The 57,671-nt window shown below is 68.0% G+C and carries 49 protein-coding genes and 1 pseudogene; 33 read left to right on the top strand and 17 right to left on the bottom strand.

Annotated features, from left to right (window positions below; translation table 11 throughout):
- Positions 1–52 precede the first annotated feature (52 nt).
- From GY24_RS05955 to GY24_RS18040, 12 genes and pseudogenes are all read left to right on the top strand, one after another.
- On the top strand, positions 53–1,135 hold the full coding sequence (locus GY24_RS05955; RefSeq protein ID WP_104474809.1) for a type IV toxin-antitoxin system AbiEi family antitoxin domain-containing protein: 1,083 nt from the start codon (positions 53–55) through the stop codon (positions 1,133–1,135).
- A gap of 481 nt (positions 1,136–1,616) precedes the next feature.
- Positions 1,617–2,609 carry an ABC transporter substrate-binding protein gene (locus GY24_RS05950; RefSeq protein ID WP_083365119.1) on the top strand — a complete coding sequence of 331 codons (993 nt, stop codon included), beginning with the start codon at positions 1,617–1,619 and terminating at the stop codon, positions 2,607–2,609.
- A gap of 266 nt (positions 2,610–2,875) precedes the next feature.
- Positions 2,876–4,543: a sugar ABC transporter ATP-binding protein gene (locus GY24_RS05945; protein WP_104474808.1), complete on the top strand. Its 1,668-nt coding sequence runs from the start codon at positions 2,876–2,878 to the stop codon at positions 4,541–4,543.
- Positions 4,540–5,586: an ABC transporter permease gene (locus GY24_RS05940; RefSeq protein ID WP_231919276.1), complete on the top strand. Its 1,047-nt coding sequence runs from the start codon at positions 4,540–4,542 to the stop codon at positions 5,584–5,586. Before GY24_RS05945 ends, GY24_RS05940 begins: the two co-directional genes overlap by 4 nt.
- Complete coding sequence (gene yjfF, locus GY24_RS05935; RefSeq protein WP_104474807.1) at positions 5,583–6,698, top strand: galactofuranose ABC transporter, permease protein YjfF; 1,116 nt, start codon at positions 5,583–5,585, stop codon at positions 6,696–6,698. Before GY24_RS05940 ends, yjfF begins: the two co-directional genes overlap by 4 nt.
- Before the next feature lie 141 nt (positions 6,699–6,839).
- On the top strand, positions 6,840–7,859 hold the full coding sequence (locus tag GY24_RS05930) for a LacI family DNA-binding transcriptional regulator (RefSeq protein WP_104474806.1): 1,020 nt from the start codon (positions 6,840–6,842) through the stop codon (positions 7,857–7,859).
- A 588-nt stretch (positions 7,860–8,447) separates the two neighbouring features.
- Positions 8,448–8,681, top strand: coding sequence for a glutaredoxin-like protein NrdH (gene nrdH / locus GY24_RS05925; protein WP_083365114.1), 234 nt, complete (start codon positions 8,448–8,450; stop codon positions 8,679–8,681).
- Between the two features lie 141 nt (positions 8,682–8,822).
- The gene (gene nrdI / locus GY24_RS05920) at positions 8,823–9,242 is read left to right on the top strand and encodes a class Ib ribonucleoside-diphosphate reductase assembly flavoprotein NrdI (protein WP_083365113.1); all 420 of its coding nucleotides are present in this window, start codon (positions 8,823–8,825) and stop codon (positions 9,240–9,242) included.
- Positions 9,242–11,368 (top strand): class 1b ribonucleoside-diphosphate reductase subunit alpha, encoded by a 2,127-nt coding sequence (gene nrdE / locus GY24_RS05915; RefSeq protein ID WP_104474805.1) that lies wholly within the window; start codon positions 9,242–9,244, stop codon positions 11,366–11,368. Before nrdI ends, nrdE begins: the two co-directional genes overlap by 1 nt.
- Positions 11,369–11,419: 51 nt before the next feature.
- Complete coding sequence (gene nrdF, locus GY24_RS05910; RefSeq protein WP_083365111.1) at positions 11,420–12,439, top strand: class 1b ribonucleoside-diphosphate reductase subunit beta; 1,020 nt, start codon at positions 11,420–11,422, stop codon at positions 12,437–12,439.
- A gap of 134 nt (positions 12,440–12,573) precedes the next feature.
- Positions 12,574–13,227 carry a ScbR family autoregulator-binding transcription factor gene (locus GY24_RS05905; RefSeq protein ID WP_233279220.1) on the top strand — a complete coding sequence of 218 codons (654 nt, stop codon included), beginning with the start codon at positions 12,574–12,576 and terminating at the stop codon, positions 13,225–13,227.
- Positions 13,228–13,432: 205 nt separating this feature from the next.
- Positions 13,433–13,743: pseudogene (locus GY24_RS18040) on the top strand (ribonucleotide-diphosphate reductase subunit beta); the annotation flags it as partial.
- Positions 13,744–13,795: 52 nt separating this feature from the next.
- On the opposite strand, the gene GY24_RS05895 reads toward GY24_RS18040, so the two are convergent.
- A complete protein-coding gene (locus GY24_RS05895) occupies positions 13,796–14,101 on the bottom strand; it encodes an NIPSNAP family protein (protein ID WP_104474817.1) in 306 nt (101 codons plus the stop codon).
- A gap of 327 nt (positions 14,102–14,428) precedes the next feature.
- On the opposite strand from GY24_RS05895, the gene GY24_RS05890 reads away from it, so the two are divergent.
- Both GY24_RS05890 and GY24_RS05885 read left to right on the top strand, forming a co-directional pair.
- Entirely contained in the window at positions 14,429–16,321 is a 1,893-nt protein-coding gene (locus GY24_RS05890) for an FAD-dependent monooxygenase (protein WP_104474803.1), read from the top strand.
- Between the two features lie 41 nt (positions 16,322–16,362).
- Positions 16,363–16,794, top strand: coding sequence for a MarR family winged helix-turn-helix transcriptional regulator (locus GY24_RS05885; RefSeq protein WP_202972916.1), 432 nt, complete (start codon positions 16,363–16,365; stop codon positions 16,792–16,794).
- A gap of 54 nt (positions 16,795–16,848) precedes the next feature.
- Here the strand turns inward: GY24_RS05885 and GY24_RS05880 are convergent, their stop codons facing one another.
- The 4 genes from GY24_RS05880 to hpaD all read right to left on the bottom strand — a co-directional run bounded on the left by GY24_RS05880 (position 16,849) and on the right by hpaD (position 20,981).
- Positions 16,849–17,334 (bottom strand): MarR family winged helix-turn-helix transcriptional regulator, encoded by a 486-nt coding sequence (locus GY24_RS05880; RefSeq protein ID WP_104474801.1) that lies wholly within the window; start codon positions 17,332–17,334, stop codon positions 16,849–16,851.
- A 91-nt stretch (positions 17,335–17,425) separates the two neighbouring features.
- Positions 17,426–18,562 (bottom strand): FAD-dependent oxidoreductase, encoded by a 1,137-nt coding sequence (locus GY24_RS05875; RefSeq protein WP_104474800.1) that lies wholly within the window; start codon positions 18,560–18,562, stop codon positions 17,426–17,428.
- A 121-nt stretch (positions 18,563–18,683) separates the two neighbouring features.
- The gene (locus GY24_RS05870; protein WP_104474799.1) at positions 18,684–19,820 is read right to left on the bottom strand and encodes an FAD-dependent monooxygenase; all 1,137 of its coding nucleotides are present in this window, start codon (positions 19,818–19,820) and stop codon (positions 18,684–18,686) included.
- A 165-nt stretch (positions 19,821–19,985) separates the two neighbouring features.
- On the bottom strand, positions 19,986–20,981 hold the full coding sequence (gene hpaD, locus GY24_RS05865) for a 3,4-dihydroxyphenylacetate 2,3-dioxygenase (protein ID WP_104474798.1): 996 nt from the start codon (positions 20,979–20,981) through the stop codon (positions 19,986–19,988).
- A gap of 103 nt (positions 20,982–21,084) precedes the next feature.
- Here hpaD and GY24_RS05860 point away from each other — a divergent pair, with 103 nt between their 5' ends.
- The 4 genes from GY24_RS05860 to GY24_RS05845 all read left to right on the top strand — a co-directional run bounded on the left by GY24_RS05860 (position 21,085) and on the right by GY24_RS05845 (position 26,365).
- A complete protein-coding gene (locus GY24_RS05860) occupies positions 21,085–22,005 on the top strand; it encodes a LysR family transcriptional regulator (protein ID WP_104474797.1) in 921 nt (306 codons plus the stop codon).
- A gap of 33 nt (positions 22,006–22,038) precedes the next feature.
- Positions 22,039–22,719, top strand: a complete 681-nt coding sequence (locus tag GY24_RS05855; protein ID WP_233279219.1) for a GntR family transcriptional regulator — start codon at positions 22,039–22,041, stop codon at positions 22,717–22,719.
- Positions 22,720–22,856: 137 nt separating this feature from the next.
- Complete coding sequence (locus tag GY24_RS05850; protein WP_162496160.1) at positions 22,857–24,626, top strand: FAD-dependent monooxygenase; 1,770 nt, start codon at positions 22,857–22,859, stop codon at positions 24,624–24,626.
- The gene (locus GY24_RS05845; protein ID WP_104474796.1) at positions 24,623–26,365 is read left to right on the top strand and encodes an FAD-dependent monooxygenase; all 1,743 of its coding nucleotides are present in this window, start codon (positions 24,623–24,625) and stop codon (positions 26,363–26,365) included. The genes GY24_RS05850 and GY24_RS05845 overlap by 4 nt, the downstream gene beginning before the upstream one ends.
- 27 nt (positions 26,366–26,392) lie before the next feature.
- Here GY24_RS05845 and GY24_RS05840 read toward each other — a convergent pair whose 3' ends face one another.
- Genes GY24_RS05840 through GY24_RS05815 form a run of 6 tightly spaced genes read right to left on the bottom strand, consistent with a single transcriptional unit; the run spans position 26,393 to position 31,370 of the window.
- Positions 26,393–27,613: a Bcr/CflA family efflux MFS transporter gene (locus GY24_RS05840; RefSeq protein ID WP_161498693.1), complete on the bottom strand. Its 1,221-nt coding sequence runs from the start codon at positions 27,611–27,613 to the stop codon at positions 26,393–26,395.
- Positions 27,610–28,014, bottom strand: coding sequence for a RidA family protein (locus GY24_RS05835; RefSeq protein WP_104474794.1), 405 nt, complete (start codon positions 28,012–28,014; stop codon positions 27,610–27,612). The genes GY24_RS05840 and GY24_RS05835 overlap by 4 nt, the downstream gene beginning before the upstream one ends.
- A gap of 4 nt (positions 28,015–28,018) precedes the next feature.
- The gene (locus GY24_RS05830; RefSeq protein ID WP_104474793.1) at positions 28,019–28,882 is read right to left on the bottom strand and encodes a fumarylacetoacetate hydrolase family protein; all 864 of its coding nucleotides are present in this window, start codon (positions 28,880–28,882) and stop codon (positions 28,019–28,021) included.
- On the bottom strand, positions 28,879–29,328 hold the full coding sequence (locus tag GY24_RS05825) for a nuclear transport factor 2 family protein (RefSeq protein ID WP_104474792.1): 450 nt from the start codon (positions 29,326–29,328) through the stop codon (positions 28,879–28,881). The genes GY24_RS05830 and GY24_RS05825 overlap by 4 nt, the downstream gene beginning before the upstream one ends.
- Positions 29,325–30,599, bottom strand: a complete 1,275-nt coding sequence (locus GY24_RS05820) for an FAD-dependent monooxygenase (RefSeq protein WP_104474791.1) — start codon at positions 30,597–30,599, stop codon at positions 29,325–29,327. Before GY24_RS05820 ends, GY24_RS05825 begins: the two co-directional genes overlap by 4 nt.
- Before the next feature lie 24 nt (positions 30,600–30,623).
- Positions 30,624–31,370, bottom strand: a complete 747-nt coding sequence (locus GY24_RS05815; protein ID WP_161498692.1) for a dienelactone hydrolase family protein — start codon at positions 31,368–31,370, stop codon at positions 30,624–30,626.
- 112 nt (positions 31,371–31,482) lie between these two features.
- Here GY24_RS05815 and GY24_RS05810 point away from each other — a divergent pair, with 112 nt between their 5' ends.
- The 6 genes from GY24_RS05810 to GY24_RS05785 all read left to right on the top strand — a co-directional run bounded on the left by GY24_RS05810 (position 31,483) and on the right by GY24_RS05785 (position 39,021).
- Entirely contained in the window at positions 31,483–32,535 is a 1,053-nt protein-coding gene (locus GY24_RS05810) for an amidohydrolase family protein (protein ID WP_104474789.1), read from the top strand.
- Between the two features lie 8 nt (positions 32,536–32,543).
- Positions 32,544–33,671, top strand: coding sequence for an FAD-dependent oxidoreductase (locus GY24_RS05805; protein ID WP_104474788.1), 1,128 nt, complete (start codon positions 32,544–32,546; stop codon positions 33,669–33,671).
- A 144-nt stretch (positions 33,672–33,815) separates the two neighbouring features.
- A complete protein-coding gene (locus tag GY24_RS05800; RefSeq protein WP_104474787.1) occupies positions 33,816–35,120 on the top strand; it encodes a DUF3500 domain-containing protein in 1,305 nt (434 codons plus the stop codon).
- A 98-nt stretch (positions 35,121–35,218) separates the two neighbouring features.
- Positions 35,219–36,754: a sugar ABC transporter ATP-binding protein gene (locus GY24_RS05795; protein WP_104474786.1), complete on the top strand. Its 1,536-nt coding sequence runs from the start codon at positions 35,219–35,221 to the stop codon at positions 36,752–36,754.
- The gene (locus tag GY24_RS05790) at positions 36,751–37,764 is read left to right on the top strand and encodes an ABC transporter permease (RefSeq protein ID WP_104474785.1); all 1,014 of its coding nucleotides are present in this window, start codon (positions 36,751–36,753) and stop codon (positions 37,762–37,764) included. Before GY24_RS05795 ends, GY24_RS05790 begins: the two co-directional genes overlap by 4 nt.
- 96 nt (positions 37,765–37,860) lie before the next feature.
- Complete coding sequence (locus tag GY24_RS05785) at positions 37,861–39,021, top strand: sugar ABC transporter substrate-binding protein (protein WP_104474784.1); 1,161 nt, start codon at positions 37,861–37,863, stop codon at positions 39,019–39,021.
- Between the two features lie 122 nt (positions 39,022–39,143).
- On the opposite strand, the gene GY24_RS05780 is transcribed toward GY24_RS05785, so the two are convergent.
- Positions 39,144–39,770: a TetR/AcrR family transcriptional regulator gene (locus GY24_RS05780; RefSeq protein WP_161498691.1), complete on the bottom strand. Its 627-nt coding sequence runs from the start codon at positions 39,768–39,770 to the stop codon at positions 39,144–39,146.
- Positions 39,771–39,895: 125 nt separating this feature from the next.
- Here GY24_RS05780 and GY24_RS05775 point away from each other — a divergent pair, with 125 nt between their 5' ends.
- From GY24_RS05775 to GY24_RS05750, 6 genes are read left to right on the top strand one after another with little or no spacing between them, the layout of a single operon-like run.
- Positions 39,896–40,873 carry a phosphotriesterase family protein gene (locus tag GY24_RS05775; RefSeq protein ID WP_104474782.1) on the top strand — a complete coding sequence of 326 codons (978 nt, stop codon included), beginning with the start codon at positions 39,896–39,898 and terminating at the stop codon, positions 40,871–40,873.
- 1 nt (position 40,874) lies between these two features.
- The gene (locus GY24_RS05770) at positions 40,875–41,855 is read left to right on the top strand and encodes a phosphotriesterase family protein (protein ID WP_104474781.1); all 981 of its coding nucleotides are present in this window, start codon (positions 40,875–40,877) and stop codon (positions 41,853–41,855) included.
- 2 nt (positions 41,856–41,857) lie between these two features.
- Positions 41,858–43,024: an FAD-dependent oxidoreductase gene (locus GY24_RS05765; protein ID WP_104474780.1), complete on the top strand. Its 1,167-nt coding sequence runs from the start codon at positions 41,858–41,860 to the stop codon at positions 43,022–43,024.
- Between the two features lie 5 nt (positions 43,025–43,029).
- Positions 43,030–43,998 carry an alpha/beta hydrolase gene (locus tag GY24_RS05760; protein ID WP_104474779.1) on the top strand — a complete coding sequence of 323 codons (969 nt, stop codon included), beginning with the start codon at positions 43,030–43,032 and terminating at the stop codon, positions 43,996–43,998.
- On the top strand, positions 43,995–44,936 hold the full coding sequence (locus GY24_RS05755) for an MBL fold metallo-hydrolase (protein ID WP_104474778.1): 942 nt from the start codon (positions 43,995–43,997) through the stop codon (positions 44,934–44,936). The genes GY24_RS05760 and GY24_RS05755 overlap by 4 nt, the downstream gene beginning before the upstream one ends.
- Positions 44,933–46,651: a CocE/NonD family hydrolase gene (locus GY24_RS05750; RefSeq protein WP_104474777.1), complete on the top strand. Its 1,719-nt coding sequence runs from the start codon at positions 44,933–44,935 to the stop codon at positions 46,649–46,651. Before GY24_RS05755 ends, GY24_RS05750 begins: the two co-directional genes overlap by 4 nt.
- Before the next feature lie 203 nt (positions 46,652–46,854).
- Here the strand turns inward: GY24_RS05750 and GY24_RS05745 are convergent, their stop codons facing one another.
- Positions 46,855–47,889 (bottom strand): zinc-dependent alcohol dehydrogenase, encoded by a 1,035-nt coding sequence (locus GY24_RS05745; RefSeq protein ID WP_104474776.1) that lies wholly within the window; start codon positions 47,887–47,889, stop codon positions 46,855–46,857.
- A 24-nt stretch (positions 47,890–47,913) separates the two neighbouring features.
- Positions 47,914–49,632, bottom strand: coding sequence for an IlvD/Edd family dehydratase (locus GY24_RS05740; RefSeq protein ID WP_104474775.1), 1,719 nt, complete (start codon positions 49,630–49,632; stop codon positions 47,914–47,916).
- 128 nt (positions 49,633–49,760) lie between these two features.
- Here GY24_RS05740 and GY24_RS18035 point away from each other — a divergent pair, with 128 nt between their 5' ends.
- Positions 49,761–50,027, top strand: coding sequence for a hypothetical protein (locus GY24_RS18035; protein ID WP_104474774.1), 267 nt, complete (start codon positions 49,761–49,763; stop codon positions 50,025–50,027).
- Positions 50,028–50,037: 10 nt separating this feature from the next.
- On the opposite strand, the gene GY24_RS05725 is transcribed toward GY24_RS18035, so the two are convergent.
- Positions 50,038–52,887, bottom strand: coding sequence for a purple acid phosphatase family protein (locus tag GY24_RS05725; protein ID WP_233279218.1), 2,850 nt, complete (start codon positions 52,885–52,887; stop codon positions 50,038–50,040).
- Between the two features lie 201 nt (positions 52,888–53,088).
- Here GY24_RS05725 and poxB point away from each other — a divergent pair, with 201 nt between their 5' ends.
- A complete protein-coding gene (gene poxB, locus GY24_RS05720) occupies positions 53,089–54,813 on the top strand; it encodes a ubiquinone-dependent pyruvate dehydrogenase (RefSeq protein WP_104474773.1) in 1,725 nt (574 codons plus the stop codon).
- Between the two features lie 85 nt (positions 54,814–54,898).
- Here the strand turns inward: poxB and GY24_RS05715 are convergent, their stop codons facing one another.
- The gene (locus tag GY24_RS05715) at positions 54,899–56,206 is read right to left on the bottom strand and encodes a cytochrome P450 (RefSeq protein WP_104474772.1); all 1,308 of its coding nucleotides are present in this window, start codon (positions 56,204–56,206) and stop codon (positions 54,899–54,901) included.
- A gap of 336 nt (positions 56,207–56,542) precedes the next feature.
- Here GY24_RS05715 and GY24_RS05710 point away from each other — a divergent pair, with 336 nt between their 5' ends.
- On the top strand, positions 56,543–56,941 hold the full coding sequence (locus tag GY24_RS05710; RefSeq protein ID WP_104474771.1) for a hypothetical protein: 399 nt from the start codon (positions 56,543–56,545) through the stop codon (positions 56,939–56,941).
- A 47-nt stretch (positions 56,942–56,988) separates the two neighbouring features.
- On the opposite strand, the gene GY24_RS05705 is transcribed toward GY24_RS05710, so the two are convergent.
- The coding region (locus GY24_RS05705; RefSeq protein WP_193953506.1) for an FAD-dependent monooxygenase at positions 56,989–57,671 on the bottom strand (683 nt) is incomplete at its 5' end.

Here is a 57,671-nt window from a genome sequence, read left to right as displayed (position 1 = left end):
AGGCGGGCAGCGTCCGGATGCCGACGGCCTCGGAATCCGGAAGCGTGGCAGCATGACGGAAACCCTGGAGCTGCTCAGTGCGCTCGGCGACGGCCTGATCACGGGGCGCGCACTGCGAGAGGCCGGCCTGAACTCCGACCGGATCAACCAGTGCGTGCGTCAGGGGCTACTGCGCCGGGTGCGGCCGAGCGTGTACGTCACGGCGGATGCCTGGGCGACGCTGTGGCCTGAGCAGCGACACCGCCTGCTCGTGCGTGCGACGCTGATGTTGGCCGAGCGGGACTGGGTGGTCTCGCACCTCTCCGCGGCAGCGATGCACGGCCTGCCGACGATCGGTGAGTGGCCGTCGACCGTGCACGTGAGCGACGCGGACGCACGGGGTGGGGCGTCCTCGCGGCACGTCACCGTGCACCGAGGTGCGCCGAGGCCAGAGCTCGTTGTGATCGGCGGCATCCTCGTGACGTCGCTGGAGCGCACACTCGCGGATATCGCCGCGACCGAGCCGTTGGGCAGGTCGCTCGCAGTGCTCGACGCCGCGTTCCGCGCGGCCCGAGTTGACGCGGGCGAGGTGGCAGCCGCCCGCGGTGTGCCGTGGCGGAGCGCCGAGCTGCGAGCGGCTCAGGATGCTGCGGAGGCGGCCGTACGTGACCGGGTGAATGCCGAGTTGGAACGCGTGGCGCCACGGCGGGGGTATCGGCAGGCGGAGTTCGCCATCGCTTTCGCGAGCGGGCTCGCCGGCAGCGTGGGGGAGAGCCTCACCCGAGTGCGCTTCCACGAGCACGGCTTCGAGATTCCGGAGCTGCAGGTGACATTCGAGCGCTCCGATGGGGGCGAAGCCGACGTCGACTTCTACTGGCGCGGCATCCGCAAGGCCGGCGAGTTCGACGGCAAGTTCAAGTACACACGTGGTGCCATCGTCGGGCCGGGGCAGGACCCGGGCGAGATCGTGTACCAAGAGAAACTGCGCGAGGACGCACTGCGGCCGCAACTGCGTTCGATGACGAGGTGGGTCTGGGACGTGGTGCTCCCGCCGCTGGCGTTCCTGCGATTCACGCGGGAGGCGGGCGTGCCGCTCGCTCAGCCGGTTCGCCACCGCCGGAGCGCGAGGCGGCTGGGGGAGCGCGCTGCCGGGTAGTCGCAGGCCGGCGCTGCCGTGGCGGCAGCTCGGCGACGGTGCTGCGGCAGTGCGGGCGGTGGCGGTGCGGCGATGCGGGCGGTGGCGCTCCGGCGATGCGGGCGGTGGCGCTGCGGCGATGCGCGTCGCGGCCCCCGTTGTGTCTCGCGGCCCTGGGTATACCGCGGGCCGCGAGACACAACGAGGGCCACGAGCGGACGCGTGCGCGTGGGGCGGCGGGAGCCGGGCGCGACGAACGCGCAGGCTGCGCAGGCCGCGCAGGCCGCGCACGCGGGCAAACCGTGAGCGCTCACAATCCGTAGCGCACCGCGGTGGCTAGCGGCGCGACATCCGCATAACTAGGAGGTAACGAAACGAAAACTGCCTATTGTGAAGGCTCACATGTGAGCGCTAACATCGTGACATTGCCAGAACGGACTGGCGATCCGGCACCGAGAACGCAGCACATTCCCGCCGGCACTGAACAAGGAGGTTTAGTCAGATGAAGAAACTCATCGGAGCATTCGCAGCAGGAGCCATGCTGCTCGCACTCGCCGGATGCGCACCGGCGGCGACCGGCAGCGGCGACGCCGCAGCCGCGGGCCCCAAGGCCGAGAGCGACCTCGTGGTCGGCTTCGCCCAGGTCGGCGCCGAGAGCGGGTGGCGCACCGCCAACACCAAGGACATCCAAGACTCGTTCAAGGAGGCCGGAATCCAGCTCAAGTTCTCCGATGCGCAGCAGAAGCAGGAGAACCAGATCAAGGCGATCCGCTCATACATCCAGCAGAAGGTCGACGTCATCGCCTTCTCGCCCGTCGTCGAGACCGGCTGGGACGCCGTTCTCAACGAGGCGAAGGACGCCGGCATCCCGGTCGTCCTGACGGACCGCGCGGTCGACTCCTCGGACGACTCGCTCTACGTCACCTTCCTCGGCTCCGACTTCGTGCTCGAGGGCCAGAAGGCCGGCGAGTGGGTGCTCGAGGAGTACAAGGACCAGACCGAGCCGGTCAAGATCATCCAGCTCGAGGGCACGACGGGCGCCGCGCCCGCCATCGACCGCGCAGAGGGCTTCGCCGAGGCCATCAAGTCCGACCCCAAGTTCGAGGTCGTCGCCTCGCAGACCGGTGACTTCACGCGTGCCGGCGGCAAGCAGGTGACCGAGGCGCTGCTCAAGGCCAACCCCGGCGTCAACCTGATCTACGCGCACAACGACGACATGGGCCTCGGTGCGATCGAGGCGATCGAGGCCGCCGGTCTCGTCCCGGGCAAGGACATCAAGATCGTCACGGTCGACGCGGTCAAGGACGGCATGCAGGCACTCGCCGACGGCAAGATCAACTTCATCGTGGAATGCTCGCCGCTGCTCGGCAAGCAGCTCATCGAGGTTGTGAAGCAGATCAACAACGGCGAGACCCCGGAGAAGCGCATCGTCACCGAGGAGACGACCTTCACCCAGGAGCAGGCCATCGAGGCCCTGCCGACGCGCCAGTACTAACCAGCTCGGTGCGTGCCGCCAGGGATTCGTGGCGGCACACACCAGCAGGCATGTCGCTGCGGATGCCGCAGGCCCCGCGCCTGCCAAGCTGAAGCACCGGACACGCCAGCACCACTAAGAGCACCAGCACCGCCAGCACCACCAGCAGCACCCACGCGGAGCGGGTGCGCGGCGACGCAGCCGCGCACCCGAACCCCGCCGCAGCGGCATCCGCACCCACCACCCTCAATGAAGAGTGGCCACCCTCAATGAAGAGAGGACCGAGCATGACAGGCGCAGCGCCCGTGGTCGACATGACCGACATCTCGATCTCGTTCCCCGGAGTCAAAGCCCTCGACAAGGTGAGCTTCCGAATGTTCCCCGGCGAGGTCCACTCGCTGATGGGGGAGAACGGCGCGGGCAAGTCCACGCTGATCAAGGCGCTCACCGGCGTCTACGGCATCGACAGCGGCGTGATCACGCTGGCCGGCGAGCACGTCTCGTTCTCCGGCCCCGCCGCCGCGCAGGCCGCCGGCATCAGCACGGTCTACCAAGAGGTGAACCTGCTCGGCAACCTCACCGTCGCCGAGAACATCATGCTCGGGCGCGAGCCGCGCACCTGGCGCGGCATCGACTGGAAGGCGATGCGGGCACGCTCCACCGAGCTGCTCGCCGGCCTGCACCTCGACATCGACCCCAACTCCCTGCTCAACGAGCACTCCCTCGCCGTGCAGCAGCTCGTCGCCATCGCGCGCGCCGTCGACGTCCAGGCCAAGGTGCTGATCCTCGACGAGCCGACCTCGAGCCTCGACGCCGACGAGGTGGCCGAGCTGTTCCGCGTCATCCGCTCGCTCAAGGCCGACGGCGTCGCCATCCTCTTCGTCTCGCACTTCCTCGACCAGGTCTACGGCATCTCCGACCGCCTCACGGTGCTGCGCAACGGCGCACTCGTCGGCGAGTACCTCACCGAGGAGATCCTGCGCATCGACCTCGTGCAGAAGATGATCGGCAAGGAGCTCACCGCCCTCGACGACCTCGAGAAGCGCACGCACACAGCCAGCACCTCCGGCAGCGTCGACAACGACGAGGTCGTCTTCGTGCGCGCCTCGCAGCTGGGCCGCGCCGGCTCGGTCGAGCCGCTCAGCCTGCCGATCGGCGAGGGCGAGGTCGTGGGCCTGGCCGGCCTGCTCGGCTCCGGGCGCACCGAGATCGCCCGCCTGCTCGGCGGCATTGACCGGGCGGATGCCGGCGAGCTCACGATCTCGGGCAAGCCCGTCAAACTGCGCACTCCCCGCCAGGCGCTCAGCCATGGCATCGCCTACTCCTCGGAGAATCGCCGCGAGGAGGGTGTCGTCGCCGACCTCACCGTGCGCGACAACATCGTGTTGGCGCTGCAGGCGGATCGCGGCTGGTTCCGCCCGATCCCGCGGAAGCGCCAGGACGAGCTCGCCGAGAGCTACATCAAGGCGCTCAACATCCGGCCGGCCAACCCGGACGCCCTCGTGCGCAACCTCTCCGGCGGCAACCAGCAGAAGGTGCTGTTGGCCCGCTGGCTGGCGATTGCGCCCCGGCTGCTGATCCTCGACGAGCCCACCCGCGGAATCGACATCGGGGCCAAGGCCGAGATCCAGAAACTCGTCTACTCCCTGGCCGAGAACGGCATGAGCGTCGTGTTCATCTCGGCCGAGCTGGAGGAGGTGCTGCGGCTCAGCAACCGGGTCGCCGTGATGCGCGACCGCCAGCTCGTCGCCGACATCGAGAACGACGCCCTCACCGTCGAGTCGCTGCTCGCGCTCATCGCCGACGGCTCGGACTCCGCGTCCGCCAACTCCTCCGTTGAGGCGGTGCTCGTGGAAGCCGGGCCGGCCCAGAGCGCGCCTTCCCAGAGCGCACCGTCCCAGAACGCCCCCGCCCCGACTGCACCAAGCCAGAACACCTCCGGAGGTACCCCGTGAACGCCACCATCGGCAAGCTTGCCGCCAACCGGCTGTTCTGGCCGGTCGTCATGCTGCTCGCGCTGTTCGCGATCAACCTGGTCGCCTTCCCCGGCTTCTTCGCGATCACGATCAAAGACGGCCACCTGTTCGGCAGCCTGATCGACATCCTGCGCAACGGCGCCCCCATGCTGATCATCGCCATCGGCATGACGCTCGTCATCGCCACCCGCGGCATCGACCTCTCGGTCGGCGCGATCTGCGCCATCGCCGGCGCGGTGGCCTGCTCCATCCTGCTCGGCTCCTCCGACCCGTCCAACCCGGCCACCGTGGCCGTGGCGATCGCCGTCGCCGTGGGCATCTCGCTGCTGCTCGGCGTGTGGAACGGCTTCCTGGTGGCGGTGCTCGGCATCCAGCCGATCATCGCGACCCTGATCCTGATGACGGCGGGGCGCGGGGTGGCGATGCTCATCACCGAGGGGCAGATCCTCACGGTGAACAGCCCGCCGTTCAAGGCGATCGGCTCGGGCTTCTGGGTCGGGGTGCCGATCGCGGTCGTCATCGCCGCCGTCGTCTTCGCGGTGGCCGCCCTGATCACCCGGCGCACCGCGCTCGGGCTGATGATCGAGTCGGTCGGCATCAACCCGGAGGCCAGCCGCCAGGCGGGCGTGCGGGCGCGCGGACTGCTGTTCGCGGTCTACACCTTCTGCGCCTTCTGCGCGGCGATCGCCGGAATCATCCTCACCGCCAACCAGACGGCGGCGGATGCCAACAACACCGGCCTCTTCATCGAGCTCGACGCGATCCTCGCCGTCGTCATCGGCGGTACCTCTTTGATGGGAGGGCGCTACTCGCTCACCGGGACGCTCGTCGGGGCGCTCGTGATCCAGACCCTCGTCACCACCGTCTACACGGTCGGCATCCCGCCCATCGCCACCATGGTGTTCAAGGCGGCCGTGGTCACTGTGGTCTGCCTGCTGCAGTCGCCGGCCACCACGGCGGCATTCGCCTCCTGGCGACGAACGGCCGCGCTGCGCACGGCCGGAAAGGAGATGGCGGCATGACCGGCCTCGCTCCAGAGAAGACCGCAGAGCCCTCGGTTCAGCCTCCGAACCGGCGCGCGCCGCGGCGCGCGACCGGGCCTGGCTTCCGGCCCTCGCCGGCCGGGCCGGGCGTGGACGCGCCGAGCACGCTGACGCGGGTGCTCTCCGGCATCCGGCACACCTTCAGCAGCCCGAAGTACGGCCCCGTGCTGGTGACGCTGCTGCTGTTCATCGCGGTCTTCGTGGCCGGCGGGCTGCGCTACAACGGCTTCTTCTCTGGCCAGGTGCTGCTCAACCTGTTCGTCGACAACGCCTATCTGATCGTGCTCGCCGTGGGGATGACGTTCGTGATCATCACGGGCGGCATCGACCTCTCGGTCGGGGCCGTGGTGGCGATGTCGACCATGATCGCCGCCAGCCTGCTGCAGGGCGGATGGCCGCCCGGTGTCGTGATCCCGCTGATCCTGGTGCTCACCTCGCTGCTCGGACTGTTGGTCGGGCTGATGATCCACGTGTTCGAGGTGCAGCCGTTCATCGCGACGCTGGCGGCCATGTTCCTGGCACGCGGCCTCTGCTACGTGATCAGCAAGGACTCGATCTCGATCGTCGACCCCTTCTTCGTCAGCTTCGCGCAGACCCGGATCCCGCTCGGCGGCGGGCTCAGCATCACGCCCAGCGTGATCATCGCGCTCGTCGTCGTGCTGGCCGCCGTCTGGGTGCTGCAGTACACCCGCTTCGGGCGCACCGTGTACGCCCTCGGCGGCAGCGAGCAGTCAGGCATGCTGATGGGCCTGCCGACGGCGCGCACCAAGGTGCTGGTCTACGTGATCAGCGGCCTCTGCTCCGGCATCGCCGGCGTGCTGTTCACCTTCTACACGCTCTCGGGCTACAGCCTGACCGCCGTCGGCACCGAGCTCGACGCGATCGCCGCGGTGGTGATCGGCGGCACGCTGCTGACCGGCGGCTACGGCTTCGTGCTCGGCTCGGTGCTCGGCGTGCTGGTGCTCGGCATCATCCAGACGATCATCACATTCGAGGGCACGTTGAGCTCCTGGTGGACCAAGATCTTCATCGGCGGGCTGCTGCTGGTGTTCATCATTCTGCAGAAGGTGCTCACGGCGAAACGACGATAGCCCCCGCGGCACGGTCGTTCCGCCCGGGCGGGCGACCGTGCGTCGAGCGCTGTGTGCGGCGGCACTGGCCGGTGACGACATAATGAGAGCGACAATGATGTGCACGACGCACGCGAAGCAGGAGCACCCAAGCCGGTGAGCATGGACGACGAGAAGGCGCGCGCCGCCAACATCTTCGATGTGGCGCGCCTGGCCGGTGTTTCGCACCAGACGGTGTCGCGCGTGCTCAACGACCTGCCGAACGTGCGCCCGGCGACCCGGCTGCGGGTCGAGCAGGCGATCAAGCAGCTGCGCTACGTGCCGTCGCCGGCGGCGCGCGCCCTGGTCACGCGGCGCTCGCGCACCCTCGGGCTGATCACCGTCGGCACGCCCGACTACGGCCCGTCGAGCACCGCGCTGCACTTCAACGAGGCCGCCAGAGAGGCGCGCTACGCGGTGAGCATGGCGAGCATGCTCACGACGGATGCCGCCACCATGCGCGCCGCTGTCGAGATGCTGCTGCGGCAGAACGTCGAGGCGATCGTTCTCATCGCCACCGACCGGGCCGCCGTGGAGTCGGTGAACGGGCTCGAGCTCGGGGTTCCGCTCATCGCCATCGCCGCGCAGGGCAGCGGCGGCTTCCACCGCGTGTCGCTGGACCAGTACCAGGGCGCGCGCATCGCCGTCGAACGGCTCATCGCGCTCGGCCACCGCGAGATCCGGCACATCGCCGGGCCCATGGCGGCGCTGGATGCCGTCGAGCGGCACCGCGCCTGGCGCGACGTTCTGGCCGAGAACCAGTTGAGGGTGCACGAGCTGCCCTCGGGGGACTGGAGCCCCGCCAGCGGCTACCGCATCGGCGCCGAGCTGGCGGCGCAGGGCGGCTTCACCGCCGTATTCGTCGGCAACGACCAGATGGCGCTGGGCCTGTACCACGCGCTCTCGGCCGCGGGCCTCAGCGTGCCGGCCGACGTCAGTGTGATCGGCTTCGACGACATCCCCGAGTCCGGGTACTTCGCGCCGCCGCTCACCACGATCCGGCAGGATTTCGAGTCCCTCGGCCGCGACACGATGGCCGCGGTGCTCGCCGCACTGCGCGACGACGAGTCGCCGTCGCAGCTGCAGCGGGTGCCCGAGCTGATCGAGCGCGAGAGCACGGCGCCGCCGCGCGCCCGGGCGTAGCGCGCGGGCGTAGCGCGCGGGCCTGGTGCGCCGGGCCAGTGCGCCGACGTAGCGCCGCGGCCTCTCGCGCCGGCCGGGCGCGGTGGCGCGGTGCGCTTGTGTCGCACGCGTCGTGTCGCTCGCGGCCCCCGTTGTGTCTCGCGGCCCTCGTTATGTCGGGGGCCGCGAGACACAACGAGGGCCGCGAGGGCTGGGCGGGCGGCGCCGGATGCCGGAGCCGCGCGGATGCCGGGGCTCCGCGCGGGCGCCGCAGCCCTGCGCGGCCGCGAAAAGGGGTGTCGGAGGGTGCTGGCAGAGTGGACATAGCAGCACAAGATCCTGTGGTCAACGACATCCGCGGGCGACACGCCGACGGACTTTCCACAGGCAAACTGCTCCCCGAATGGGGGGCTGTGGATAAGCCTCGCGAGAGGCGCGGAAACAGGCCGAACTCAGTCGCCGGGCCTGTTGAGAACCGGTGAGTAACCGGTGGATAACTACATAAATGTAACTACATCATCTAGTGGCTGTTCCCATCGGGTGGCACTAGATGTAGTATTGAGGAGTCGGGGGATAAGCCCAGACTTCGTACACAAAAAGGGGAAATCGATGACTGTAACGGTCTACACCAAGCCTTCGTGCGTGCAGTGCACGGCGACGTATCGTGCCCTCGATAACCAGGGCATTGAGTACGAAGTTCTCGACCTCTCTGTCGACGAAAAGGCACTGGAAGCCGTCAAGGAATTGGGTTACCTGCAGGCCCCCGTTGTGATCACGGACGAGGACCACTGGTCCGGCTTCCGTCCCGACAAGATCTCGGAGCTCGCCGCGCGCCTCGCCTAGCGAGAATCGGGCGGATGCCGCGCACTCGCGAGCCCGCCCGAAACGCCGCGCACGCGGCATCCGCACCCGGCTGCGCAAGCGCCGGAGCACACGAACACCAACGCAACAACCCATTCGGCGTACCGAGAGGGGGTCGAACCCATGGCCAATTTGGTCTATTTCTCGAGTGTCTCGGGCAACACGCACCGATTCATGCAGAAGCTCGGCCAGCCGGCAGAGCGGATCCCGCTCTACGCCAAAGACGCACCGCTGCACGCAACGGAACCCTATGTTCTCGTCGTTCCCACCTACGGGGGCGGCGACGGGAACGGGGCCGTGCCCAAGCAGGTGATCCGGTTTCTCAACGATGCGAACAACCGGGCGCTGCTGCGCGGAGTGATTGCAGCAGGAAACACCAATTTCGGTTCGGCCTACGGCCTGGCCGGAGACATCATCGCGGCCAAATGCAATGTGCCGCAGCTCTACAGATTTGAAGTATTCGGAACACCGGACGATGTGAATATCGTCCACGAAGGATTGGACTCGTTTTGGTCGGAACAACTGGCGACAGCGTCTCACTGATGGAAGCGCCGCGCACCGGGATGGACTATCACTCCCTGAACGCGATGCTGAACCTGTACGGCCCGAACGGAGAGATCCAGTTCGAGAAGGACCGCGAGGCTGCACGGGAGTACTTCCTGCAGCACGTGAACCAGAACACCGTCTTCTTCCACTCGCTGCGCGAGCGCCTCGACTACCTGGTCGAGAAGGAGTACTACGAGCCCGCCGTGCTCGAGATGTACTCGTTCGAGTTCATCACCCAGCTCAACGACCTCGCCTACTCGAAGAAGTTCCGCTTCGACACCTTCCTCGGCGCGTTCAAGTACTACACCAGCTACACGCTGAAGACCTTCGACGGCAAGCGCTACCTGGAGCGCTTCGAGGACCGCGTCGTGATGACCGCCCTCGGCCTCGCCGCCGGTGACGAGAAGCTCGCCACCAACCTCGTCGATGAGATCCTCGCCGGCCGCTTCCAGCCGGCCACCCCCACCTTCCTCAACTCGGGCAAGGCACAGCGCGGCGAGCTCGTCTCCTGCTTCCTGCTGCGCATCGAGGACAACATGGAGTCGATCTCGCGCGGCATCAACTCCTCGCTGCAGCTCTCCAAGCGCGGCGGCGGCGTGGCCCTGCTGCTCTCCAACATCCGTGAGGCCGGCGCCCCGATCAAGCAGATCGAGAACCAGTCCTCCGGCATCATCCCCGTGATGAAGCTCCTCGAGGACTCCTTCAGCTACGCCAACCAGCTGGGTGCCCGCCAGGGCGCCGGTGCCGTCTACCTGCAGGCGCACCACCCCGACATCATGCGCTTCCTCGACACCAAGCGTGAGAACGCCGACGAGAAGGTGCGCATCAAGACGCTGAGCCTCGGCGTCGTCGTGCCCGACATCACCTTCGAGCTGGCCAAGAACGACGAGGACATGTACCTGTTCTCCCCGTACGACGTCGAGCGCGTCTACGGTGTGCCCTTCGCCGACATCTCGGTCACCGAGAAGTACCGCGAGATGGTCGACAACCCGGCGATCAAGAAGTCCAAGATCAAGGCCCGCGAGTTCTTCCAGACCCTCGCCGAGATCCAGTTCGAGTCCGGCTACCCGTACATCATGTACGAGGACACCGTCAACGCTGCGAACCCCATCAAGGGCCGCATCAACATGTCGAACCTGTGCTCCGAGATCCTCCAGGTCAACACGCCGACCACGTACAACGAGGACCTCTCGTACGACAAGATCGGCAAGGACATCAGCTGCAACCTCGGTTCGCTGAACATCGCCCTGGCGATGGACTCGCCCGACTTCGGCAAGACCATCGACACCGCCATCCGCGGCCTCACCTCGGTCTCGAACCAGAGCCACATCAGCTCGGTGCGCTCGATCGAGGACGGCAACGACAAGTCGCACGCCATCGGCCTCGGCCAGATGAACCTGCACGGCTACCTCGCCCGCGAGCGCATCTACTACGGCAGCGAAGAGGGCATCGACTTCACGAACATCTACTTCTACACGGTCGTCTACAACGCGCTGAAGTCCTCCAACGCGATCGCGATCGAGCGCGGCGAGACCTTCGACGGCTTCGCCGACTCGAAGTACGCCTCGGGTGAGTTCTTCGACAAGTACACGGATGCCGAGTGGCTGCCCGCCACGGAGCGCGTCGCCGAGCTGTTCGCCAACTCGGCCGTGCACATCCCGACGCAGGACGACTGGCGCGAGCTGAAGGCCTCCATCATGGAGCACGGCATCTACAACCAGAACCTGCAGGCCGTGCCGCCGACGGGCTCGATCAGCTACATCAACAACTCGACGGCATCCATTCACCCGATCGCCGCGAAGATCGAGATTCGCAAGGAAGGCAAGCTCGGCCGCGTGTACTTCCCGGCGCCGTTCATGACGAACGACAACCTGGACTACTACCAGGACGCCTACGAGATCGGTGCCGAGAAGGTCATCGACACGTACGCCGCCGCCACCCAGCATGTCGACCAGGGCCTGTCGCTGACGCTGTTCTTCAAGGACACCGCCACCACGCGCGACATCAACAAGACCCAGATCTACGCCTGGCGCAAGGGCATCAAGACGATCTACTACATCCGCCTGCGCCAGATGGCGCTGGAGGGCACCGAGGTGGAGGGCTGCGTGAGCTGCGCCCTCTAGGCGCACGCACCGCGGTCTGACCGGCATCCCTCGAATCTCAAAGGAATCACAATGACTCTCACCGACAAGGTCAACTCGGCCCAGAACGATCCCGCCCACCAGGGCAAGATCAAGCTGGTCAGCCACGTCAACGCCATCAACTGGAACAAGATCCAGGATGAGAAGGACGTCGAGGTCTGGAACCGACTCGTCAACAACTTCTGGCTGCCCGAGAAGGTGCCGCTCTCCAACGACATCCAGTCGTGGGCGACGCTCACCGCCGAAGAGCAGCTGATGACGATGCGCGTGTTCACGGGTCTGACCCTGCTCGACACGATCCAGGGCACCGTCGGCGCCGTGTCGTTGATTCCGGATGCCATCACTCCCCACGAGGAGGCCGTCTACACGAACATCGCCTTCATGGAGTCGGTGCACGCGAAGAGCTACTCCTCGATCTTCTCGACGCTCTGCTCCACCAAGGAGATCGACGAGGCGTTCCGCTGGTCGACCGAGAATCAGAACCTTCAGAAGAAGGCTCAGATCATCATGAACTACTACCAGGGCGATGACCCCCTGAAGCGCAAGGTGGCCTCCACCCTGCTCGAGTCGTTCCTGTTCTACTCCGGCTTCTACCTGCCGATGTACTGGTCGAGCCGTGCGAAGCTCACCAACACGGCCGACATGATCCGCCTCATCATCCGTGACGAGGCCGTGCACGGCTACTACATCGGCTACAAGTTCCAGAAGGGCCTCGAGAACGAGACCGAGGAGCGCCGCCAGGAGCTGAAGGACTACACCTTCAACCTCATGTACGAGCTCTACGAGAACGAGGTGCAGTACACGCAGGACCTCTACGACGGTGTCGGCCTGACCGAGGACGTCAAGAAGTTCCTGCACTACAACGCCAACAAGGCGCTGATGAACCTGGGCTACGAGCCGATGTTCCCGAAGACGGTCACCGACGTGAACCCGGCGATCCTCTCGGCGCTCTCGCCGAACGCGGACGAGAACCACGACTTCTTCTCGGGCTCCGGCTCTTCGTACGTGATCGGCAAGGCCGTTGTGACGGAAGACGAGGACTGGGACTTCTAGTCACTGTTTCACGAAGAGGGCGGATGCTGCGGCATCCGCCCTCTTGTGCTTTGTGCAGGGCGTTTTCGCGGCGGTTCCCTCTGCCCTCCTCGGTAGAATTGCCCTGACGGGGACAGCGGGGGAGACGTATGGCGATGCAGAAGCGTGCGATCGTGACGCTGGACAGGATCATCTCCGGTGCCGCCGACGTCTTCTTCAAGGTCGGCTACGACGCCGCCTCGATCGCGGCCATCGCGGAGGCCGCGGGGGCGACCAAGGGTGCGCTCTACTTTCACTTCAGCTCGAAGGAAGAGCTCGCGCGTGCCGTGATCGACCAGGGGCACCGCGTCTCCAGTCTGGGGGCGCAACAGATCATGGAGACGACGGACAGCCCCGTTGAGACCATGCTGCTCATGTGCGCCGACCTGGCGAACGGGCTCGTCAACGATCCTCTGGTGCGCGCCGGGATCCGGCTGACCACGGGCGGCCCCATCTTCGACCCGCCGACGCGCGCCCCCTACGACGACTGGCTTCAGACGTTCGAAGAACTGGCCAGGCGCGGAGTCGAGGCGGGTGAGCTCGCACCGGGAACCGACCCTGCAAAGCTCGCGCATTTCATCATCCCGTCGTTCACCGGCATCCAGATGCTCTCAGACGTGCTCACGGGCATGGACGACCTGATGGATCGCGTGCGTGAAATGTGGGAGTTCCTTCTTCCGTCGGTCGCCGCACCCGACCGCTTGGATGTGCTGTCGGCGCTGCTCCCCGAGGTCTTTGTCAGACGGGATGCCACCGGGGCGATGCGCTAGCAGGCGGCGCCACAGGCCTATTGCAAAAACCAAACGTATGGTATCTTTTCCTCGGGTGGTCGGCCTGGTATCCAGCATCCGCGAATTCGGGGGAGTTCGACGGGGTCCACGGGGGAATGTGGGCGATTCTGCGCCGCGGCAACGAGCATCGTTGCGCTGGCGGCACAGTGATCGTGGATGCGACGGCCGACTACCCCACACCGGGCATGCCCACTGCATCGGCTACAAGTTCCAGAAGGGCCTCGAGAGCGAGACCGAGGAGCGTCACCAGGCGTTGAAGGACTGCACCTTCAACCTCATGTACGAGCTGTACGCGAACGAGGAGCAGTACACGCAGGGCCCCTGCGACGGGGTCGGCCCGACCGAGGACGTCACGAAGTTCCTGCACGACAACGCCAACAAGGCGCTGATGGGCCTGGGCGACGAGCCGATGTTCCGGAGGCGGTCTCCGATGTGAACCCGGCGATCCTGTCGGCGCTCTCGCCGAACGCGGACGAGAACCACGACTTCGAGTCCCAGAAGCTACAAGAAGGGCCGATGCTGAGGCATCCGCCCTTCCTGCTTTTGACTACTCGAACAGGGGAGAAAGAAAGCGGCGTTCGTAACGCCGAATGCACTTCGTGCGCTTGGCGAAATCGAATGCGGCAATGCACTCAGGGTCGGTGGCTGCCGCCGTGCGGTACTGCTCATATGCGGCCAATGAGTCGAAGGTGAAGAGCGCAAAGGCCTCATCGTTGTCGCCTTCGCTGGGCAGGAAGTAGCCGTGATGCGTGCCACCGAGCCTGTTGACGAGCCGGATCCACTCCTGGCCGTACGCCCGAAAATCGTCGAGCTTGTCGGGATCGATCTCGTAGCGAAGGTGGATCGTGATCATGGAGCTTCCGTCTCTCTGAGGGGCCAGCTGGTCCGTACTGGACTCATGCTCCCACCAGATGTCGAGAAGGCGCGGCAATGCCGACCCGGCGATTTGCCGGAGGGGAGCAATCGCCAATTCCCGCCGACTGTGGGCATGGATTTTCGGGCCCACGCCGCTGGATCGTGCGCGTGCGCGTGCGCGTGCGCGTGCTCGGGCTCGTGGTCGTGCCTGTAGTGGGTCCCGTTGAGTTCCGCCGTGCATGCGCGCGACGATCTACCTGAACAGGCTATGATCGTTGGCGCCCCAACTAATCCGGATCGCCCGGACGTGATCAAAGGAGATCTCGTGCAGTTCTATCGCGACGGGTACCGCCCGGGAGACCCCGACGTTCAGCCAGCGGATCCACGCGCTCAGCTGCATGACGAGGCTTTCCCCGAGGCGGTCGACGTGCTCATCGTGGGCACCGGCCCCGCCGGTGCCGTCCTCGCTGCTCAGTTGGCGGAGTTTCCCGACATCAGCACGCGTGTCATCGAGCGCCGTGCCGCACCGTTGCAGGTGGGTCACGCCGATGGTGTCGCCTGCCGAACGGTCGAGATGTTCCAGGCCTTCGGCCTCGCCGACGCACTTGTGCGCGAGGCGTACTGGGTCAATGAGGTGCGCTTCTGGGGGCCGTCCGACGAAGATCGATCGAGAATCGCCCGCACCGGCTGGGTCGACGACACCCCGGCCGGCCTCAGCGAGTTCCCCCACGTCATCGTGAATCAGGCGCGCATGCAGCAGTACCTGCTCGACCACGCGGCGAAGTCAGCCAGCAGGCTCGAGGTCGATTACGGCGTCGAGTTCGTCGGCTACGACAAGGACGAGTCAGAGCATCCACTCGTCGTCACACTTCGGCGCACAGCGGGGCTGCGCGCCGGTGAGGAATTCACGGTCCGCGCCCGGTTCGTCCTGGGCTGCGACGGCGCGCGCAGCGGTGTGCGCCGGGCGCTCGGCATCGAGCTCAAGGGGGATGCCGCGAACCACGCCTGGGGTGTCATGGACGTGCTTGCGACGACCGGCTTCCCCGACTGGCGCACGAAGAACGTGGTGCAGTCGGCCGGCAAGGGCAGCCTGCTGATGATCCCGCGTGAGGGCGGCAACATGGTGCGCTGCTACGTCGACCTCGGCGAGGTGCCCGCCGGAGACGGCGAGATCCGCAAGACGACCGCCGAGGAGCTCCGCCAGGTGGCGAACGCGATTCTTCATCCGTACACAATCGACGTGAAGCAGGTTGCCTGGTCGAGCGTGTATGAGGTCGGCCAGCGCGTCGCCGACCGCTTCGACGATCTCGGCCGGGATGCCCCGGCAGATGCCACGCCGCGTGTCTTTGTCGCCGGCGACGCCTGTCACACCCACAGCGCGAAGGCGGGTCAGGGTATGAACGTCTCGATGCAGGATGCTTTCAACCTCGGCTGGAAGCTCGCCGCCGTGCTGCGGGGGCGGTCGGATGCCGCGCTGCTCCGCACCTACTCGGAGGAGCGCCAGACGATCGCCGCCGACCTCATCGCTTTTGACAAGCACTGGTCGGCGTTCATCGCGCAACCCGCGCTCGACCCCGATCGCCCCGAGCGCGGGGGCGTCTCGGCCGCCGACATGCAGGCGGAGTTCGCGCGCCAGGGCCGCTACACCGCAGGGCTCGCCACGCGGTACGCCCCATCGACCATCATCGGCGCGACCGATCATCAGGATCTGGCGACCGGCTTCGAGGTCGGCACGCGGTTCCATTCGGCACCGGTGCGCCGCGTGGCGGACGCCCGTCCGATGCAGCTGGGGCATTCACACCGTGCGGACGGCCGCTGGCGCATCTACGCCTTCGGCGACGTGGGCAACGTCGAGCTCCGCCAGTTCGCGAGCTGGCTGACCGAGGATTCGGCCTCGCCCGTGCGCGCGTTCACCCCGGCGGATGCCGACATCGATGGCGTCCTTGATGTGCACGCGGTCTTCCGCGGTTCGCACCGCGACATCGACGTCACGGAGCTGCCATCGATCCTGCTCCCCACCTCAGGCCCCCTGGGGCTGCAGGACTGGGAGAAGGCGTGGGCTGAAGACCCCGCGGACAGCATCTTCACGCGCCGCGGGATCTCGTCCCACGGTGCGGTCGTCGTGGTGCGGCCCGACCAGTACGTCTCCCTCGTGCTGCCGTTGACGGCACGGCACGAGCTGCACGACTTCTTCACCGGATTCCTGCTGCCGGCGTGAGCGAGCCTTCCGCGCCGCCTGCGGCTGACAGGATGGGAGCCGTGACGACGATCAGCGACCTTCCCGAACCGCAGCGGCACGTCGGAAACCTCATCCGTCGGGCGCAGCAACTGCACCTGGCGACCTGGGCGCGCGTGGCATCGCCGGATATCACGAGCGCGCAGTACAGCATCCTCGTCGTGCTTGACCGGACGGCGGAGGCGAGCCAGCGCCAACTGTGCGACGAGGTCGACCTCGACCGCTCGACCGTTGCCGACCTCGTGCGGCGGATGGAGAAGGCCGGGCTGATTTCGCGGCAGCGCGCATCGGCCGACGCCCGGCGGAACGTCGTGACCCTCACCGAGCTCGGAGCCGCAGAACGCGCGCGGCTCGCCCCGAAGGCAGTGGAGGTGCAGCGCGAACTGACCGCGCATCTGGGACCCGCCGAGGCGGACGCGCTGTTCCGCGCACTCTGGAAAATGCTGGAGAAATAGCCGCGGGCCCCGTCCCCGTGGGCTCCGGTGCCGGCACTCGTCGCCGAACTCGAGTTACGCGTCGCCCGTGTCGCTCGCCGACCCCCGGCCGGAGGCCTTCCGCAGTGCCTGGTGAACGGCGTTCAGCGCCTCGACGGCGTCCTCGAGTGCGGCCAGCTGTTCGGCGGTGAGCGACTCCAGTGCCTCGTTCACCGGCCTCGACCATTCGGCGGCGACGGCGCGGTGCTCGTGAACCCCCGACGGAGTCGGTTGGATGAGGGACACCCGACGGTCGCGTGCGCTCTTCTCGCGGCTGACGAAGCCGCGCTCTTCCAGAGTGCGCAGTGCGGTGCTGACGTTCGGCTGCTGCAGCCCGAGCGCGTCGGCGAGTTCTCCGACGGTGGATGCCGGTGCGTCGATCACCTGCTTCAGGAGGGCGATCTCCGTGGTCGGCAGCGGGCCAACGCCGGCGCGCTCCGGCGCCTTGCGGTGGATCGTCCAGGCGAGTTCGCGCAGCGTGATGCTGACATCGGTCAGGCGTGGTCGGTCGGGGCTCACCATGGTCTCCTGAGCCTATCGCCCGGGGTGGGCACAATGACGGGAACGCTCCGGGGTCGCGTCGCGCGCGATCCCCGGAGCGTGCAGAGTCGACTCAGAGCGGCTGTGCCATGACCTTGAGCACGTGCTGTGTTGCGGCGACGTTGTCGAAGCCGGGAAGCTTGCCCATCTCCCACTCGCCGATGTTGCGCGAGGTCTCGACGATCAGTTTGCAGCGTTCGAATCGGCGCTCGGTGAACTCGACGAAGGCGTCTTCAATGTTCTCGTGCGCCCCGAGCACTTCACCGAGTACCACGCCATCTTCAATCGCCTGCGCGGCACCCTGGCCGAGGTGCGGAGTGATGGAGTGCACTGCGTCGCCCATGAGCACCACCCGGCCCTTGTGCCATGGGGCGGGCGCGATCATCGCCTCCTCCGGGCGGAGGACGATATCGGCAGGGTTGTCGCTGAGGAACTCGTCGCGGAACCGTCCGGCGAGTCCGCCGAAGCCCTCGAGTTCGGCGCGCAGCGCCGCGGGCAGATCTGCGGTGGCGGGGCGCTCGGCGCGCGCCATTGGCTTGTTGAAGAACATGTAGGCCATGTCCGGACCGATCGGCACGAAGCCGGCCATCCCATTCGGACCCTCCTGAAGGATGATCCGGTCGATCTCCGGCAGGAGGGGCATGTTCTGGCGATAGGCCGACTGCCCGATGTACTCCGGGCGCAGTGTCGCGTCGAGAACGTGCTCTCGCACCTTCGAGGCGACGCCGTCGGCACCGACGAGGATGTCGGCCGAGATCACCTCGCCGGTGTCGAGGGTGACGTCGATCCCGTCGCCGCGGTCGGTGAGCGAGACGTACGAGCTGGAGTATTGAATGACCACGCCGACCTCGATGGCCCGCTCTGTGAGGATCTCGTGCAGCTTCGGGCGGGTCACACCATTCATCGGGGGCAGGGTGCTGCTCTCGATCGGCGTGCCATGAATGTCGCGGAGGAAGTTGCCGTCGTGGTCGTACATCGCACCCCAGGCGGATGCCGCGAAGCCTGCGTCGAGGCACGGCTGTGCCGCACCGATGGCGTCAAGAGCGCGAAGCGCGTTGATGGGTTGGATGATCCCGACGCCGTAGACGGACGCGTGCGCCGACGCGTACCGCTCGACCACGTGGACGTCGTGCCCCTTCTGGCGGATCGCGATCGCGGCCGACAGGCCACCGATGCCGCCGCCGACGACGAGAACGTTGAGCTTGCTCATGATTTCCTACACCTTCGTAGATTCTCACTCGCGTCTTCGCGGTGATCCCCAAAGAATATATGCCCGCATATATATAACGCAAGATATTTTGCGTGGGGATTCACGCCTCCAGCTCCGCGCGTCAGATGGGCTGCGCCATGACCTCCAGCACGTGCTGGGTCGCCGCGACGTTGTCGAAGTCGGGGAGTTTGCCCATCTCCCATGCGCCGATCGCCTCCGACGTCTCCACCACCAGTCGGCAGCGCTCGTAACGGCGCTGCGTGAACTCTGCGAACGCGGAGGCGAGATCATCATGCCGCGTCAGCACCTCGGCGAGCACGACGCCGTCTTCGATTGCCTGTGCGGCGCCCTGGCCGAGGTGCGGGGTGATGGCGTGCACCGCGTCACCCATGAGCACCACGCGGCCCTTGTGCCACGGTGCCGCGGCGATCATCGACTCTTCGGGGCGCAGCACGATGTCGGCGGGGTCATCGCTGAGGAACTCGTCGCGGAATCGACCGGCGAGCCCGCCGTACCCTTCCAGCTCTCTGCGCAGTGCCGCCGGGAGGTCTTCCGCCGCGGGCCTGTCTTCCCTGTTCATTGCCTTGTTGAAAAACATGTACGCGAGGTCCGGGCCGATCGGCACAAATCCCGCGGTGCCGTTGGGGCCGCCCTGGATGATGACCCGATCGATCTCGGGAAGCCGCGGCAGGTTCTGTCGGTAGGCCGACTGCCCGATGTAGTGCGGCGTCACGTCGGCATCCAGCACGAACGGTCGCACGCCGGAGTTCACGCCGTCGGCGCCGACCAGGACCTCAGCCGAGATCTGCTCGCCGGTGTCGAGTGTGACGAGCACGTCGTCCTCGCGCTGTTCCAGAGAGGCGAAGGACGTCGAATAGCGGATCTGCACGCCGAGGTCGACCGCGCGCGCGGTGAGGATCTGATGCAGCTTCGGGCGAGTGACGCCGTTCATAGGCGGCAGCGTGCCGCTCTCGATGGGCGCTCCATCGATGTCGGCGACGTAGTGTCCATCCGTGCTGTGGATCGCGCCCCACTTCTCGGCCGCGAACCCGGCGTCGATGCACTGCTGCGCGCATCCGATCGCGTCGAGTGCACGCAGCGCATTGATGGGCTGGATGACGCCGACTCCGTACACAGAGGCATGCGCGCTCTCGTACCGCTCGATGACCTGGACCTCGTGCCCCTCCTGGCGAAGGGCGATTGCGGCGGAGAGCCCGCCGATACCGCCGCCGGCGATGAGAACCTTGCGCTCTGACATATGCACTCCTACACCTGTGTGGGATTCCCGTTCCCGCGTCGCTGCGGGAACGGCTCACTCAGAGCGTATGGGGGTATATATATTTGTCAAGATATTTCCGGTGGGCGCCGAGTGTCAGTGGATCCCGAGCGTCAGTGGATCCCGAGCGTCAGTGGATCCCGAGCGTCAGTGGATGCCGAGGTAGTCCTCGAGCGTCCCGGGGCTTGCCTGGAGCAGGGGCTCGTGAACCGGCTCCTCCGGGAATTCGCTGGCCTCAAAGAACCAGCGACGGGATGCGGGCATCCCCCAGAGCTGCGCACGACGCGGGTCGGTCACATCCCACCGAATGGGGGGCGTCTCCAGATCGATGAATTGGTAGTGCGTGTTGAACAGCTCGACGCGGTGCTGGTCGGGGTCGCGGAGGTAGAGGAAGAGCGCGTTGCTGATGCCGTGGCGCCCGGGGCCGCGGTCGATCTCGCCGCCGAAGCCGAGTGAGCCGGCGACGTCGGCGGCGTGGATCAGTGACGCCCCATCTGGCACCGCGTAGGCGAAGTGGTGCAGACGCGGCCCGCGGCCATTCGTGAAGACCAGGTCGTGGGTGTTGCCCTTGACCTCCATCCACGTTCCCCACAGTTCGTCGGTGCCGTCGGTGGCGGTGTACTCCGACATGCGCATGCCGAGACCTGTCCAGAAGTCCGTCGCGGTCTGCACGTCGTGCGTCACGCACTGGTAGTGGTCCAGTCGCTGCGGGGCCCCGGCGACGAACTCGTTGTAGTTCTGCATCTTGCGGGGCACGACATCCATAGACGAGGTCAGCTCCATGCGGGTGCCGACGGCGTCGCGGAACTGGATCGTTGGACCCTGGTGGTCGCGCTCGACCCGCTGGTGCTCGATGTCGTTCTCCTGGAAGAACTTCTCGGCGGCGATGATGTCGTCGTCGGTGCGCACCCGCAGGCCGACGTGGAGCGCTTTGGCCTCGGGGGCGAGCTCGAGGATCAGGCTGTGATGGGCAGCCTCCTCGAGCCCGCGCAGGTAGACGGTGTCGCTGGTCTCTTCGGTGACCACGAGGCCGACGACGTCTCGGTAGAAGTCGCGACTGCGGGCGAGATCCGTGACCGCAATGGCGACGTGGCTCGAACGGGTGAGGGTGAAGGCGGGGTCGGAGTTCGTGATCGGCAGCATGCGATCAGCGTGCCAGTCGGATGCCACGGGCGGAACTACCCGTTCGCTTGCGCAGCCATACACAAAAGCTATGACGCTCGGGCTAGGGGGCTAGTGTTCCTATATGGATCTACGACAGCTGCGTTACTTCGCGGCCGTCGTCGAGGCCGGCTCCCTCACCGCAGCCGCCGGGCGACTGCACATGTCGCAGCCGCCGCTGAGTGTCGCGATCGCGAAGCTCGAGGCCGATGTCGGCGTTCCCCTCCTGGTGCGCACGCCCCGCGGGGTCGAGCCGACGAGCGCCGGACGGTTCCTGCTCGATGCGTCCACGCGTGTGCTCGGCGACATCGACGGCATCACCTCGGCGCTCCGACGATTCGGCTCCGGTGTCACTGGGTCACTCCGCATGGCCGCGGTGCCGGTGCTGATGTGGCACCGCATCCCGATGCTGCTTCGCGCGTATGCGGCGGACACCCCCGACGTCGAGGTGCGGCTCGTCGACCCGCCGCCGTGGACGGCGATCGACATGCTGCAGCAGCGCAGCGTCGATGTCGCCGCGGTGATGGTGGCCGATCCGAAGCGGTTCGCGCAACGCCACCGCCACGTGCTCGACATCGTGGACTGGGGCCCGGTGCCGCTCGTCGCGGCACTCCCGCCCGAGGAACACCTCGCGCCGGACCCGCTGCCGCTGACCGAGTTCGACGGCAGGGTGGTGGTGCTGCCCGGCCGCACCGCGGCCGTTCCGAGCCTGCCGGAGGCGGTGGAGGCGGCGTTCAGGCGGCACCACATCTCGCCGTCGTCGATCCGCACGGCGGACACCATCCAGACCAGCATCCCGCTCGTCGAGGCGGGCATCGCGAGTGCGATCCTGCCCGACCCCGACGGCGCGAGCCTCACGCGATTCAATCTGACCCTGCGGCGGCTCGATCGACCGCCAACGCCACTGCGGGCACTGGTGCTGGCTCGCGCCGGCTCGGCCAGTGAGCCGGCCGTCGCTCGGCTCCTCGCAGGAATCGAGACGATGCGCTCCGCTGATCGCATGTGATCCCTTATATGATGTGCTCCACAAGGAGGCACTGTGGTTGAGACGAAGATCAGCAAGGCAGAGCAGGCGTACGCGATCCTGAGTCGCGGAATCATGGACGGCACGTACGGCCCGGGTCAGAGACTCGTGATCGATCAACTCGGCCGCGAGCACGGCATCAGCTCGGTTCCGTGGCGCGAGTCGTTGCGGCGACTCGAAGCCGAGGGGTGGGTTGACATCGTCCCGAACGCCGGAGCGATCGTCAAGTCGGTTGACGTCGACTCCTGGCACCGCACGATGAACCTGCTGGCGAGGCTCGAGGGGTACGCGACCGCTCTCTCCGCGCCGCGACTGGATGCCGCGGAGCTGGCCGAGGCTCGTGACCTCAACAAGCAGATGGGGGAGGCGCTGGCGAACTTCGACCCGCAGCGGTTTGGCGATCTGAATCGCACCTTCCACGAGTCGCTGTGCTCGAAGTCCGATGACGAGCGGCTCAACCACTTGGTGCACGCGGAGTGGACCCGTCTCGACCTCATCCGCCGCACAGCATTCTGGTACGCCCCCGGACGCGCGCTGGCCTCGCTGGCTGAGCACGACCAGATCCTCGACCTCATCGAGGCCGGTGCAGATGCGGACCTCATTGAGACCTCGGTGCGTCAACACGAGATCAACACCCTGGATGCCGTCGCCAAGCATGAGGCGGAGCGCAAGGCCGCGGAGCGGGCTCGAAGCTGAAAGCTGTTGCCGCACCCTGCGGCTGAAACGCACTCGTGCGGAGAAGCAGAAATCGCACTTGAAATCGTGTGTGATTATTCATACGATTTGAGGCAGGCCCACGACGAGCCCTGATCACGCGACGATGCGGAGAGACGATGAGCGATTCCCAGCGGAGCGAGACGCGCCTGACCCAGACTGACGTGCTCGTTGTCGGCAGCGGGCCGACGGGAGCCACCGCCGCGTTGCTTCTCGCACGCCAGGGCCTCGACGTCATCATGATCACCCGGTCGGGCTGGGCATCCGACTCGCCCCGCGCCCACATCACGAACCAGCGCACCATGGAGGTGCTGCGCGCGGTCGGACTCGAGGACGCCGTGACCGCGCAGGCAGCGCCCCGCGCCGACATGGCGAACCAGGTGCTGTGCACCACGCTCGCGGGCGAGGAGATCGGGCGCGTGTGGTCATGGGGCAACGACCCGGAGCGGCAGAGCGAGTATCTCGCCGCAAGCCCGGTGTCTGGACTCGACATCCCCCAGGACAGGCTCGAGCCGATCCTGCTCGGCGAGGCGGCACGGCTGGGCGTGCGCGTCGTGTTCCGCACGAAGTTCGAGTCGCTCGAGCAGGACGATGACGGGGTCACCGTCCGGGTGACCGATCAAGCGACCGGTCGTGCCTACAGCATCCGGGCGCGCTACGTGATCGGTGCCGACGGCGGCCAGAGCCGCGTCGCGGATGCGATCGGGCTGCCGCTTGCGGGGGAGTCCGGGATCGCCGGCGCGATGAACGTGCGCTTCACGGCAGATCTGGCGAAGTACGTCGCCCATCGACCAGGCTCGCTGTTCGAGGTCATCCAGCCGCATCGCCAGGAGGCCCTCGCGATCGGCATGCTGCGCATGGTGCAGCCCTGGCACGACTGGGTGGCCGGGTTCGTGCACCTGGGCGAGCGCAACTCGCGTCTCACCGAAGAGGAGGCGATCCACGAGCTGCGCCAGCTGATCGGCGACGACACTGTCGACATCACGATCACCGGCCTCTTCCCGTGGCGCATCAACCACGTGATCGCCGAGCACTATTCGGTGGGGCGGGTCTTCTGCGCGGGAGACGCGGTGCACCGGCATCCGCCGATGAACGGCCTCGGCGCCAACACCTGCATCCAGGACGCATTCAATCTCGCGTGGAAGATCGCGGCGGTCGTGAAGGGGCAGGCGGGTCCCGCGCTGCTCGACTCGTACTCGGCTGAGCGCCAGCCGGTCGGCAGGCAGGTGGTCGACCGGGCCATCGCGAGCTGGCGGCTGGGCAAAGACGTCGTTCCCGCGCTCGGCATCGACCCGGCGGCGCCGCAGGCGGAGCGCGAGGCGCAGTTCGCCGTGCTGAAGGAAGCGAGTGCGGCGGGCGAGGAGCGCCGCGTGGCGGTGGCCGAGATGCTCGCGGCGAAGGGGCACATCTTCGCCGCGCACGGGGTGGAGATGAATCAGCGCTACGAGTCCGGCGCCGTCGTCGGCGATGGCGAGCGCGTCGGCTTCGCACGCGACCCGCAGCTGTTCATCCAGCCGAGCAGCGATCCGGGCGCCCGCCTGCCCCACGCCTGGGTCGGCGGGGCCGACCGCACGATCTCGACACTCGACCTCACATCTCCCGAGCGCTTCACGCTTCTGCTGCGCGAGCGCGGCGAGCGCTGGGCGGATGCCGCGGCAACCGTCGCGGCGGAGCTCGGGATCGAGCTGCCGGCGGTGCGGATCGGTGCGGGTGCCGACGTCGTCGATCTCTACGGCGACTTCGCGCGCCGCAGCGAGATCGGTGAGCAGGGCGCGCTGCTGGTGCGCCCCGATCAGCACGTTGCCTGGCGCAGTCGCACGGCCGTGACCGACCCGGAGGCCGAGCTGCGCCGGGTTCTCACACAGATCCTCGACCGGGCAGACGCATGAGGACCATCGAGCTCGACGTGTTCGTCGTGGGCGCCGGCCCGACCGGCCTCGCCGCCGCCGCTCTGCTCGCACGCGACGGAGTGGACGTCGCCGCGATCACCCGTTACCCGGGCTTCGCGGATTCGCCGCGTGCGCACATCATCAACTCGCGCACGATGGAGGTGTTTCGCGACCTCGGAATCGAGCAGCGCGTGACCGACGCGGCCATGCCAGGGAGTCTGATGAACCAGGTGATCTGGGCGGAGAGCTTCACCGGTGCCGAGATCGCCCGCCGGCGCGGATGGGGCGGAGGCGCTGCACGGCGATCGGATTACGAGGCGGCCAGTCCCTGCGTGCCGACCAACATCCCGCAGCACGTGCTCGAGCCGATCCTCGCCGAGGCGGCGCAGGAGTTCGGCGCCCGGGTGCTCTTCAACCTCGAGCTCGTGTCGATGCGCCAGGACGCGGACCGGGTGGTCTCGCTGTGCCGCGACCGGGCAACGGGCGAAGACGTCGAGGTTCACTCGGACTACGCGATCGGTGCCGACGGTGACAACAGCGCCGTCGTCCGAGAGATCGGATTCGAGGTGGAGGGGCAGACCGGTCTCGGCCACATGCTCAACTTCTGGGTGCAGGCCGACCTCACCGAGTACACCGCGCACCGGCCCGGCGCGCTCTATCAGATCTTCCAGCCGGGCGGGCAGGCCTTCACCGACAACGCCATGTTCGTCGCCGTGCGCCCCTGGGACGAGTGGGTCGTCGCGATCCCCTACGACCCCGCGGCCGGCGACCCGGATCGCAGCGAAGACGCCGCCATCCGCACCGTGCGCTCGTACGTGGGCGACCCCGAACTGGCCGTGCGCCTCATCGGCAGCTCCACCTGGACGATCAACCAGGTGCACGCCGACATCATGCACCGCGGACGCGTCGTCATCGCCGGCAACGCCGCGCACCGGCATCCGCCTGCCGGTGGCCTCGGGGCCAACACCTGTGTGCAGGACGCATTCAACGTCGCCTGGAAGATCCGGATGCTGCAGGCAGGAGAGGCCGGCACCGGCATCCTCGACACGTACTCGCAGGAGCGCGCGCCCGTCGCCCGGCGGATCGTCGAGCGTGCCAACCGGTCGCTCGGCGCGCTGTTCGCCATTCCCGCCGCGCTGGGCCTGCGCCCCGGTCAGTCCGCCCCGGAGGGGAGGGCGGCGCTCGCCGAGCGCTTCAGCGACGCCCCGGCAGGCGCGGCGAAGCGGCGCCTCCTGGCCGAGGCAGTGGAGATGCAGGACTACAACTTCAATGCGCTGGGAGTCGAGCTCGGGCACCGCTACACCTCGGACGGAATCACTCCCGACGGCACCTCGTTCGAGCCGGGCCTGGACCCCGAGCTGTTCTACGAGCCGACGACGACGCCGGGTTCGCCGCTGCCGCACGTGTGGATCGAGCGTGGCGGCGCGCCGCTGTCGACGCTCGACCTCGTCGGAAAGGGGCGCTTCACTCTGCTGACCGGCATCGGCGGCGAACCGTGGCGGAGGGCCGCCACGGCCGCGTCGTCGCGCTGGGGCGTGCCCGTCGACGTCGTGACGATCGGCCCGCGACAGGACGCCGAGGATCGGTACGGAGAGTGGGCGGCCCTGCGCGGGACCGACGAGTCGGGCGCGCTGCTGGTGCGCCCCGACCAGCACGTCGCCTTCCGGGCCCCGGACGCCTCGGGCGACGTGGATGCCGCACTCGACCACGCCGTCTCCCGCGCCCTCGGGCGCGCCTAGCCGACGGCGGCGCTCCGGCCGACTCCCTCAGGCCGACGTGCTGCGAACGCGGGCGTCGGCTGCACGTCGGAACGCCAGCCATCCCAGTGCGGAGCTCACCGTGATGACCGCGCCGAGTGTCGCCGCCGTCGTGCCGATGACGCCGGTCAGCGGCGAGCCGAGCACGCCGCCGAAGAACTGTGATGCGCCGGTCAGGGCCGAGGCCGCACCGCTCGCGGTGACGACCAACTGGCCCCAGCTGTGCGCACCGGTGAACACGAACGCGGTCGCCCCGGCGAAGACAGTGGAGAGGATCCACAGCAGCCACGGCGCGCTTCCGAGGAGGGCGAGAACGAGCAGGAGGGCGCCGGCGACCGCGCTGCCTGCGAGACCGATTCCCATCGCAACGGACGGATGCCGGGTACGCGCCATCCGTCGGAACACGATGTTGGCCGCGACCATCGCGAGCGCGTTCGTGCCGAAGACGAGCGCGAACACCAGGGGCGGATACCCGAACTCGCGCTCGACGATGAACGACGCGGTGGTGATGTATGCGTAGAAGCCGAGCGAGTGGGCGGCGAGTGCTGCCGCGGTCCAGGCGAGCTCCCGATCACCCAGCGCTGTGAGCAGGGAGTGGGCCACGCCGGCGCCGCGCCCCGTCAGGCGCGCGGAGGCGGGCAGCGTCTCCGGAACGAGGAGTGCGAACAGCAATGTCAGTGCGCCGCCGAGCGCCGCGAGCGCGACGAAGTCCGCACGCCATCCCCACGCGGCCGCGATCAGCGCGCCGATCACCGGTGCGAGCACGGGGGCCATCACGGAGACGAGCGCGAGCAGGCCGATGCGCGACGACACGGAGCGGCTGTCGTCGGAGAGGTCGCGCACGACGCTCCGGGCGACCACGATGCCCGCGGCGCCGCAGACCCCGGCGAGCCCGCGCACGGCGATGAGCATCACGGCATCCGCCGCCACCGCACTGAGCACGGAGGCGAGCGTCCAGCCGATCACGCCGATCAGAATGATCGGGCGCCGCCCGTGCCGGTCGCTGAGCGGACCCCACACGAGTTGTCCGACGCCGATGCCGAGAAGGCATGCCGTGACGCTGGCCTGCATCAGCCACGCGGCGCCGCCGAGCTCGGTCTGCATCGTGGGGAGGGAGGGGATGTAGATGTCCATCGACAGCGGTGCCAGCGACGACAACACGGCGAGGACGGCGAGGATCCTGACGAGCCTTCCGCCCGTTGGGCGTGACACCCCGCTCGGGGCGCTCACTGCTGCGCCGAGTCTGCGAGCACCGCCTGAAGGTCGCACTGCACGAGGGTGGCGCCGTCGAACCGCGCGGCCATCACCTGACGGGCGGGGCGGCTGCCGGCATCCGGGAACATGGCGGTCCACGCGCGATTCAGCGCCTCGCGATCGCGATACGCGTCCTCGGCCAGCCACACCGTGATCTTGATGATGTCGTCGGTCGTGCCGCCGGCGGCGGCCATGAGCTCGCGCACGTGCGCGAAGATGTTGGCCAGCTGTGCGTCGAGCTCGGCCGGCATCTGCTTCGTGACCGGATCGCGCCCGGTCAGCACCCCGGAGACGAGGTGCTGACCGATGAGGCTCGCCGCCGGAACCGGGTTCTCATGCCCGAATCCGGTGAGGTGGATGCTCCTGCGGCGCGGCATCCGCTCAGCTTCCGACGCGGTCTTCGACCACGTGGTTCTCGATCGCGCCGAGACCCTCGATCTCGGCGCGCACCACGTCACCCGGCGCCAACCAGTTCTGCGTCGGCGCGCCGATGCCCGAGGGGGTGCCGGTGGCGAGGATGTCGCCCGGCTGCAGCGTCATCACCCGGCTGAGGTAGGCGATCTGCTCGTAGATGTCGTAGATCATGCCGCCGGTGTCCGCACTCTGCCGCACCTCGCCGTTGACGGTCAGCGTCATCTGCAGCGCCAGCGGGTCGTCGATCTCGTCGTCGGTGGTGAGCCACGGACCGATCGGGCCGTGCGTGTCGAACGACTTGCCGAGCGTGAACGTCGGCGAGAGCTTCGCCAGCCAGTCGCGCACCGAGACGTCGTTCGCGACCAGGTATCCCGCGATGTACTCGCGGGCCTCGTCGGCCGACACGTTGCGCGCGGGCCTGCCGATCACGACGCCGAGCTCGATCTCGTAGTCGAGCTGCTCCGACACGACCGGTCGCACGATGTCGCCGAATGGGTCGTTGATGCAGGAGACCTGCTTGTTGAACCACATCTGGCTGGTCGGGATCGGGATGCCTGCCTGCCGCGCCTCCTCGGCGTGTGCGGCGTAGTTCATGCCGATGCCGAGATACTTCTGCGGGTCGTCGATCGGTGCGAGCAACGTCACCTCGGCGAGCGGATGCCGCGGCCCCGACGCCGAAAGGATGCTGTCGCGGCGGGCCGCCAGCTCGGGGATCAGCGCGCGGAGCGAGGAGCCGATGCCCTCCACACCTGACAGGTCGACGATCTCGTCGCCGTCGATGCGGCCGAGGCGCACCCGGGAGTCGCCGCTGCGGAATCGTGCGAGCTTCATGCGCTCTCCTCCTCGTCGGCCGGCTCGGTCCTCTCGGTCTTCTCGGAGGGTAGCGCGCCCCACACCTGGTCGCCATACGGCGTCATCTGGAAGCTCACGAACCGCCACTGCCCGTCTTCACTGCGGTGCAGCACCTGGGTGACGACCCCGTCGATCGTGCGCTCGCCGCCGTCGGGGGCGTGCATCCGATTCACGATGCCGCCCGTCAGCACCGCGGTGTCACCGAAGGTGCGCAGCAGCAGGTCCTGTCGTGTGATCTCGATGTACGCGCGACGCACGGCGACGTGCTCGAGCAGCAGCGCCTTCGTGTGCACGAGCCCCGGGGCGTGGATGTGGATCATGGAGTCCTCGAAGAGGGCGTCCAACGCGTCGATGTCGCCGGAGACCAGTGCGTCCTGGCGTCGTTTCTCGACGGCGAGGATGTCGTTCTCGACGTTCGCGCTCATCGGACCTGCGCCTCTTCCCAGGTGCGGAAGCCAGTGGCCTCGCCCGCTTCGTGTCCGGGGCGCGGTGCGCCGACAAGCGCGTGGTACGTGCTGAAGATCTCGTCGGCCTCGGCCAGCGGCAGCACCTCCTCGATGTCGTCGAATGGCTTGCCCGCTGTGCGCTCGGCGACGATCCGCCGGATGACCTCATAGCCCTCGCCGCGCATGTTGTCGGTGATGCGGTTGACTATCGGGCGGCGGGCGGCGTCGTACTCGATGAAGGCGACGGCCGGGTCGGCGTGCTCGGTGAGCTTCTCTGCGAGCACCGCGGCATCAAGCGTGGCCTGGGTGATGCCGTTGCCGCCGCGTGGGTACATGGCGTGCGCGGCGTCGCCGAGGAGCACGACTCTGCCGTCAACCCAGCTCTCAAGCGGGAAGTGCCGGGTGAGGGGGAAGAGGTAGACCTCGCGGGCGTCGCGGATCAGCTGCTGAACGTCGAGGAAGGGCAGCTTCAGCGTGTCGAACGCCGGAATGAGCTGCTCGGGATCGGCGACCTGGTTCCAGTCCTCGATGGTCTCCTCACCGTTCGTCTCGACGACCCAGTTGATGAGGTCGAGGCCGGTGCCTTCGAAGTTCTCCGCGATCGGGTAGATGATCATCGTCGAGATGCGCGGATCGCCGAGATGAAGAATGGTGTGCCCGCCGCGGATCGGCTCGTGCAGCGTGGTGCCACGCCACATCGTGATGCCGGAGAACTCGGGTTCGGCCTGATCGGGGTGCATCTGGCGTCGCGCGACTGATTTGATGCCGTCCGCCGCGATGAGGGCATCGTGCCGCACGCGCTCGCGTCTGCCGTCGCGGTGCTCGATCTCGAGGGTCACGCCGTCGGCATCCTGCTCGTAGCTCACGAGCCCAGCGCCCAGCACAACGGCATCCTCGCCGAGTCGTTCGATCACGGTGCGGTAGAGCAGCATCTGGAGGATGCCGCGGTGCACGAAACGCTGCTCGTGCAGGTAGCCCATGTGCACGCCGCACTTCTCGGCATAGATCTCCTGGCCGAAGTGGTTGTAGAAGATCGAGTCCTCGGCATCGACCGAGATGGAACGGAACTCCTCGAGCAGATCGAGGTCTTCAAACTGCCTGGTGCCGACCGTCTTGATGTCGACCCCGACGCCCAGGGGCTTGAGTTCGGGGACGATCTCGTAGATCTTCGTCCTGATGCCCTGCTGGTGAAGCCGCAGAGCGGTGACGAGCCCGCCGGGGCCGGCTCCGATGATCGCAATGTCGTGCATGTGGTCTCTTTCTCTCGGAACCGGCTAGACGCCGGCGGTCTGGGGGAAGAGCTCGTCGAGAACCCGGACGGTCGCGTGCCAGGAGCGCGCGGCGTTGCGTGGGTGGTAGTCGAACAGCTCTGGGCGGGGCGAATTGCGGGATCTGAGGCTCGTGAAGGCGTGCGTGGTGTGGCTGTAGACGTCGATTTCCCAGTCGGCCTCGGCCTCGGACAGTTCGTCTTCGAGCCGGCTGCGCTGTGCACGCGTGGCCATCGGGTCGAGAGAGCCGAGCGCCACGTGCACCTGGATGCCGGATGCCGTGGCGGCCGACCAGTCACGCTCCAGCAGATCGAGACCGGGGTGCACCGCGATCACGCCGCGGACGACTCCGCCGGTCCGCAGGAACTCCAGGGCGGAGGAGCCGCCGAAGCAGTATCCGAGCAGCGCGATGTTCGCGGCATCGACCTCCGGTTGGCTGGTGGCCACGCGGTGCGCTTCGGCGATGCGGGCCTGCCACTCCACGCGGTTGCCGGCCATCGATCCGATCAGGGGAACGATCTCGGCCTGAGCTGCCGGCGTGGCACGGTCTCCCCAGACGTCGGCGGCGAACACGGCGAGGCCGCGCGCGGCAAGACTCTCGGCGATCGCGATCATGTCGTCACCGAGTCCGAAGGCGTCGTGGATCAGCACGACGGTGGCACAGGTGACGGCGCCAGCTGGGGCGATGAGGAGTCCGCGCATCGCGGTGCCGCCGACGTGATACTCGACGTCTCGGCGTGTGAGACCGGCCATTTTCATCACTCCTCCTCGAATGTGTGACTGATCGTACGCAGGATCGCACACGATTTCAAGCGCGATGCGCTATGGTGGCGTTATTGAATCGGAGCGCACAAAGGAGAGCGTCATGACCAAGGTCGTCGACATCAACATCCACCACCTTCCCGAAGACCTCTTCACGAACGAGAAGATCTTGAACGGGTTCCTGAACAGCGCTCCGCGCGGCTTCGGTGAGATCGCCAGCGTCATCGAGATGGAGAACGGCAAGAAGCAACTCGTGCTGGAGAAGCCCAAGGGCTACCCGAACCTCAACTACGTGGAAGGTGACTACTCCGCCGAGGCAAAGCTCGCGGCGATGGACGAGGCCGGCGTTGACTACGGCATCATGCGCGTGCCGGTCTGGCAGGAGTGGCTCGACCTCGAGACCTGCAAAGCGGTCAACGACAACGCCGCCGAGATCGTGAAGCGCTCGAATGGCCGACTGTTCTCCACCGCCTGTGTGCCGCCGTGGGGCGGCAAGGAGAACATCTACGAGCTGGAGCGCAACGTCAAGGAGCTCGGCGTCGTTGGCGTGCAGCTCGCGTGCCACTATGGCCAGCTCTACCTCGACGACGAGGTCTTTCGTCCCTACCTGAAGGTGATCGAGAAGCTCGAGATCCCCGTCATCGTGCACCACACGCCGTTGCCGGTCGAGTACAAGTCGGTCCTCGACTACACGAACCTGCGTCGCGAGTTCGGCCGCATCACCGATCAGGCCACCGCCGTCGGGCGTGAACTCTTCAGTGGCATGTTCCAGGAGATGCCCGGTCTGCGCTTCATTCACACCATGCTCGGCGGCAACTGGTTCGCCAACACCGAGCTGCTCACCCCGCACGCCCCGGTCAAGAAAGAGGCCATGCAGCGCCTCGACGCCAGCGAGGGCGAGAAGATCAAGCGATACCTCGACGAGAACATCTTCTTCGATCTCACCCACCCGCACTCGTGGGGCAAGGTGCAGGTCGAGGCGGCCCTGAAGATCAACGGCGCCGACCACTACATGTTCGGCTCCTCCTTCCCGGTCTTCTACAGCTGGATGAGCCAGGGTGTCGAGTTCATCAAAAACGAGCTCGAGATCAGCGAGTCCGACCGCGAGGCCATCTTCTACGGCAACGCGAAGAAGATGTTCAACCTCCCGATCTAGGCCACGCCATGATCGATTCCCAACGGGTGCTCATCATCGGCGGCGGATTCTCCGGGCTGGCGGCAGCGATCATGCTCGCGAAGGCTGGACATGTCGTCGATCTGATCGAGCGGTCGCCGCACTGGACGATGGACGGTGCCGGCATCAGCATCGGCGGGCCATCGCTGCGGGCCCTCGGGCGAATCGGGGTGCTTGATGCATTCTTCGACCACGGCGCCGGTGGCGACGACCAGTCGGTGCGCACCCCGGACGGACGCGAGATCGGCCGGTTCCGCACGCCGCGTATCGCTGCATCCGATCGTCCGGGCACAGGCGCGATCATGCGACCGGTGCTCGGGCAGATCCTCGTCGACGAGATGCTCGCCTCGGGCGCCACTGCGCGACTGGGCACCACCGTGAGTGGTCTCGTTGATGACGGCAACGCGGTGGATGTCACATTCTCGGACGGATCGATCGGGCGCTTCGACGTGGTGGTCGGCGCCGACGGACTCGCCTCGTCGACGCGGGCGCAGCTGTTTCCGGATGCTCCGAAGCCGGAGTTCTCCGGTCAGGGCGCCTGGCGCGCGATCGTTCCGCGCCCGCCGGAGATCACGAGCACGGTGATCTGGGTCGGTGCTCCCGCGAAGGTCGGCGTGAACCCCATCTCGGCCGATGAGATGTATGTGTTCGTCAACGAGGCCAAGGCCACCAACGATCGCGTCGGCGACGACGAGCTGCTCCCGCGCCTGCGCGGGTTGCTCGACCCGCTCACCGACCCGGTGATGGCTGGCGTCAAGGCCGCGCTCGACGAGGACTCGCTCGTGCTCTACCGGCCGATGGACAACCTCCTGCTGCCTTTGCCGTGGCACCGCGGGCGCGTCGTGCTGATCGGCGACGCGGCGCACGCGACGACCCCCCATCTCGCCGCCGGGGCGGGCCTGGGCCTGGAGGACGCGATCGTGCTCGCCGAGGAGCTGGACGCGCGCGACTCCGTGGATGCCGCCATGACGGCCTTCGAACAGCGCCGCTTCGAGCGCTGCCGGATGGTCGTCGAGAACTCCGCCCGCCTCGGCGTGCTCGAATCCGAACGCGGCCGCCAGGACGAGTTCGTCGCGCTGCAGGCCGACTCCTATCGGCTCTTGGCAGAGCCCGTCTGAGTCCCCATCCATCGCGACAATTCACTTGACAGAATGTAAAGCGACTGGCACCATCGTCTCTACCCGCTGGCACGACGCCGTGCGTGCGGGTGTGTCTGAGCCGTGCGCCGCCCCCTAGCCCACCAGTGAACACCGGAGCATCCGATGAATGAGCACGCCCCGCAGAACGACATTGACGACTTCTTCTCCACCGACCGCGTCGCCGGTCGTGAGCAGGCGGTTGAGCTGAGCGCCGGGAGCTATCGCGAGAACCTCATTGCTCTCGATGACCCGATGCTTGCCGACGTGCGCGGGATGGACTACGAGCAGTTCGCCGCGGACCGTTACGCGGCGCCGTTCCTGCGCGAGCTGCTGGAGTATTGGAAGGGGCTCTACGACGAGCCGTTCGTCGGCATCACCACAGACGGGCGTCCGCGCGAGGGGCTCTACGCCCTGCCGGAGCACCCTGAGCTGGACCCGAGGCCATCGGATGCCGCCCTGGCCCTGCTCGATCTGCTCACGCCGCAGCAGCGCGTGAAGCTCTGCTATCCGATCGATGCCGATGAATGGCGCGGATGGAGCAACCCCGAGTTCGTGTTCTTCCGCATTGGGCTCCGCCTGGAGGAGCAGAGTGACGAGGTCGTGCGCGCGGCGCTGGCCGTCGTGGAGGCGTCGCTGAGCCCGGCCGGCTACGAGCGCGTCGCCGAGGCCATGGCCCTGAACGGATTCCTGGGCGAACTGGTCGACCTGCCGACGATCATGAATGATCGCAGCTACTGGTTCGCTCTCTATGGGACACCGTCGCCCGACGAGCCGTGGGGCTGGCAGCTCTTCGGCCACCACGTCGCGCTCAACTTCGTCTCCGTCGGTGGCAGGCACGTGATCGCACCGGTGTTCTTGGGCGCAGAGCCCGCGCTGTCCGATGACGAGCGCCCACCGCTCTTCGATGCCCGTGAGCAACTCGCCATCGCGCTCGCCGAATCACTGGACGACGAGCAGCGGGGTGTTGCAGTCGTGTACAGCTCGGTGCTCGACCAGGCGATGCCGGAGGGGAGGCTCCATCCCGCCGACGAGCGTCACGTGGCTGGCGCGTTCCGCGACAACCGGGTGGTGCCGTACGAGGGCATCTCGGCGGCGGCGCTCTCTGACGACCAGTGGTCGAGTCTGCGCGCGATCGCCGAGGACTTCTTGCTTCTGCTGGTGGAGCCGCAGCGGCAGATCACCGTCGCGGAGTTCGAGGCACATCGCGACGAGACCTTCTTCAGCTGGTACGGAGCGACCGATGGCACTCAGCCGTTCTACTTCCGCATCCACAGCCCGGTTCTGCTCGCCGAGCTCGATCACCATGCGGGCGTCTGGCTGAACAACCGGCTGCCGGCGCGATTCCATGTGCACACGACCCTTCGGATGCCCAACGGCAACGACTACGGACGCGCACTTCGAGACGCCTGGAAGATCGCACACGATTGATCTAGTTCTATCGCGTTCAATCGCGTAGGATTTCACACACGATCTCAGACGACGCCGTCTCAGATCATTCATTTGCCACACGAGGAGGTGTCGCGGAGATGACTGCACCACGGCTCGAAGTCCGCTCGCTATCGAAGACATTCGCGGGCATCACGGTTCTGAGCGAGGCGCGACTCGAGGTTCGCGCCGGCGAGGTGCACGCCCTCATCGGCCAAAACGGATCGGGAAAGTCGACGCTGATCAAGCTCATCAGCGGCGTGTATCGCGCCGATGCCGGGGGAGAGGTCTTCGTCGACGGCGAGCGCATCGGCACCCCGGTCGATCCGGGACGGCTGCATGAAGAGGGTCTGGCGTTCGTGCACCAGGATCTCGGGCTGATTCCCGACCTGTCGGTCAGCGAGAACGTGCGCGTTGGTCGGCACTCCACCAACCGGTTCACAGGGTGGATCAACAAGGCGAAGGACGCCGCGGCGGTTCGCGAGTCGCTCGAGTTCCTCAACCTGGGGCACATCGACCCCGAGACCAAGGTCGCCCGGCTCCGACCGAGTGAGCGCGTGGGCGTCGCGATCGCGCGCGCTCTGCAGGGCCGCAAACGCGGCGGCGGCGTGATCGTCTTCGACGAGTCGTCCAGGGCGATCCCGCATGAGGCGCTCGACGACTTCTACGGCATGATCCGCCTGCTCACCTCGCAGGGCACGGCGGTCGTCATCGTCAGCCACAACCTCACCGAGGTGCTGCAGATCGCCGATCGCGTCACAGCCCTGCGCAACGGCCGGGTCGTCGAGATGGGGCTGCCCACCGATGGCCTCGACGAGGGAGCGCTGACGAACCTGGTGCTCGGCCGCTACGGCGAGCTCGACGACTTCGCGGAGAACATGCCGTCCGAGGCCCGCGAAGGCGGCATCGAGCTGCGCGGCATCCGGGGCGGACGCATCCGCAACGTCTCGGCGACGATCCAGCGCGGCGAAGTGGTCGGGTTCACCGGGAGCGTCGATTCGGGTCTCTCCGGACTCGGCGCGCTGATCGCGGCGGCCTCGCCCGGCATGCGTGGCTCGATCGTCGTTGACGGCACCGAGATCCCGCTCGAAAGCGCGAACATCAGACGGATGCTGCGCGCGGGTGTTGCCTACATCCCGCAGGATCGGCACGGCGAGGGGCTGGCCACCGGGCTGACCGTCCAGGAGAACGTGACCCTGCCGCACCTGCGCACGCGCGGACGATCCTGGTGGACGGGAGCGGCGTGGCAGCGGGCCGAGACTGAGGCCGTGCTACGCGCCTTCGACGTCACCCCTCCGAACCGGAACGCCGTCATCGCCACCTTTTCGGGTGGCAACCAGCAGAAGGTGCTGATGGGCAAATGGCTGCTCGGGGGGCCGGCGGCGCTTGTGCTCGACGACCCGACGCAGGCCGTCGACGTTGGCGCACGCTCGGCGGTCCTCCGCGCCACCCGCCAGGCTGCCGTCGACGGCGCCGCCGTCGTGCTGTGCAGCTCAGAGGTCGATGATCTCGCCGCCGTCTGCGACCGCGTCGTCGTGCTTGAGGAGGGCAAAGTGCTCACCGAGCTCTCCCGCCCGTTCACCGCCGACGACATCTTCTCCGCGATCTTCCACAGCACTGAAGGAGCCGACCGATGACCACCACCCAGACCCCGACGACGACCACGAACATCGTCATCCCCCCGCCGGTGTCACCGCTGCGGCGGATCAGCATGAATCTGCTCTCGCGCTACGCGCTGGTGATCCTGTGGATCATCATGCTCCTGGTGCTGCTGGCGCTGGTGCCCGGTGACGTCAGTCCGGTCAACGCGATGCGCACCGTGTTCAGCCAGATCACACCCGTGGTCTTCCTCGCGCTCGGCGTGGTGATCACCATGGCTGTCGGTGAGTTCGACCTGTCGTTCGCGGGGATCTTCAGCATCGCCGCGGTCGCTGTGCCGTCGCTGGCCGTGCTGCACGGATGGCCGGTCCTGCTCGCCGTACTGGGAGCGATCGTGATCGCGCTCGCGTTCGGCGCCATCAACGCGGCGCTCGTCGTCGGGCTCGGCATCAACTCCGTCGTTGTCACGCTCGGTACGTGGAGCGTCGCGGGAGGACTCGCGTTCCTCCTGTCGGGGGAGACCACGGTGAGCGGCCTCGATCCCACCCTCGCGGCGATCTCGACCGGACGCTTCCTGGGGCTCCCGCACCTGTTCTGGTACGGCGTGATCCTCGTCGTCATCGTCGCGTACATCATGGGAGCGACGCCGATCGGCCGCCACATGACCTTCGTCGGGTCCAACCGCGCGGTCGCGTCGCTCGCGGGCATCTCTGTGGGTCGCGTGCGGGTCGGCGCCTACCTCGCGAGCGCCCTGCTCGCGGGCCTCGCCGGGGTCGTCATCTCGATCGGCAACGGAGGATTCAACCCGGCATCGGCATCCGCGTATCTGCTGCCCACCTTCGCCGCTGTCTTCCTCGGCACCGTCGCAGTCGTGCCCGGCCGGTTCAACCCGCTCGGCATGCTGATCGCCGCGTACTTCCTCATTACCGGAGTCTTCGGACTACAGCTGCTCGGCCTCACCGGCTGGGTCACCGAGGTGTTCTACGGGGCGGCGCTCATTATCGCCGTCACCGTGTCGCACCTGCTGCAGCGCCGGGTCACGAGCTGACCGGCTCAGCACACGGCACCACCGCACGACCGCACGACCGCACCACAGCACCAGAGCACGAGCGCCACCCCAACACCAAGCTAAGGAGTAACCCGCATGAAGTCATCACGCACTGCTGGCGTCGCTGTCGCCGCCATCAGCATGCTCATCCTCGCCGGCTGTGCCAGCGGCGGAGGCGAGCCAACCGGCACCACCGCCGAGCCGGCCGCAGCGCTGAGCGCCGAGGCGCAGGCGGCCCAGGCCATCGTCGATGCGGCATCCGTCGCGGTCGACGAGTTCGAGGCACCCGGCCCGGCGGTCGACGCCAGCGCGCTGGCCGGCAAGACGGTGTACTACATCCCGGCCACCCTGCAGGTTCCGACCCTGAACTACATCGGCAAGGCCTTCACCGAGGCCCTCTCCCAGCTGGACGCCAAGGTCGAGATTTGCGACGGCAAGGCCAACCCGGCAGACATCGCGAGCTGCATCGCACAGGCGATCGACGCGAAGGCCGGCGCCGTGGTGACGTCTGGCATCACGCCGGAGTTCGCACCCTCGGCAGTCTCCGATCTGCAGGCCGCCGGCATCCCGTGGGTGCAGGCCACGACCACGCCGAGCGGTGACGGAGACCCGTCGCAGGTCGCGTACGTCGCCGAGGACCAGGTGAAGCTGCAGAGCTGGTCGACCAACTGGGTCATCGCCGACTCGGATGCCCAGGCGAACGTGCTCGTCATCAAGCTGACCGACACCCCGGCCACGGCGGCCTGGGCGGACTACGGCATCCTCGCCGTGTACAAGGATGCCTGTTCCGACTGCACCACCCAGGTCATCGAGATCAACTCCGGTCAGCTCGAGCGGCTGCCGAGCCTGGTGAGTTCCGCGCTGGTCGCCAACCCGGACATCACCTACGTGCAGGCGCAGTTCGACCAGTTCCTCCCGGCCGTCACCCAGGGCATCCAGTCCGCGGCGCGCGACGACGTGAAGGTCGCCAGCGTCGACGCCAACCTGTCGGCCCTGCAGGACCTGGCCTCCGACGGAAACGTGAAGTCCTCGGTCGGCTACAACAAGACCGCCCTCGCCTGGTACATGGCCGATGCCACCGCACGCCTGGCATCGGGTCAGCCGGCCGTCGAGAACCTCGACTTCCCCTACCGTCGGGCGTTCAACGAGTCGAACGTCGCCGATCTGACGCTCACACCGGACGCCGAGGCGAGCGGCGAGTGGTTCGGCAAGGCCGACTACCAGGCCGGATTCCTCCAGCTGTGGGGCGTCAAGTGATCGGGCAGTGCTGATGATCGGATAGTGCTGAACCGGCCCCTGGCCCGCCGCCGCTACCACCGGTGTCGGGTCAGGGGCTTTCACTGGCGCAACGGGCGGGGGCCCCGGTCCGAAGCCAGCAGTCAGCGGGGGTGAAGCTGGTCGCCGCCGAGCAGGCTCGCCCACGCGACGGCAAGTATGTCGAGCTCTGGGCCGCTCTCGAGCACCCACGGATGCCGGATCCACCGCAGGTTCGCGCTGTTCAGCAGCTCCATGGCGAGGTACCCGCGATAGCGTCGGGTGTCTTCGTCGAAGCGGTCGGCTTCCGCAAGTCCGGTGGCGATGTCGTCGATCACCTCGCCGAACCACGCATCCCGCAGCTCGCGCATCTCTGGGTCGACGGCCGATGCCTCTTCGACCACGGTGATGTATGGCCGAATGTCGGCCCAGCGCTCGGCCTGCTCGCCGATCCACGCACGGATCGCGGGGAAACTGCCCTCGCGAGCGGCATCGACCAGCGATCCCGCCGTCGATCGCTGTCTGGCATCCTCTCGGCGGTCGAGGTGTCTGTTGAGCTCGCCGAACAGCGAGCGAGCGAGCTCGGTCTTGTTCGGGAAGTGCGCGTAGAAGGTCACGCGCGTCGTTCCGACCGCCGTGGCGATGTCGTCGATCGTGGTGGCGACGTACCCCTGCTCCTGGAAGAGCCGCAGCGAGTGATCCAGCAGCGACTGCCGCGTCTGCTGCTTCTGCTTCTCGCGAAGATTTGTCATGCGCCCACTGTAGCCACCCATCGCGATAATTCACTTGACAGAATGTAAAGCGAATGGCACGATCGTCTCACCCCCGAGCGCGACGCCGTCCGTGCGGGTGCAATGACTCAATGGAGAGGCTCGCTATGAGCGCACAGGTGAACACCGTCCTCGGCCCGATCGGCGCCGACGAGCTCGGCGTCGTCGCCATCCACGAAGCGCTGCTCTCGGTCGTGCCGGGCGCGCAATTCGCGTATGACATCACGATCGATCGCGCCGAGATCTTCGACATTCTCGCGAGCAAGCTCAGAGCGTTCAAGGCGGCTGGGGGCGGAACGATCGTGGATCGTACCGGCATGTTCCACGGTCGCGACCTGCCCCTCTACGAAGCCCTCTCGCGGAGCACCGGGGTGCACATCGTCGCTTCCACCGGCATGGGCCCGGAGGAGAACCTCGGCGGCTACTTCCTCACCCCGCAGACCAACCCACCCACGCCGTGGCCGGCCGAGCGCTTCGCCGAGCTGTTCGCCGCCGAGGCGACCGACGGCATGGTTCATCCGCGCGTTGCCCGCCGCGCACCGGCCGGCCTGATCGTGACCACCCAGAGCTCCGATGGCGCCACCCCGACCGACGACAGCCTGCTGCGGGGAGCAGCGCTCGCCGCGACGCGGTCCGGTGTCGCACTGGCGTTCTCTGCGCCGTCCGACACGATCCGGGCGCTCGAGCTCGCGCTCGCCGAAGGCCTCCCCGCCGACCGCATCGTCGTCTCGGGTCTTGACCGAGCCGGCACCGGTGCCACCGTTCGTGCCACCGCCCGTGCCGTCGCCAAGCGCGGCGCATACATTGCGCTCGACCACATCGGCCGAGTGGATGCCGGATCCCCGAGCGACGACGACCGCGCCGCGCTGGTTCTCGCGCTCGTCGACGCGGGCCACGGAGCCCGCATCCTGCTCTCAGCCGGCGCCGTCGGCGTCGCCAAGGGCCACGCGGAGGTGAACAGTGCGTACGAGGTTGTGCTCACCGACTTCGCACCGAAGCTGGCCGCGCACGGCCTGGACGAAGACGGCATCCGTCGCATCCTGATCGACAACCCCCGTGACCTGCTCGCCGTGAAAGAGGCCTGAGATGACCCGCGTGAACACCGTCCTCGGACCCATCGCCGCCCAGCAGCTTGGCTTCACCTCGATCCACGAGCACATCGGGTACGGGATGCCGGGCAGCGAGCTCGACACCCGTTGGTGGAAGACCCCGGAGCAGCGGTATGAGGAGACCATCCCGAAGCTGCGGGCGTTTGCCGAGCACGGCGGGCAGACCTTCGTCGACGCGACGGGGATCTGCAACGGACGCGACATCGACTACTACCAGTCGATCGCCGAGAAGACCGGCGTCAACATCATCGCCGCGACCGGTTTCGTCGGCGGCGACACGGCTCTGAAGCACTTCGCCGAGGCGAGCGTCGAGTACCTCACCGACCAGTTCGTCCACGAGCTGACCGTTGGCATCGGCACGAGCGGCGGCAAGGCCGGCATCATCAAGGTGGGCGTCAGCCGCGGATTCAAGCTGACCGCGCTCGACCTGCGCATCTACCGCGCGGCGGCCCGCGCGTCGCTCGCCACCGGTGCGCCGATCATCACGCACCTCGCGGTGGACGCGGCGACGGCCATTGAGGCCCTGCAGGATGAGGGTCTGCCGCTCACCCGCGTGCTCTTCGGCCACGCAGACGACGGTGTCAGCCAGGGCAAGGTCGACGAGGAGGGCATCGTCTCGGCCGGCGGCCGCATCGGCTTCGACACGTTCGGCTACGACCTCGAACTTCCTGACCCTCCGTTCTGGGGTCGGCATCGCGATGAGCGCTTCCAGCACCTCATGCGGTACCTGCGTTCGGGGCAGGCCGACAAGGTGCTCGTCGCCGCCGACGCCAACTGCAGTCCGCTCGGATGGCCGGGCGTCAAGGGCCACACCATCAACTACCTGTTCGAGCAGCTCATCCCCGACCTCAGACAGGACGGCGTCGACGACGCCACCATCGATCAGCTCTTCATCGGCAACGTCGCCGATTTCTTCACCACGAGCACCCCCGACACCCTGAACTCAGAAGGCAAGTGACCATGGACATCAACGGACTCACCGTCGCCGTCATCGGCGCGGGCTATGCAGGCGCATCCACGGCCAAGGCCCTGAGCCTGCTCGGCGCACACGTCACCGTCTACGAGCAGGCCCGTCAAGCCGGGGAGGTGGGTGCAGGCATCGGCCTGCGCCCCTCGTCGATGGCTGCCTTTCGCGAGTGGGGGGTGGCGGATGCGATCACCGCTGTCAGCACAGCGAGCAACGGCATCCGCATCCTCACCCCGCATGACCAGCTCCTCAATGCGGAGGAATGGCCAGAGAAAGAGCAATTCGGCACGACGACCCACCTCATCCACCGTCGGGACTTCATCGACGCGCTGCTCGGCGTGCTGCCGGATGGCATGATCAAGTTCGGCCACCGCCTGGAGACGATCGTCGACAACGGTGCGACCGCGACGATCACCTTCGCCAACGGCGAGGCCGTCACCGCCGATCTGGTCGTTGGCGCCGACGGCATCAGCTCACGGGTGCGAGGGGCGCTCTTCAGCGACGACGGTCCGGTGTTCGCCCATGAGCACGCGTACCGCGCCGTGTTCGACATGGCTCTCGTGCCGGGCGTCTTCGATGAGGACGACGACTTCCGCATCTACTTCGACGCGCCAACCAATCGCCACCTGTACCTGCTGCCGCTGCGCCACCGCGGCCAGGTGTCCTTCGATATCACGGTGCCATCCGACGACAGCACCTGGTCGCCCGAGATTGACCGCGCGACCATCGTCGCGTCTCTGAGTGGGTTCGATCCGCGCTTCGAGGCGATCACCCACTCCATCGACCTTGCGACGGTCAACTGCCGCTCCGCGTACGACATCGACCCCGTCGAGCGGTGGCACACCGATTCTGTGGTGCTCGTCGGCGACGCAGCGCACGCGATGCTGCACCACCAGGGCCAAGGCGCGAACTCGGCCGTTCTCGACGCACAGGGGCTGGCGGATGCTCTCGCCGCCGCGCCGACGCTGCCCGACGCCCTCGCCGCCTTCCAAGCCACCCGCAAGCCGATCACCGACAACTATCAGCGGGTATCCCGCGGCGGCTGGAACGAGGAGACCATCGAAGACGGATTCCCGGGACAGCGTGGTGCCGAGTCGGAAGTCGTGCCGGGTGTCGATCCGAGCTCCGAGCCGGCCGTGCCCGCGAACCGAGGAGTCTGACGACCATGCCCCTGCACCCCGAGATCGCGCGTTTCCTGGCCTCCCTCCCGCACGAAGAACCCGCCCCGCTCGACCCCGCCCCGCTCGACCCCGCCGCGATGCGCGCCGGCGAGGAGTCGCAGGTTCCGGCACTGCCCGACCGACACCCGGTCGCGCACGTCACGGACATCGTCGTGCAGGCACCGACGGGGGCTGTTCCGGTGCGGGTTTACTCCGACACGGATGCCCCGACCTCCGGCGCGATCGTCTACTTCCATGGCGGCGCCTACTTCCTCGGCAGCCTGAACACGCACGACGATGTCGCCCGCCGCCTGGCAACAGCGACCGGTCTGCGCGTGTTCTCGGTGGGATATCGGCTGGCGCCGGAGCATCCGTTCCCCGCCGCGCTCGACGACGCGGTCGGAGTCATCGACTGGCTGATCTCCGAGGGTGAGTCGGCGGGCTGGGACGGCACGACACTCGCCGTCGTCGGGGACAGCTCCGGCGGCACGATCGCCACTGTTGCGGCGTCGCTGCTGCACGACCGTGGCGTCGACCGGATCACGCACCAAGTGCTCTACTACCCGTCTGTCGACCTCGACCTCGACCCGAACCGCTACCCCTCGATGGTCGAGAACGCCGTGGGCTTCGGCCTGGAGACCGCTGGGATCGCGCCGTTCAACGCGTTCTACTTCACGAGCGGGGCCGACCCGCTCGACCCGCGCGTCTCGCCGATTGGGCGACCGAACCTGTCCGGCCTTCCTGCCGCCCTCATCCTGACCGCTGAACTTGACCCGATGCGCGACGAGGGCGAGCAGTACGGTCAGCGGCTGACCGATGCCGGCGTTCCCACCGTCGTGCATCGCTACGAAGGGGCGGGCCACGGTTTCGTGCAGCATTTTGCGTGGCTGCCGGAATACGGAGCCGCCTTCGCCGAGACAGCGGCGTTCCTGGAGACCGGCACAGCTCCGACGCTGCCGAAGGGGCTCCAATGACCGGCATCCATCCGCTCGTTGCTCCCTGGGGTCGGTTCGGTTTGCGCACCTTCTACATCGATGCACCTGAGCCCGCGATCGTCGACACCGGAGTGACCGAATCCATCGGCGGGATGCGCGCCGGGCTCGAGGCGATCGGGCGCCGCATCGAAGACGTGCGTTGGATCCTGCTCACGCACGGACACATCGATCACATCGGCGGCGCACATGCAGTGTGGGAGCTGACCGGTCGGCGGGCGCAGGTCGTCATCCACCAGGGCGACGTGCCGATGTTGCGTTCGCGCGAGGCGCACGTCGAGGAGTGGCGCTCGGGACGCGGAAAATGGCTGAGCGACCCCGACGGAGAGGCCACGGAGGAGGCCCTGCTGCGCGACGCGATCTCCGGCGAGATGGAACCGACGCTCGCCCTCGACGGTGGTGAGGTGCTCGACCTCGGTGGCGGCGTCCGTGTCGCAGTGCATTCCATTCCCGGACACACCATCGGTGCCGTGGCCTACGTCGTCGAAGAGACCGGAGACGTCTTCGTCGGCGATGCCGTCCAGGGCTATGGCGCCGCGAGCTGGTTCCCTGGCTACGAAGACCCGAACCAGTATCGCGCGAGCCTCGAGTTCCTGCGCGACGACGTTCGGCCGCAGCGTCTGTATCTCGGGCACCCCTACCGCCGCGCCGATGGAACACCGTTTCCCGAGGTGCTCGACGCTTCGGACGCACTCGAGGCGATCCAGGGCAGCATCGACAACGAGGCCCGCATCCGGGCATCCGTCCTCTCGCACCTGGAGCTGGGGCTGCGCGCGACAGCTTCGCCATATTCGCCGTTCCAGTCCGTCGCCGAAGAGCTCAACTACGCGGGCGACCCGACCCTCGAACCGGCACCTTTCTTCACAACCATGAACGCGTACCTCACGCAGTTCGGCACCGAACGAGGAGCAACCTCATGACCGATTTCCGCACCATCTCCGCTGGAGGTCGCACCATCGGCGTCCACAAAGATCTGCGTGTTCCGATGCGTGACGGCGTGGCGCTCGTCGCCGACGCCTATGGTGCGGCAGACGACGAGCCGCGCCCCGCGCTCGTCGCGCTGAGCCCATACGGCAAGGAGCTGCAGGCGCTGGCCCTGACAATGCCACCGCAGCGCCGGCCCTCGCCGATGTGGGATGGCTGCATCGAGGCCGGGGACATCGCGCGCGTCGTCGACGAGGGCTACGTGCACGTGATCGGCGATCTGCGCGGTTCGGGTGGGTCAGAGGGTGAGCACATCGGGAACTACAACGCCGGCGGCGTCTCGCTCGGCCAGGACGCCTACGACTTCATCGAGTGGGTCGCCGAGCAGCCCTGGTGTGACGGTCGGGTCGGCATGATCGGCATCTCTTACTTTGGGTCGATGCAGTTGTTGGCTGCGGCCGAGCGACCCCCACACCTGAGGGCCCTGTTCATCTCGGGTGGTCACTACGACTTCTACGAGACCACCTACCACGGCGGCATCATGTGGTTCATGCCGCGTGCCGCCAGGGAAGGGCGCGGCGGGGACTCCGGCTGGGCGTTCACAGACAGGGTCAAGAGCCGGATGCTGGAGACGGTGCCCGACGAGGAAGTCAGGGCCCGCGTCGCTGCACGCCTCGCCGACCCCGATGTGCAGGCATGGCCGAACCTCGTGCACACCCTGCACTATCCGACCAATCACGAGGCGTGGTTCGACATCATCACCAACGAGTTCGACGGCGAGTGGTACGAGGAGCGCAACCCCATCAACCTCGCTTCCCAGGTCGAGGTGCCTGTGTGGCTGCAGATCGATCAGGGTCGCGGGTGGACCATCGACGGCACCATCGAGACGTTCAACCGGCTCGGCGGCCCGAAGAAGCTGACGATCGGCTCATACCCTCCCATGCAGTCGCGGCCCTGGGTCGAGGAACACGACAAGATGTTCCGCTGGTACGACCACTGGATCAAGGGAATCGACAATGGGGTGATGGACGAGCCCGCAGTGAGTGTGTTCGTTGAGGGCACGCGCGAGTATGCCGAAGGCGAGGAGTTCCCCCCGAAGCCAGTCGAACACCGCCCGCTCTATCTGCGCACGCGAGGGCGGCTCTCCGCCGAACCGGAGTCGATGGATGCCACGGCCGCCGCCCCCGACGGCTTCTACCAGGCGCCGCTCACCGTGACCGACAAGGTCGAGGTGCTGCGCTGGACCACAGCACCCTTCGAGGAAGCGGTGGAGATGATCGGGACGGGTGCCGCGCACCTGTTCGTCGAGATCGATCAGCCGGACACGAACCTCATCATGCGGTTCTGGGACGAAGCGCCCGGCGCTCCGCGTCGACTGCTGACCTCGGCGTACCTGAAGGCCTCGCACCGCGAGCTCGACCTCGAGCTCACCACAGAGGGCAACCCCCATCACCCGCATACCCGTGCCGTTCCCGTCGAGCCCGGGGTGATCGAGGAGTATGTGCTGCGGATCTATCCCTTCGCGGCGACGCTGCTGCCCGGGCATCGATTGGTGGCCGAGCTCTCCAACGATGAGCCGCTGTCTGATGAGCACAATGCCTTGCTGCCTCCCGACGCGTTCCACCTGCCCGTTGGTCGCCCGGTCACGCACAAGGTGTACCGCGATGCCGAGCATCCGTCGCGGCTGGTGCTTCCCTTCACGAAGGGCTGATCGTCGCCAGGCGGTGCCCCGTTTCTTGAGGCATGCAGCCGTCGCGCAGCCACATCGACCCACCCCGCTGTCGACCCAGCCCGTTGTCGACCCAGCCCGTTATCGACCCATCTCCGCCGAGAGGCGGAAAGATCGTGGATACGAACCTTCTCCTGTGAGTAGTCGTCGGCGTCATCGTTCTGAGCGTCATTCTGGGTCGCGCACTACTTTTCGAAGAGCCGCCGCGGGTCGACGTGCACCTTCGGCCCGGGGCCCGCTGCCGCGCCGCGCACCCCCTCGAGCCGGCTCGGCACCTCCTCCAGCGAGATGACCTCGCTGACGAGCGAGTCGGGCACCACCGCGCCGCTGGCGAAGCCCTCGATCGCCCCGGCCAAGCCGGGGGAGGCGGAGAGGATGCCGACGGCGGTGAGGTCTCTGAAGACGATGCGCCGCGTGTCGAGGAGACTGGGGGTGGATGCCAGGCCGATGTAGACGACGCGGCCCGCCGGCTTCGCCAGCATGACGGAGAGGGCCGGCATCCGCTCGTCGCTGGTCGCCTCGATCACGGCGTCAAACTCGTTGCCGTGCCCGCCGGCGAGCTCGTCCAGCTGCCAGGTGTGCTGCACGCCGAGCGACCGCGCCAGTTCCAGTGAGCCTTCGCGCACGCCGCCGACGTGCACCTCGGCACCCTCGGCCAGTGCGAACTGGGCGGCGAGCAGGCCGATGGCTCCGGAGCCGAGCACGAGCACGCTGTGGCCCGGCTCGATCGCCGCCGCGCGCACGGCCCGCAGCGAGTTGCCGCCGGGTTCGACGAGTGCGGCGGCCGTGACACTGACACTCTCCGGGATCGGGTGTGCGTAGCGCGTCGGGATGAGCACCTGCTCGGCGAGGGCACCGGCCCAGCCGTCGAGGATGCCGACCTCGAAGCGGTCGGGGCAAACGTGGTGGTGGCCGCCCTGGCAGAACTGGCAGCGCCCGCAGCCGAGCATGGTGTCACCGGTGACGCGCAGCCCGAGCCAGCTCTCATCAGCGGGGGAGCCGACCGCGACGACCCGGCCGGCCCACTCATGCCCGGGCCGAAGCGGAAAGTGGGTGCGCCCGTGCTGGATGTAGGCCATCTGGCCGGTGTACAGCTCGACATCCGTGCCACAGATGCCGACCCGTTCCACGTCGACGAGCAGCTGGCCTGGCGCCGCGACCGGCGCCGGGACATCCCGGACCTCCGCCTTCCGCGGGGCCGTCACAATGAGTGCGCGCATGAGGGTTCCTCCCAGTTTTCGCCGTCAGTGCGATTCACGGCTGACCTCATCTCCGCTGGACCCGACCAGGAAGTCGAGGTCTGCCCCGGTGTCTGCCTGCATGACATGGTCGACGTAGAGCTTCGCCCAGCCGCGGCCGGGTTTCGCGTACGCCGCCTCGCTTGCCGGGCTCTGGCTGCGCGAGCGCAGCTCGTCCTCGCTGACGTCCATGCTGAGCGAGCGCCCGGCGACGTCGACCCGGATGACGTCGCCGGTGCGCACCAGCCCGAGCGGCCCGCCGGCCGCGGCCTCTGGCGCGACGTGCAGGATGACGGTGCCGTACGCGGTGCCGCTCATCCTGGCGTCGCTGATGCGCACCATGTCGCGCACGCCGGCCTCCAAGAGCTTCCGCGGCAGCGGCATGTTGCCGACCTCGGGCATGCCCGGGTAGCCGCGCGGGCCGCAGCCGCGGAGCACCAGCACCGAGTCGGCCGTGACGTCGAGATCCGGGTCGTCGATGCGGGCGCGCATGTCCTCGACGCTGTCGAAGACGACCGCGGGGCCGACGTGCTGGAGGAGCTCCGGGGTGGCGGCCGAGGGTTTGACGATCGCGCCGCGGGGCGCGAGGTTGCCGCGCAGCACGGCAATGCCGGCATCCGCCAGGAGCGGCTTCTCCCGTGGCAGGATGACGGTGTCGTCGTAGACGGGGTGGCCGCCGAGGGAGTCGACGAGGGGCGTGCCGGTGACGGTGATCGGCTCCGGGTGCAGCAGGTCGGCGATCTGCGCGAGCAGGGCGAGCAGCCCGCCGGCGCGGTGCAGGTCGTCCATCAGGAAGCTGCCGCTCGGCTGCAGGTTCGCCATGACCGGGATGCCGGCCCCGGCCGCATCGAAGTCCGCCAGGCTCAGCTCGATGCCGAGCCGGCCCGCGATGGCGAGCAGGTGGACGACGGCGTTGGTGGATCCGCCGACCGCGGCGACGGCGATGATGGCGTTGAGGAACGACTCCCTGGTCATGATGTCGCTCGGCCGGCGGCCCGCGGCCACCATGTCGACGATCAGCCGCCCGGTCTCGTGCGACTTCTTCAGCAGCCGGGCGTCCGCCGCGGGGGTGCCCGCGAAGCCGGGGATCGTCATGCCGAGCGCCTCGGCGACGACGGCCATCGTGGAGGCGGTGCCCATCGTGTTGCAGTGGCCCTTGCTGCGGATGGTCGACTGCTCCGACTCCAGGAACTGGGCGTTCGTGATGGTGCCGGCCCGCACCTCCTCGCTCAGCCGCCACACGTCGGTGCCGCAACCGAGGGCCTCGCCGCGGAAGTGGCCGGTGAGCATCGGCCCGCCGGGCACGACGATCGCCGGGAGGTTGACGGATGCCGCCGCCATCAGCAGTGCCGGGATCGTCTTGTCGCAGCCGCCGAGCAGCACGAGCCCGTCGATGGGGTTGGCGCGGAACATCTCCTCCATCGCCATCGCCGCCATGTTGCGCCACAGCATCGCCGTGGGCTTCACCTGGGTCTCGCCGAGCGAGACGACGGGGAGGTTGTACGGCACGCCGCCGGCCGCCCAGACGCCCTGCTTGACGCTCTCCGCGACCTCGTTGAGGTGCATGTTGCACGGCGTCAGGTCGGACGCGGTGTTGGCGATCGCGATCTGCGGCTTCGTGCCGTCGAGCGCGTCGCCGGGGAGCCCGCGCCGCATCCAGGCGCGGTGGATGTAGGCGTTGCGGTCCGAACCTTGATACCAGTCGGCACTGCGCAAACGGTCCACGATGACCCTTCCGCTCGTTCCCCGATTCCGCCGACAACGTCGGCGAGGAACCGGAGAGAATGAACGCTTGCATGCAGCGTAGCCCCTGCCGAATCCGGATCGCCGCCCCCCTGCCGCAGAATGGAGCGATGACGTCTCCTGCCCCGCGCCGCCGGATCCTGCTCGTGTCGGGGATCCTCGCGGCCTGGCTGCTCGGTGCGCTCGTGGTGCGGCTCGGCCTCGACTGGGCCGACACCTTCCCGTACAGCCCGGCATCCGAGGTTCGCTATCTGGTGATCGCCGGTGTCGCACTCGCGGTTGCCGTCGGCGGTTCGGTCGCGAGCATCCTCTGGGCCCGGCGCGGAAGGCGACGCGAAAAGGGGCCCGGCCACAGTGTGACCGAGCCCCCTCTCTGAGCGGATGCCGCTAGCTCAGCGCGTCCCGCTCGCTTGCCGTGACGAGGGCAGCACGGCGGCGCCGCGCAGCCACGACCGCCGTGGCGCCACCGATGAGCAGCAGCGCGAGGGCGGCGATCAGCGCGGTGCTGATCTCGGCGCCCGTGCTGGCGAGGGCGCCCGTGTTCGACGTGGCGGAACCGGTGGTGCTGCCCGCGGTCGAACCGCCGGATCCGGCGCCGTTCCCGTTGCCGGCACCGTTTCCGTTGCCGTTGCCGTTGCCGTTGCCGTTGTCGGTTCCGTCGCCGCCGCCGGTGCTCACCGGGACGACCTGCACGGGTGCCCAGCCGAGCAGGGAGCCGTCGGCCGCCTGGACGACGATGCGGTGCTCGCCCGCTTCGGTAGCCGCCGGAACCACCGCGCTGATCTGGCCGCTGGCGTTGGCCGTGGCCTGGCCGAGGGACGTCGGCGTGGAGTAGATCCACGGCCACACCGGGGTGTTGGCGTTGGCAGCACCCAGCTCGACCGTGATCGCCTGGCCCGGGGTGGCGGTCGCCGGCACGGTGATGCCGCCGCGGTTCTGCTCGGTGAGCGTGGCCGGGTCGACCGGCGCCGGCAGGGTTCCGGGGTCGACCGGGTCAACCGGGTCGACCGGGTCGACCGGGTCGACCGGGTCAACCGGGTCGACCGGGTCAACGGGGTCGACGGGGTCAACCGGGTCAACCGGGTCAACGGGGTCGACGGGGTCGACCGGGTCGACCGGGTCAACGGGGTCAACCGGGTCAACCGGGTCCACCGGGTCGACGGGCGGGGTGATCCCGGCCTCGGTGACCCACTTCTTTCCGGCATCCGTCTTGGTGATGGTGAACTCGTCGTAGACGGCGCCGATCGGCAGGGCCGTCGTCGCGTTGGCGGTCTTCTCGGCGAGGTAGGAGCGGTAGACCAGCTGGCCCTGCGAGACGTCGATGACCTGGTAGGTGGTCACGCCCTCGCCCCGCAGCACCTGGGTGGCGTTGTTGTTCGTCCAGACGTTCTTGGCCTCGGTCTCGAGGCTGTAGTGCTTGGCGCCCGAGTTGGAGACGGCGTAGACGGGGCCGTCGGTGATGCCGGCGGTCTCGGTGCGGTCGTCGTTGATGTAGCCGCGGGCGTAGGTGTGGTCGTGGCCCATCAGCACCAAGTCGATGCTGTGCTTCTGGAAGATGGGAACCCAGATCTCGCGCAGCACCGGCTCGTCGCGTCCGGCGGACGTCGAGAAGACCGGCTGGTGGAAGGTGACGACGTTCCACTTCGAGTCGCTCTCGGTGAGCACCTGGTCGAGCCAGGCTCCCTGGAACTCAGTCCAGAGGCGGGAGACCTTGCCGGAGGGGCACTCGGCACCGATGCAAGACGGCAGGGTGGCGGGGGTCAGGAAGGCGCTGTCGCGTGTCGCGTTCAGCGTGATGAAGCGCACGCCCTGGTAATCGGTGTAGTAGACCGTCTCCGCGGCGAACTCCTCCCAGTGCGCGAAGTAGGCGGCGTACTGGCGCGCAACGTCGGTGTCACCGACGGCGAGATCGGCCATGGCGCCGATGGTCGCGGTGGAGGGGTTGTTGTGCGGGTACTCGAAGTTCGCCTTCCACGCCGCCAGCTTCTTGTCGCCGGAGTACTCGTGGTTGCCGGGGGCGGCCATGACGTTGGTGCTCGCCGCCGAGTTGGTCATCCCGGTGAACCAGTTGTTCCACTGGGTCTCGTTGCTGCCGGTGTCGATGAGGTCACCGGCGTGCACGGATCCGACGGACCGGGTCGCGGTCGCCTCCGCCTGGCGCACGACCTCGGGCCAGGTGCTGTCCAGGCCGATCTGGGCGTCGCCGTAGTAGACGAACTGGAAGTCCGTGGCGGCGGGGTCGGCGGTGCTGAAGGTCTTCCACTCGCTCCAGCTGCCCTCCAAGCCGACGCGGTAGCTGTAGGCGGTCGCGGGCGCGAGGCCGGTCACCGTGGCGGAGTAGTGCGGCTTCGGGTTGTTGTTCACCAGGCCGGCCTGGTACGCGTCGACGGTGCGCACATCACCACCGGCCGCGGGCCGGAGCTGCACCTGTCCGCTCGCGTGGCCGGCATCGCCAGCCAGCCAGGAGAAGGACTGCGAGGTCTCCGGGGTGGTCGTCGGGGTGAGGATGACGCGGGTCGGCGGAGCCACGACGGGCGTGCCCGGGTCCTGCACGGGGAGGAGCCGGATCGACGGCACGTCGAGGTAGATGTCCGAGCTCGTGGCGCGGTCCTGGTAGAGCGCGATCGCCACGGTGTTGGTGCCGTCGACGAGCAGCTCGGGGTCCACGCTGAAGCTGCTGGCGACGGGGTCGCCGCCGCTGTTGCCCGCGTACTCCTGGTTGCTGGTCTCGGTGACCCGGTCGTCGACGAAGCCGGCGACCTTCGTGCCGTTGACCCAGACGACGAGGGCGTCGTCGTAGACGACGTCGCCGAGCACCGAGCCGACGGCGTCGGCGACGCCGGGCTGGAGGTCGAAGCTCGTGCGGAAGAAGTAGGTGGGCACCGTGGGGGCGGCGGTGCCGTTGAGGTAGTGGTTGAGCAGGGTGGCCGGCATGTGCGGCCCCACCGCGGCGAGCTTTCCGCTCTTGGCGCCGAAGCTGCCCGTGGCGCTCTTCCAGGCGGAGTCATCGAAGCCCGGGGCGGTCCACGCCCGCAGCGCGCCGGAGCCGTTCACCGGGTCCGTTCCATCGTCGAGGTACTTCCACGAGGTGCTCGCGGTCGTCACCACCGGGTCCGTCGGTACGTCGGGGGCGGCCAGCGCCGGCATCGGCGCAGCGAGCACCCCGCCGAGCACGGCCAGGAGTGCGGTCGAGACCACGCCCCGTCTGTGCCAGCGGACTGTGTCCTTGGTCGTCATCAATTCATTCCTTCACATGGGAGCGGGTGGGCACGGCGGCGCACGAGCGTGCGGCAAGCCCCTGCAATCGAAGCGGCACCGAGTGTCTCCCGGCTGGCGCGCAGGTGGCGCACAGGCGAACGCGCGGTGCCGCTTCCCGGGAACCCGGCGTAGGGTGGCCCGCACGCGCACCACCCGCAGGGCTACTCGGAGGAGAAGGCAATGGGAACCGTCGCAGAGAACATCGTCCAGGTGTTGAAGGTCAACGAGGTGCGGCGGGTGTACGGCCTCCCCGGCGACTCCTTGAACGGCTTCACCGATGCCCTGCGCAAGGACGGCACGATCCGGTGGGTGCATGTTCGGCACGAGGAGACGGCCGCATTCGCCGCGGCCGCCGATGCCGCGCTCACCGGGGAGCTGGCCGTCGTGGCCGGCTCCTGTGGGCCGGGCAACCTCCACCTCATCAACGGCCTGTTCGACGCGAACAGGTCGAGGGTGCCGGTGCTCGCAATCGCGGCGCACATCCCCACGGCGGAGATCGGCAGCGGCTACTTCCAAGAGACGCACCCACAGGAGCTGTTCCGGGAGGCGTCCGTCTACGTCGAGTACGTGGCCGACCCCAGCCAGATGCCGCGTGTGCTCGAGATCGCCATGCGCTCGGCGATCGAGCTGCGCGGAGTGGCCGTCGTCGTGATCCCGGGCGACGTGGCATTGGCCCGCGCGACCGAGCAGCGGGCCGTGCGGATTCGCCGCGCCAACCCGGTGGTCACTCCGAGCCGGCCCGAGCTCGCCGAGGCGGCCGCGCTGCTGAACGGCGCGAAGAAGGTCACCATCCTCGCCGGCGCGGGCGTGGAGGGCGCGCACGACGATGTCATCGCGCTGGCCGATCTGCTCGCCGCGCCCATCGTGCACGCGCTGCGCGGCAAGGAGTTCATCGAGTACGACAACCCCTTCGACGTCGGGATGACGGGGCTGCTCGGGTTCGCGTCCGGCTACCGCGCGATGGAGGCGGCCGACCTCGTGCTGGTGCTCGGCAGCGACTTCCCGTATCAACAGTTCTACCCGAGCCGGGCAACGACGGTGCAGGTCGACATCCGGGGTGCGCAGTTGGGCCGCCGGCATCCGGTCGACCTCGGCCTCGTCGGCGATGTGGGCGACACCGCCCGGAGCCTGCTGCCGCTGATCGAGCGCAAGGAATCACGCCGCCACCTCGACGACGCGCTCAGTCACTTCGCCGCGACCCGGGCGAAGCTCGACGAGCTCGCCGTGCCCGCGGCCACCGGCCGGCCGATCCATCCGCAGTACCTCACCAAGCTTCTCGATTCGCTGGCCGGGGCGGATGCCGTGTTCACCGCAGACGTGGGTTCGCCCGTCGTCTGGGCGGCGCGCTACCTGCACATGAACGGCGCGCGCCGGCTGGTCGGCTCGTTCAGCCACGGCTCGATGGCGAACGCCCTGCTCCACGCGATCGGCGCCCAGGCCGCGCAGCCGGAGCGCCAGGTCGTCGCCCTGGCCGGTGACGGCGGCCTGAGCATGATGCTCGGCGAGCTGATCACGCTCACACAGAACCGGCTCCCCGTGAAGGTCGTCGTGTACAACAACTCGTCGCTGAACTTCGTCGAGCTCGAGATGAAGGCCGCCGGGTTCATCACCTTCGGCACCGAGCTGCGCAACCCCGACTTCGCGAGCCTCGCCGAGGCGATGGGCATCCACGGCCGACGCGTCGAGCGCTCGGAGGATCTGGAACAGGCGGTCACCGAGTTCCTCGCCGTCGACGGCCCCGCGCTGCTCGATGTGGTGACCGAGCCACAGGAGCTGTCGATGCCGCCGGCAATCACAGCCGAGCAGGTGAAGGGGTTCACCCTCTACGCGCTGCGCACCGTGATGTCCGGGCGCGGCGACGAGCTGCTCGATCTGGCTCGCGCGAACTGGCGCCAGTTGTTCTGACGCCGGGCTCGTTCTGACGCCGGGCTGGTTCTGACCCCGAGCAGCGGCGTGCAGCGCGGGGCTCAGTCCACGATGCCGCGCTTGGTCAGCCTCGGTGCACCGGGCAACGCGAGGTCGTTCCCTCGGCTCCCTCGGCGCGCATGCGGCCGCCCGAGGCGGGCTTGGTGGGAAGGCGTCGGCGATTGACGTCGAGACCGGTGCCGAGGATCGTCACGCCCGGATCGCTGAGCGCTGAGACGGCGGCCGCCAGCCCCGCGATCGCGAGCTTCTCGCCGGGGCAGCGATGCCCGCTTGCCACATCGGCCCCACCGTGCGGAACGAAGGCCGTGAGCGCCTCGTAGTCCTCGACGCCCTCGAAGCGCTCGGGGTCGAAACTCTCGGCCTGCGGCCACGACCGCGAGTCCGTGTCGGTGCCCAGGATGTCGAGCACCACCCGCCCGCCGGCGCGCAAACGTTCGCCGTCCAGCTCGATGTCGGCGAGCGCCCGCCCCGGCAGCATCGGCACGAACGGGGCCGTGCGTCGGATCTCCTGCGCGAAGGCCGTCGCGAGCGGGCCGTCGACGAGGGACCCGCGCTCGGCCGCCTCGGCCGCGATCCGAGAGCGCCACTCCGGACGGTCGTGCAGTTCTTTCGCGGCGAAGGCGACGAAACGGGCGACCGCGATCATCGGCCGGATGCTGTTCTGCAGCTCGATTCCGGCCAGCCGCGCAGGGAGAAGGTCACCGCTCGGATCGCGGTGGCTCGCCCACTCGGCGAGGGCGGTGCCCGCCTCGGCGTCGAGCGTTCCGGCGCGCACGGCCTCGATCAGGCGTTGCGCATGACGATCCGACCACAACCTGTTGCCGTAGGCGAGCAGGTACTCGGGCGAGTAGGGCACACCGAATCCGTCGACGATCTGTGCCAGCCGCGCCGCCCACCGGGTCTGGGCCTCGCGCGTGCCGGGCAGGCCGGCCCAGCGCATGATCGCCCGCCCGAACGCGCCGACCGCGGCGTCGTAGGCGGTGCGCTCGCCGCCGCCCAGCCAGGCGTCGAGCTCCGACCGCCACTCCGTCTGAAGCAGTGGCCGCAGCCGTTCGACCTGCGCGTCCTCGTAGGCGACATCCACGAACGTCGCCTTGCGATGATGGTGCGCCGCGCCGTCGAGGCTGTGCACCGAGCCGCGCCCGAAGAGCGTGTCCTGCACGAATGCGGGCATCGCCCCGTGGCGCGCGATGCGGGTGTCGTCATAGAAGAGGGCGACGCCGTCGCTGCCGCGCACGAGAAGCGCGTCGCCCCCGAGCAGGCGCAGGGGCACGGCCCGAGCGCCCTGGCGGGTGCGGCGCCAGATGTGCGCGCCGAAGTCGTAGCCGCGGGTGAGGAACGACAGGGAGTCGTCGTGGATCAGGCCACTCATCGGGTCACCTGCTCGCGGGCTGGGGCGGCGGCCGCAGAGGCGGCGCGGACGTTTGTGGGAGACATCCCTCCATGGTTCCAGCGAGAGCGGAGCGGTTCTAGGGGATAGCCGTCGGGGGGTCCTCTGTGATAAATCGACCAGCCCGGCCGAGGGCCGCGAGCGGCAGCGGCGGGCGCGACGCAGGGCGGCACCAACGTGCCGCCGGTGCCCAACGGGGCGAAAGGCTGGCACACCATTCAGCTGGGGGTGGCGTAGCCGCGCAGCGGCGCCGTTGCCATCTCGCGGGAAAAGGCGTTGACTGGGGGCGTCCCAGCTCCGCAGAGAGGCGGAAAGTTCATGGATACCAGCATTGTCCTGTGGATCGTCGTCGGCGTCATCGTGGTGATCGTCGTGATTGGCGTCGTGTATTACTTCTCGAAGCAGCGCCGGGAGGCGACTGCCGCCGCCGACCGGCGCAAGGCGGAGGACATCCGCGCCCAGGCGCAGGAGGGGGCGGAGGACGCCCGCAAGAACGACGCCGAAGCCCAGCGTGCCGCGGCCGAAGCCGAACTGGGCCGCATCGAGGCGGACCGCTTGCAACGGGAGGCCGAGTCGCGGCAGTCGGAGGCCGCCACCCTCCAAGCGAAATCCGAGGAGCAGTTTCGCGAGGCGGATGCCGTCGACCCGGACGTCGACGACGCGCGCCGCGGCGGCGATGCCGCGCCCGAACGACCGCGCCCCGACACCACGCCCTGATCGCGAGTCGAGCCGCGCACCGGCACCCGGGGCTGGTCGGCCCGCCCCTAGACGCCGGCCTCCAGCGGCCAGCCGGTGTACGCCTCGGCGAGGTAGGCGCTGCCGGCCTCGGACTCGACCACGCCGCGCAGCTCGCCGAGCTGGCGCCGCTGGTCGAAGTCGCTCGCGTCGGGGGCCGTGTGCAGCATGCTCGTCATCCACCAGGAGAAGTGCTGGGCCTTCCAGATGCGGCGCAGCGCGGTGTCGGCGTAGCCGTCGAGCGGCCGCTCGTCGCCCTCGAGCAGCAGGGCGCGGAGGGCGCGGTTGAGCAGGAGCACATCGGCCACGGCGAGGTTCATGCCCTTGGCGCCGGTGGGCGGCACGGTGTGCGCGGCGTCGCCGACGAGGGCGACCCGGCCGTGGCGCAGCTCGTGGGCGACGAAGCTGCGGAAGCGCAGCACGTCGCGCTGGAAGATGGGGCCCTCGGCCAGTTCGGTGCCGGGAACGCGCTCCTGCAGGGTGGCCCAGATCTCGGCATCCGTCAGCGCGTTCGGGTCGGCGTCTGGATCGCACTGGAAGTACATGCGCTGCACCTCGGGGCTGCGCTGGCTGATCAGGGCGAAGCCGGCCGGTGAGCTGCTGTAGATCAGCTCCTCGGCGCTCGGCGGAGCCTCGGTGAGGATGCCGAACCAGGCGAACGGGTACTCACGGAAGTAGCCGCCGGTCGGGGAGCCGGTGACGGCGGTGCGGG

The organism is Microterricola pindariensis (assembly GCF_002936985.1).
GTDB lineage: Bacteria > Actinomycetota > Actinomycetes > Actinomycetales > Microbacteriaceae > Microterricola > Microterricola pindariensis.
This window is presented reverse-complemented; position numbering and strand designations above follow the sequence as displayed.

Coding starts and splice junctions, on each gene's coding strand:
- GY24_RS05955 (WP_104474809.1), top strand. CDS start 53: ATGACGGAAACCCTGGAGCTGCTCAGTGCGCTCGGCGACGGCCTGATC.
- GY24_RS05950 (WP_083365119.1), top strand. CDS start 1,617: ATGAAGAAACTCATCGGAGCATTCGCAGCAGGAGCCATGCTGCTCGCA.
- GY24_RS05945 (WP_104474808.1), top strand. CDS start 2,876: ATGACAGGCGCAGCGCCCGTGGTCGACATGACCGACATCTCGATCTCG.
- yjfF (WP_104474807.1), top strand. CDS start 5,583: ATGACCGGCCTCGCTCCAGAGAAGACCGCAGAGCCCTCGGTTCAGCCT.
- GY24_RS05930 (WP_104474806.1), top strand. CDS start 6,840: ATGGACGACGAGAAGGCGCGCGCCGCCAACATCTTCGATGTGGCGCGC.
- nrdH (WP_083365114.1), top strand. CDS start 8,448: ATGACTGTAACGGTCTACACCAAGCCTTCGTGCGTGCAGTGCACGGCG.
- nrdI (WP_083365113.1), top strand. CDS start 8,823: ATGGCCAATTTGGTCTATTTCTCGAGTGTCTCGGGCAACACGCACCGA.
- nrdE (WP_104474805.1), top strand. CDS start 9,242: ATGGAAGCGCCGCGCACCGGGATGGACTATCACTCCCTGAACGCGATG.
- nrdF (WP_083365111.1), top strand. CDS start 11,420: ATGACTCTCACCGACAAGGTCAACTCGGCCCAGAACGATCCCGCCCAC.
- GY24_RS05905 (WP_233279220.1), top strand. CDS start 12,574: ATGCAGAAGCGTGCGATCGTGACGCTGGACAGGATCATCTCCGGTGCC.
- GY24_RS05895 (WP_104474817.1), bottom strand. CDS start 14,101: ATGATCACGATCCACCTTCGCTACGAGATCGATCCCGACAAGCTCGAC.
- GY24_RS05880 (WP_104474801.1), bottom strand. CDS start 17,334: ATGGTGAGCCCCGACCGACCACGCCTGACCGATGTCAGCATCACGCTG.
- GY24_RS05875 (WP_104474800.1), bottom strand. CDS start 18,562: ATGAGCAAGCTCAACGTTCTCGTCGTCGGCGGCGGCATCGGTGGCCTG.
- GY24_RS05870 (WP_104474799.1), bottom strand. CDS start 19,820: ATGTCAGAGCGCAAGGTTCTCATCGCCGGCGGCGGTATCGGCGGGCTC.
- hpaD (WP_104474798.1), bottom strand. CDS start 20,981: ATGCTGCCGATCACGAACTCCGACCCCGCCTTCACCCTCACCCGTTCG.
- GY24_RS05860 (WP_104474797.1), top strand. CDS start 21,085: ATGGATCTACGACAGCTGCGTTACTTCGCGGCCGTCGTCGAGGCCGGC.
- GY24_RS05850 (WP_162496160.1), top strand. CDS start 22,857: ATGAGCGATTCCCAGCGGAGCGAGACGCGCCTGACCCAGACTGACGTG.
- GY24_RS05845 (WP_104474796.1), top strand. CDS start 24,623: ATGAGGACCATCGAGCTCGACGTGTTCGTCGTGGGCGCCGGCCCGACC.
- GY24_RS05835 (WP_104474794.1), bottom strand. CDS start 28,014: ATGCCGCGCCGCAGGAGCATCCACCTCACCGGATTCGGGCATGAGAAC.
- GY24_RS05830 (WP_104474793.1), bottom strand. CDS start 28,882: ATGAAGCTCGCACGATTCCGCAGCGGCGACTCCCGGGTGCGCCTCGGC.
- GY24_RS05825 (WP_104474792.1), bottom strand. CDS start 29,328: ATGAGCGCGAACGTCGAGAACGACATCCTCGCCGTCGAGAAACGACGC.
- GY24_RS05820 (WP_104474791.1), bottom strand. CDS start 30,599: ATGCACGACATTGCGATCATCGGAGCCGGCCCCGGCGGGCTCGTCACC.
- GY24_RS05815 (WP_161498692.1), bottom strand. CDS start 31,370: ATGGCCGGTCTCACACGCCGAGACGTCGAGTATCACGTCGGCGGCACC.
- GY24_RS05810 (WP_104474789.1), top strand. CDS start 31,483: ATGACCAAGGTCGTCGACATCAACATCCACCACCTTCCCGAAGACCTC.
- GY24_RS05805 (WP_104474788.1), top strand. CDS start 32,544: ATGATCGATTCCCAACGGGTGCTCATCATCGGCGGCGGATTCTCCGGG.
- GY24_RS05800 (WP_104474787.1), top strand. CDS start 33,816: ATGAATGAGCACGCCCCGCAGAACGACATTGACGACTTCTTCTCCACC.
- GY24_RS05795 (WP_104474786.1), top strand. CDS start 35,219: ATGACTGCACCACGGCTCGAAGTCCGCTCGCTATCGAAGACATTCGCG.
- GY24_RS05790 (WP_104474785.1), top strand. CDS start 36,751: ATGACCACCACCCAGACCCCGACGACGACCACGAACATCGTCATCCCC.
- GY24_RS05785 (WP_104474784.1), top strand. CDS start 37,861: ATGAAGTCATCACGCACTGCTGGCGTCGCTGTCGCCGCCATCAGCATG.
- GY24_RS05780 (WP_161498691.1), bottom strand. CDS start 39,770: ATGACAAATCTTCGCGAGAAGCAGAAGCAGCAGACGCGGCAGTCGCTG.
- GY24_RS05775 (WP_104474782.1), top strand. CDS start 39,896: ATGAGCGCACAGGTGAACACCGTCCTCGGCCCGATCGGCGCCGACGAG.
- GY24_RS05770 (WP_104474781.1), top strand. CDS start 40,875: ATGACCCGCGTGAACACCGTCCTCGGACCCATCGCCGCCCAGCAGCTT.
- GY24_RS05765 (WP_104474780.1), top strand. CDS start 41,858: ATGGACATCAACGGACTCACCGTCGCCGTCATCGGCGCGGGCTATGCA.
- GY24_RS05760 (WP_104474779.1), top strand. CDS start 43,030: ATGCCCCTGCACCCCGAGATCGCGCGTTTCCTGGCCTCCCTCCCGCAC.
- GY24_RS05755 (WP_104474778.1), top strand. CDS start 43,995: ATGACCGGCATCCATCCGCTCGTTGCTCCCTGGGGTCGGTTCGGTTTG.
- GY24_RS05750 (WP_104474777.1), top strand. CDS start 44,933: ATGACCGATTTCCGCACCATCTCCGCTGGAGGTCGCACCATCGGCGTC.
- GY24_RS05745 (WP_104474776.1), bottom strand. CDS start 47,889: ATGCGCGCACTCATTGTGACGGCCCCGCGGAAGGCGGAGGTCCGGGAT.
- GY24_RS18035 (WP_104474774.1), top strand. CDS start 49,761: ATGACGTCTCCTGCCCCGCGCCGCCGGATCCTGCTCGTGTCGGGGATC.
- GY24_RS05725 (WP_233279218.1), bottom strand. CDS start 52,887: ATGACGACCAAGGACACAGTCCGCTGGCACAGACGGGGCGTGGTCTCG.
- poxB (WP_104474773.1), top strand. CDS start 53,089: ATGGGAACCGTCGCAGAGAACATCGTCCAGGTGTTGAAGGTCAACGAG.
- GY24_RS05715 (WP_104474772.1), bottom strand. CDS start 56,206: ATGAGTGGCCTGATCCACGACGACTCCCTGTCGTTCCTCACCCGCGGC.
- GY24_RS05710 (WP_104474771.1), top strand. CDS start 56,543: ATGGATACCAGCATTGTCCTGTGGATCGTCGTCGGCGTCATCGTGGTG.